Origin of the sequence: Aeromonas dhakensis (assembly GCF_000820305.1) — a bacterium.
Classification (GTDB): Bacteria; Pseudomonadota; Gammaproteobacteria; order Enterobacterales; family Aeromonadaceae; genus Aeromonas; species Aeromonas dhakensis.
Map to the genome: position 1 here is coordinate 1 of NZ_CDBH01000029.1, position 57,671 is coordinate 57,671.

Consider the following 57,671-nt stretch of genomic DNA (forward strand, 5'->3'; position numbering starts at 1 on the left):
ATTAAACGGTGATGTGAAAGCACATGACCGGCTGCGAGGATGACACCTCATAAAGAAGCGGCAAAAGATTTAGCGAAAGCTAACCGAATGCGGAGCGGTAGTTCAGTCGGTTAGAATACCGGCCTGTCACGCCGGGGGTCGCGGGTTCGAGTCCCGTCCGCTCCGCCACTACTTAAGAAGCCCAGTCGAAAGACTGGGCTTTTTTTCGTCTCTACGATCTCTCTATCTCATCTCGGTTAGCCCGATTTCTTTGCTCCATCCCGTTTCATGTTTATCTGAAATTCGCCGCCGCCCATGGTTGTCGCTATAATGGCCGCCCTCAAGTAAGGTGGTGGTATGAAAGCAGAGTATCTACAGCGATTCGGGGGCATAGCCCGTCTTTATGGTCAGGGTGCACTTGGTTCCTTCAGCCAGGCGAGAGTCTGCGTGGTCGGGATCGGCGGCGTCGGCTCCTGGGCGGCTGAGGCGCTGGCCCGTGCCGGCATCAACCAGATCACCCTGATCGACATGGACGACATCTGCATCACCAACACCAACCGCCAGATCCACGCCATGCAGGGCACAGTTGGTCGCCTCAAGACGGAGGTGATGGCCGAGCGCATTCGTGCCATCAACCCGGATTGCGAGGTGATCGAGGTGGATGACTTCGTTACCGCCGACAACCTGGCCGAGCATATCAAGCGGGAGTTTGACTATGTGGTGGATGCCATCGACTCGGTCAAGGCCAAGGTGGCGCTGATTGCCTTCTGCAAGCGCAACAAGATCCCGGTGATTGTGGCGGGCGGCGCCGGTGGGCAGATGGACCCGACGCAGATCACCGTGGCCGATCTGGCCAAGACCATTCAGGATCCGCTGGCCGCCAAGGTGCGCTCTGACCTGCGCCGGCTACACAGTTTCAGCAAGAATCCGGCGCGCAAGTTCGGGGTGGAGTGTGTCTTCTCAACCGAGCAGTTGAGCTACCCGGATGGTAATGGCGGCACCTGTCAGGCCAAGGCGGCCAGCGATGGCAATATGAAGATGGATTGCGCCTCTGGCTTTGGCGCCGTGACGCCGGTGACGGCCACCTTTGGCTTGGTCGCCGCCTCCCGGGTATTGAGGAAGATTGCCGAACGAGGAGCCCGTGCCGAGAAAGAGGCCGGGAATGAAGAAACAGGGTCGATTGGCGAAGCCTGATCGACCACTGAACAAGGCGGGTTAGACTGCCTGTTGCCGGATAGCCAATACTATGGCCCTGAGCCCGTTGCCCCGCGACGGGCTCAGGTGTTTCTCGAGCCCCAATTCACTGAAATAGGCATCCATATCAAAAGCCTGGATAGCGTTGGCACTCTGATGATTGAGCGCCGCCAGCACGATGACGATGAGGCCACGCACGATGCGGGCATCGGAGTCGCAGGCAAAGTGCCAGTTGCCATCCTCACTCTTTTCACCCTTCAGCCAGGCCTGGCTCTCGCACCCTTTCAAGCGGTTCTCTTCCTGCTGCCACTCTGCGGGCAAGGTGGGTAGCAGCTTGCCGAGCTGTATGATAAGGCGGTACTGGTTCTCCCAGCCGTTCGCCGCCGCAAACTGCTGGCGGATGGTATCGGCATCGGGCTCAAGGCCGATCCGGGTATAGGTTGCGAGGCTGTTCATCGGGTTGTCTGCCTTAGAAGAAGTCACTGAGTTTGTGCAGGGCGGCCAGCAGGGCGCCCACATCGTCACGGTTGTTGTAACAGGCCAGCGAGGCTCGCATTGTGCCGCCTATGCCAAGGCTCTCCATCAACGGCATGGCGCAGTGGTGGCCGACCCGCAGGGCGATCCCCTGCATGTCGAGCAGGGTAGCCGCATCCTGCGGGTGGATATCCGCTAGCAGGAAGGAGACCGCGCCGGCGCGTTGGCGAGGTTCGCCGACAAGATGCAGCCCCGGCACCTGCCGCAGGCCGGCGACCAGATAGTCGGTCAGCACCGCTTCATGGCTGGCCAGCAACCCCCGGTCTTGCTCCATCACAAAGTCGATGGCGGCAGCCAGGCCGATGGCGCCGGCGATATGGGGAGTGCCCGCCTCGAACTTGAAGGGCAGGCTATTGAAGGTAGTACCGCTGAAGCTGACCCTGTCGATCATCTCGCCGCCGGCCTGCCAGGGCGGCATCCGCTCAAGCAGAGCGGTGCGCCCCCACAGCACGCCGATGCCGGTCGGGCCGTAGAGCTTGTGGCCGGAGAAGGCGTAGAAGTCGCAGCCGATGGTCTGTACATCTACCTCGAGATGGGCCACTGCCTGTGCACCGTCGATCAGGGTCAGGGCGCCGACCGCCTTGGCCGCCGCCACTATCTGCTCGACAGGGTTGACGGTGCCGAGGGCATTGGAGACATGGGCCACGCTCACCAGCCGGGTACGTGGCCCCAGCAGCGCCTGATAGGCGGCCAGATCGAGATCGCCCCGCTCATCGAGAGGAATGACCCGAATCACGGCGCCGGTGTGCTGGGCGACCAGCTGCCAGGGGACGATGTTGGCGTGGTGCTCCAGGGTGCTGAGCAGGATCTCGTCCCCCGTCTTGAGCTCGGTCATCCCCCAGCTCTGGGCCACCAGGTTGATCGCCTCCGTGGTGCCACGGGTCCAGATCACCTCGTGGCTGCGAGGGGCATTGATAAAGCGGGCCACCGTCTCGCGAGCGCCCTCGAAGGCGCGGGTGGCCCGGCCGCTCAGGGCATGGGCGGCACGATGGACGTTGGCGTTGTCGGCTCGATAGTAGTGATTGATCGCATCCAGCACCGCCTGCGGTTTCTGGGTGGTGGCGGCGTTGTCCAGATAGATCAGAGAGTGGCCGTTGACCTCCTGTGCCAAGGCCGGAAACTGGCCGCGCAGCAGGGCGTGCTGTTGCTGATTCATGCTCCCCTCATCTCGTCTGGAAAGTCGGTCATGATCCGGAAAATGGCGGGCAAACACAAGACTAAGTGGCGGGTTCCCGTGTCCGGTTTCGGCTGCCCGCGGGATCTCTGCTACAATGCCGCCCCTCATCATAAGCCAAGAGATCCGGCCCATGAAGCTCAACCCCAATCAGAACGAAGCGGTCAAGTATGTCTCCGGCCCTTGCCTGGTGCTGGCGGGTGCCGGATCGGGCAAGACCCGCGTCATCACCAACAAGATTGCCTATCTGGTGCAGCAGTGCGGCTACAACGCGCGCAACATAGCGGCGGTCACCTTTACCAACAAGGCGGCGCGGGAGATGAAGGAGCGGGTCGGCCAGACCCTGGGTCGCAAGGAGGCGCGGGGGCTGATGGTCTCCACCTTCCATACCCTGGGGCTGGAGATCATTCGCCGCGAGCACAAGAGCCTGAACCTCAAGGCGAACTTCTCCCTGTTCGACGACACCGATCAGCTGGCGCTGCTCAAGGAGCTGACCGAGGAGGAGCTCGACAACGACAAGGACAAGCTCTCGGCCCTTATCAGCCAGATCTCCAACTGGAAGAACGACCTCATCCTGCCGGCTCGAGCCATGCGCATCGCCCGCGGGCCTGAAGAGGTGCTGATGGCCCAGCTCTACGAGCGCTACCACCGCCAGATGGTGGCCTATAACGCGCTGGATTTCGACGACCTCATAGTGATGCCGACCCTGCTGCTCAAGAGCAACCAGGAGGTGCGCGAGCGCTGGCAGAACAAGATCCGCTATCTGCTGGTCGATGAATACCAGGACACCAACACCAGCCAGTACGAGCTGGTGAAGCAGATCGTCGGCGAGCGGGCCCGCTTCACCGTGGTGGGAGACGACGACCAGTCCATCTACTCCTGGCGCGGGGCCAAGCCGCAGAACCTGGTGCTGCTGAACGAGGACTTCCCCAATCTGCGGCTCATCAAGCTGGAGCAGAACTACCGCTCCAAGCGGCGCATTCTCAAGTGCGCCAACATCCTGATCGCCAATAACCCCCACGTCTACGACAAGGCGCTCTTCTCCGAGCTGGACGAGGGGGTGAAGCTCAAGGTGCTGTTTGCCAAGAACGAGGAGCACGAGGCGGAGCGCATCGCCGCCGAGCTGATGGGCCACAAGTTCATGAATCGCACCCGCTTCAAGGACTACGCCATCCTCTACCGGGGCAACCATCAGTCGCGCATCTTCGAGAAGGCACTGATGACCAACCGCATTCCTTACCGCATCTCGGGCGGCACCTCGTTTTTCTCCCGCACCGAGATCAAGGACATCATGGCCTACCTCAAGTTGCTGGTGAATCCGGACGAGGACACCGCCTTCCTGCGGGTGGTGAACCTGCCGCGCCGGGAGATAGGCCCCACCACGCTCGAAAAACTGGGCCAGTATGCCAATCAGCGTGGCAAGAGCCTGTTTGCCGCGAGTTTCGAGCTGGGGCTGGAGCAGCACCTCTCCGGGCGCGGCCTCACCGCCCTGCAGGCTTTTACCAACTGGCTGGTACGGCTCGGTGATCAGGCGCTGCGCGGCAACCCGGTGGAGGCGGTGCGGGACATGATCAAGGAGATCCACTACGAGGAGTGGCTCTACGAGACCTCTCCCAGCCCCAAGGCGGCCGAGATGCGGATGCAGAACGTCTCCACCCTCTATCGCTGGATCAGCGAGATGCTGGAGGGGGACGAGCTGGAAGAGTCGATGACGCTCGCCCAGGTGGTAACCCGTCTCACCCTGCGAGACATGATGGAACGCAACGAAGGGGAGGACGAGGCGGATCAGGTGCAGCTGATGACCTTGCACGCCTCCAAGGGGCTGGAGTTTCCCTATGTCTACATGGTGGGCATGGAGGAAGGGCTGCTGCCCCACCAGACCAGCATCGACGAGGACAATGTGGAGGAGGAGCGACGCCTCGCCTACGTGGGGATCACCCGGGCCCAGGCCGAGCTGACCTTCACCCTCTGCAAGGAGCGACGCCAGTTTGGTGAGTCGGTGCGGCCGGAGCCGAGCCGCTTCCTGCTGGAACTGCCGCAGGATGATCTGGAGTGGGAAAACCAGAAGAAGGTGAGTGCGGAGGAGCGCCAGCAGAAGGGGCAGATGGCGGTGGCCAATCTGCGCGCCATGTTCAAGAAGGATTGAGTCGCTCCGCTTATTTGCTCTGGGTCAGCAGGGGCGTGATGTCGGCACCCGGCATGGGTGGTGAAATGTAGCGCCCCTGGCCCATCAGGCAGCCCAGGTCGATCAGCTTCTGCAGTTGCTGCTGGTTCTCTATCCCTTCCACCACCAGGGTGAAGTCCAGATCCTGGCAGATGTCGCGCATGGCGCGAATTAGCGCCAGATCCTTGGGAGATTGCAACATGCGATGGGTGAAGCTGTCATCCACCTTGATGTAGTCTACCGGGAAGTGGAACAGGGCATTGAGGGAAGAGAAGCCGGTACCGAAATCATCCAGGCTAATCTGGATGCCCTTGGCCCTCAGCTCGTGCAGTGAAGTGAGGGCATCGGAATCCTGCCGTGACAACTCGCGCTCGTTGAATTCGAAAATCAGATAGCCGGGGGAGATCCCTTCGGATTCAATGATCTCGACCAGTTGCATGATCTGTTCATGGCTGACCAGATGCTTGCCGGACAGGTTGATGGCCACCTTGAACTTGCTCTGGCCGGAGAGCGGCAGCCACTCCTTCAGCTGCTGGCAGGTGTGGCGCAGGATCTGGTAATCCAGCTCCTGAATGAGGCCACACTGCTCCGCCAGCGGGATGAAGTCGAATGCGTCCTTGAGCACCCCCTCTTCGGTGATCCAGCGTGCCATGACCTCCAGCCCGGTCAGGCGGCTGTCCTTGAGCCGGATCACCGGCTGGAAATAGGGCACGATGCGGCCTGCCCGCAGCGCTCTGGCCAGCATCTCCTCCGGTGAGGCCCAGGTCTGGGCCGAACACTCCTCCGAATAGCTGACGATGCGGCTGCGGCCGTTGCGCTTGGCCTGGTACATGGCCAGATCGGCCTGATGCAACAGCTGGCTGATGTCGGATGTCTGTTCCGATACGCTGGCGACCCCGAGACTCACCGTGATGCCGAGTTCGTTGCCCACCAACCGGAAGGGATAGGAGAGGCGGCTGATGATGCGGTTGAGCACCGGGCTGATATCCTCCTCGCTCTTGCTGCTGTCCAGATAGATGACGAACTCGTCCCCCCCCAGTCTGGCCACCATGTCGTTTTGTCGGATGCAGGTTTGCAGGCGTCGGCTCATCTCCTTGAGCAGCTGATCGCCGGCGCTGTGGCCGAGAGTGTCGTTGACCTGCTTGAAGTGGTCCACATCGATGAAGATCAGCGAAAACCCGGGCGACTTGTAGCGGTGAAAGTGGGTCATGGCGTGGTTGAGGTGGTTCATCAACAGTGCCCGGTTGGGTAGCTGGGTCAGCGGGTCGTGCAGGGCATCGAACTGCAGCCGACGCTCCAGCTCCTGGTGCTGCTTCAACTGCTTCTGCAACCTGAGGTTGGTCTGGCGCAACTGCTGCAGCCGCTGGTTGATGGAGTCTTCCGAGTTGATGTCGTGCAGCTGCTGGCGGATCCGTCTCAGCTCCAGTAGCAGAGTCAGCTGGCTGCGCAGAAAGTCGAGAAACAGCCGGTCGTCGGTTTCCAGCGGCTGTTGCAGGCTGATGAGGAAGTGGGCGAAGTACTGCTGCTGGAGACGCAGCGGCTGGCTGTACCAGTAAAGCTGCTCCTTGTGCTGCTCAATGTTGTTGGTGCTGTGGCAGAGCCCGGTGATGAATTCGTCGCTGTGGTGGGGCAGTTCCGGGTAGATCTTCTCGAGCCGGTGGCTGTCGATGCGTACCAGCAGCATGTCCTGAATGGCGAGCATCTGGCGCAACACAGCCTCGAGCTGGGAGAAGAGCGCCTGGCTGGGCAGGGTATTGGCCAGCCGAATGATGCGGTTGATGCTCTCGATCTTTCTCTGCCAGTCCGGATCCTTGCGAATGAGCGGCGAGGCCAGCTCTGACAGCTGGGAGCCAGCTTGGGTCTCGTTCAGCCGTTTGGCCAGGCACTCCAGCAACAGGCGCAGCGTCGGCAGCTCCTTGGGCTGGCAGCAGGCCAGCAACCACTGGATCTGACCGTGCTCGACCGGCAGGGTGCACCAACCCTCGGCTTCGTCCAACTGGGCCAGTTGATCCGTGATGCGTGACTCTTCCAGCCCCAGCTGCAGTTTGAAGCTGTCGGGCACCTGGTATTCACACACCCAGTGCAGTCCGGCTTCCGACAGGCCGAGCATGCCGAAATGTTGCAACGGGCAGAGCTGGTTCAGCTGCTGGATCAGGGTGTCGTAATCTTTGGCGGTGGCGACGGAGGGGGCGGGGAAATCCATAATAGCGGAAACCAACGCCAGCAAGGGAGTCGAGTAATGTGGTGCTGTGGGTTGCGCTGACATGAGTGACTCCCGATTTATCTACCCTTCAAAGAGTAGTCGGAAGTCATCAGATTGAAAGGGCCGCATATGCGGCCCTTTCAATCACTTAGAGCTTGTCGATCATGTAGTGAATGGCGTTTTCGATCTCTTCATCGCTACAGGTGGCGCAAGTCCCTCTGGGTGGCATGACGCCGGTCTTGCCTGCGAAGCCGGCAATGGCATGTTTCTTAAGTGTTTCAATGCCTTGCGCGATACGAGGTTCCCAGGCGGCCTTGTCGCCGCGCTTGGGCGCGCCGGCGATGCCGGCATCGTGACAGGCGAAGCAGGCGCCCTTGAACACGGCTTCACCGTCGCGCGGGCCGGATGACGCGGCCGCCGCAGGGGCTGCGCCTGCGGTCGCAATCCCTTCCAGATCCTTGGCGGTGTAGACCTGACCGACAGGCTTGATGCGCTCGGCAATGGCCTCCGGCGACATATCATCGGCTGCCAGCACGGCACCGGACAAACTGGCGGCCGTCATCCCGACCGCCAGCAAATAGCTCAGTTTTTTCAACACGCTCATGTACTCCCAGCAGGCTTTTATTATCCCTAGAAAACGACTGGATTATAACCGAATAGTTACAGCCATTTAAACGCTTGTGTGTGAAGTGTTAAGCACTCTGCGTGCAAAGTTTCTTCGTCGGATCACAAACTGGCGAGGCCGGCCTGCAAAAAAGAAACCCGGTTTTCACCGGGTTTCATCTCGTTGATGTGCTGAAAGGCTTATTTGTCCCAGCTGAGGATCACCTTGCCGGACTGGCCGGAGCGCATGGCATCGAAGCCCTGCTGGAAGTCGTCGATGTGGAAGCGGTGGGTGATGATGGGGGAGAGATCGAGCCCGGATTGGATCAGGCTCGCCATCTTGTACCAGGTTTCGAACATCTCGCGGCCGTAAATCCCCTTGATGAACAGTCCCTTGAAGATCACCTTGCCCCAGTCGATGGCCATGGTGGCGGGGGGAATGCCGAGCATGGCGATCTTGCCGCCGTGGTTCATCTTGTCGATCATGTCCTGGAAGGCGGAGGGGACGCCGGACATCTCCAGCCCCACGTCGAACCCCTCGGTCATGCCAAGCTCGCTCATCACGTCGGAGAGCTGCTCCTTGGCCACGTTGACGGCGCGGGTGGCGCCCATCTTGCGGGCCAGCTCGAGCCGGTACTCGTTGACGTCGGTAATCACCACGTGACGGGCACCCACATGGCGGCAGACGGCGGCTGCCATGATGCCGATGGGGCCGGCGCCGGTGATCAGCACGTCTTCACCCACCAGGTCGAAGGAGAGGGCGGTGTGCACCGCGTTGCCGAACGGATCGAAGATGGCGGCCAGCTCATCCGGGATGTTGTCCGGCAGCTTGAAGGCGTTGAAGGCCGGGATCACCAGGTACTCGGCAAAAGCGCCGGGGCGGTTGACGCCGACACCTATGGTGTTGCGGCACAGGTGGGTGCGGCCGGCACGGCAGTTGCGGCAGTGGCCACAGGTGATGTGGCCTTCGCCGGAGACCCGGTCACCGACCGCGAAGCCGCGCACTTCCTGGCCCACGGCAACGACTTCACCGACGTATTCGTGGCCGACCACCATGGGGACCGGGATGGTCTTCTGTGACCATTCGTCCCAGTTGTAGATGTGGATATCGGTGCCACAGATGGCAGTCTTGCGGATCTTGATGAGCAGGTCGTTGTGGCCGAGTTCGGGGGCCGGTACGTCCGTCATCCAGATGCCGACTTCTTTGTGCAGTTTGGAGAGTGCTTTCATGGTTGTTCCTTCACGATGAACGCAGAAAAAAGGGGCGCCGGGCCCCTTGATTCAAATCAGATGATGCCGAGCTCGCGGCCGATGCGAATGAAGGCATCGATGGCCTGGTCCAGCTGTTCGCGGGTATGGGCGGCGGACATCTGGGTGCGGATGCGGGCCTGGCCCTTGGGCACGACCGGGAAGGAGAAGCCCACCACATAGATGCCGGCGGCCAGCATGCGGCTCGCCATCTCGGCTGCCAGCTTGGCGTCTCCGAGCATCACCGGGATGATGGCGTGATCGGCGCCGGCCAGGGTAAAACCGGCGGCGCTCATCCGCTCGCGGAAGTACTGGCTGTTCTCCTTCAGGCGGGCACGCAGATCGTGGCCGTCGGCCAGCATGTCGATCACCTTGATGGTGGCCGCGACGATGGAGGGGGCCAGCGAGTTGGAGAAGAGGTAGGGGCGGGAGCGCTGACGCAACCAGTCGATCACCTCTTTCTTGCCGGAGGTGTAACCGCCGGAGGCGCCGCCGAGCGCCTTGCCCAGGGTGCCGGTGATGATGTCGACCCGCTCCATCACGCCACAGTATTCGTGGGTGCCGCGGCCGTTCTCACCGATGAAGCCGACGGCATGGGAGTCATCCACCATCACCAGCGCATCGTACTTGTCAGCCAGATCGCAGATGGATTTGAGGTCGGCGATGACGCCATCCATGGAGAAGACGCCGTCGGTGGCGATCAGCTTGAAGCGGGCACCATCGGCATCGGCCTGCTTGAGCTGGGCTTCCAGTTCGGCCATGTCATTGTTGGCGTAGCGATAGCGCTTGGCCTTGCACAACCGGACCCCATCGATGATGGAGGCGTGGTTGAGGGCATCGGAGATGATGGCGTCTTCGGCGCCGAACAGCGTCTCGAACAGACCGCCGTTGGCATCGAAGCAGGAAGAGTAGAGGATGGTGTCTTCGGTGCCGAGGAAGGCTGACAGCTTCTGCTCCAGCGCCTTGTGCTGATCCTGGGTGCCGCAGATGAAGCGGACCGAGGCCATGCCGAAGCCGTGGCTGTCCAGCCCTTGGTGGGCCGCCTCGATCAGATCGGGGTGGTTGGCCAGCCCCAGATAGTTGTTGGCACAGAAGTTCAGCACCTGCTCGCCGCCCACCGCAATCCGGGCCTGCTGGGCCGAGGTGATGACGCGTTCCTGCTTGTACAATCCTTCAGCCTGGACCTGCTCAAGCTGCTCGGTCAGGTGACGATAGAATCCGTTAGACATCCTCGATCCTCATTGGCTATTTCAGCTGCGTATCAACAGAGGACGACATTTTACTGCAATCTGTTGCGGCGAATTCAAATTATTGTGCTGATGTTCAACAAATGTGAAACAGATCTCACCCAGCTGGTTGGGCCAGTTGACGGTAATGCTGCTCCAGCTGGCGGATCTGTTCGGCCACCTGCGGCTGCACATAGGGGCGCAGCAGAAACAGCACCCGCAAGACGCCCTGATAGAGCAGCGGCTTGGTGATGCGGGTGCTGGGAGCCTGGGCGATCTGGAACGGGATCCAGCAGGTCACCACCATCTTGATGGTCTGGCCCAGATCCGGCAGATCCTCGTCGCTGACATTTATGATGCCGCCCTCGCGCAGGCTTCTGAGCAGGGCCACCACGGCGGCGCGTAGCTGCTCCTGGGCCTTGAGGTACTTCTGCTGCAGCGGCTCGTCGCGACTGAGAATGTCCGGCAGGTTGGCGTAGAAAAAGCGGAACTGCCACATCAGATAGAAGATGGCATCCAGATAGCCCATCAGGTTTTCCAGCTTGATCTCGTCGCTGCGGGCCGGCGTGAAACTCTCGCTCAGGTGACGGGCGTACTGGTCGAAGATGGAGTGGATGATGTCTTCTTTATTGCGGAAGTGGTAATAGAGGTTGCCCGGACTGATGCCGAGGTGGGCGGCAATGTGGTTGGTGGTGATGTTGCGCTCACCCTGGTCGTTGAACAGCTCGGTGGCGCTGTGAATGATCCTGTCTCTGGTTTTCATCGCTGCTCCCTCTGCCGGGTCCCGGGGGCGATCTCGTCAAGGTCGAATCCCCCTGCGGCCCGTGATAAACTTTTCGGCAATTTTAAATTGGCTCACTATACACAGCTTTAACAGGCAGTCACATGTGACCATCAACGTACGCGAGGCAAACTCCATGATCGTAGTAACTGGCGGTGCTGGCTTTATCGGCAGCAATCTGGTCAAGCAGCTGAACGCTCAAGGACGGACCGACATCGTGGTCATCGATGATCTGACCGACGGCACCAAGTTCGTCAATCTGGTCGATCTGACCATTGCCGATTACATGGATAAGGATGAGTTCCAGGCGCGGATCGTCTCCGGTGACGAGTTTGAAGAGTGGGACGGCATCGAGGTGATCTTCCACGAAGGTGCCTGCTCCGCCACCACCGAGTGGAACGGCAAGTTCATCATGGAGGTCAACTACGAGTACTCCAAGGATCTGTTCCACTACTGCATCGAGCGGGAAATTCCGTTCATCTATGCCTCTTCCGCCGCGACCTACGGCGGGCGCAACGACAACTTCATCGAAGATCCCAAGTTCGAGCAGCCGCTCAACGTCTACGGCTACTCCAAGCAGCTGTTCGACCAGTATGTGCGCCGCTGGATGCCGGAGATCAACTCTCAGGTAGTCGGCCTCAAGTACTTCAACGTCTATGGCCCGCGCGAGCAGCACAAGGGCTCCATGGCCTCGGTTGCCTTCCACCTCAACACCCAGGTGAAGAAGGGCGAAAATCCCAAGCTGTTCGAAGGCTGCGACGGTTTCCCCAACGGCGGTCAGATGCGCGACTTCATCTATGTGGATGACGTCTGCAAGGTGAACCTCTGGTTCTGGCAGAATCCGCAGCACTCCGGCATCTTCAACTGCGGCACCGGTCGTGCCGAGCCGTTCCAGAACGTGGCCGAGGCGGTGATCAAGCATCACCAGAAGGGCGCCGTCGAGTACATTCCCTTCCCGGATCACCTCAAGGGTCGCTATCAGAGCTTCACCCAGGCGGACATGACCAAGCTACGCGGTGTCGGCTATGACGCCGAGTTCAAGACTGTGGCCGAAGGCGTGGCCGACTACATGGCCTGGTTGAACCGGGCTTGATCCCCCTCTGACGGGTGGCTGCTGGTCACCCGTCGTTCGGATACCCTCCCATGAATATATTGATGGCACTCTCCCAGCTCGAAGTGACGGGAGCTGAGGTCTATGCCACCACGGTCGGTAACGAATTGACCCGGCGTGGCCACCAGGTTTTCTACGTATCGGACACTCTGACCAAGCCCACGCTGGGCCAGGTATTCAAGCTGCGATTCAACAAGCGCAGCATACTGCGCCGCTTCTGGCACGTGTTTTACCTCGTCTACCTGATCAAGAAGCATCATATCCAGTTGGTGCATGCCCACTCCCGCGCCTCCGGCTGGAGCAGCTATGTGGCCTGCAAGCTGACCGGCACTCCCATGATCACCACGGTACACGGGCGCCAGCCGGTGCATGCCTCCCGCAAGGCTTTTCATGCCCTCGGTTTTCGGGCGGTGGCGGTGTGCGAAGATATCGCCAGCCAGATCATCGACAATCTGGGGGTGGATCCGGCCATCGTACAGGTGCTGCGCAACGGCATCGAGACCGACAAGTTCCAGCCCGTGCCGGCTCCGGACAACGCCAAGCCGGTGATCGCCATCATAGGTCGGCTCAGCGGCCCCAAGGGGGAGCTCTGCTACCGGTTGCTGGATGAAGTGCTGGATCTGGATGCCTGCCAGGTGAAGGTGGTGAGTGGCAGCCAGCTGCCCGAGCGCTTCGTGCGTTTTCGTGACCGGGTCGATTTCGTCGGTTACGTGGAGGATGTCCCTGCCCTGATGGCGCAATGCGATCTGGTGATCGGTGCCGGTCGGGTAGCGATGGAGGCCCTGCTGTGCGGTCGCCCGGCGTTTGCCATCGGCGAGGCCAAGGCCATCGGCCTGGTGACCGGGCAGAATCTGGATGAGGCGCTGGCCAGCAACTTCGGTGACATAGGCCCTAGGGATCTGGCGATCGATTTTGCCGCGCTGAAGACGCAGATTGCCCCGGCCCTGGCCAGCGGCAGCGTCTCCGACGTTATCCGTCAGCGCATTCAGGCCGAATATGGCTTGGCGGGGGTAGTATCCAGTCTCGAAGCCATCTATCAGGATGCGGTGGTCGAGACTCTGCGCCGCGAGATGCCGGTCATCATGTACCACCGCTTCATCGAGCACGAGAGCGAGAAGGGGGTGCACGGTACCTGGATGCCGATCGCCATGTTCGAAAAGCACCTGCGCCTGATGAAGTGGCTGGGTTATGAGACCCTGACCTTTCGCGACCTGGCGGACAAGGGCTTCATCCATCGTCTGCAATACGGCAAGAGATACCTGATGATCACGGCTGACGACGGCTATCAGGACAACCTGACCCGCATGCTGCCGCTGCTGGAAAAATATGGTTACAAAGCCGTGGTATACGTGGTCACGGGGGAAGGGTATAACCGCTGGGACGTGGAGCAGGCGAGCAACCCGGACACCCGGGTGGACCTGATGAATGGCGAGCAGGTCAAGGCGCTGGTGGCCTCCGGCCATGTGGAGATCGGCGGCCATACCCTGACCCACCCCAGGTTGAGCAAGCTTGCACCCGAGCAGCAAGCCCATGAAATACAAGAGAACAAGCGGCAACTCGAGACTCTGCTTGGCCACCCTTTGCTGTCGTTCGCCTACCCTTATGGGGATATGAATGAGAGCGCCAAGGTGCAGGCGATGGCGGCGGGCTACCGTTTTGCCGTGGCCACCAACAGCGGGCCAAGAGCCATGCACCAGGACCCCTTCCGGATCCGCCGCATCGCCATCTTCCCGCGTACCGATGTGTTTGGCCTGTGGCGCAAGATCCGGGGTAACTATGTCTTCAGGAAGTCGTGATTGATGCTCAGTAGAAGCCTTGTTTTGCTCGATAAAGTAACCACAGCCCTGTTCGGACTGACCATCATCTTTGTCTTTTGCGGCCTGTTCCTGGTACCCGCCGGCCAGAGCATGCAGTCCAACCTGCTGGCGGTGACCGGGATCTTCGGTCTGTTGAACTACTTTGTCGGCAGGCAGCGAAATGTTGGGCTCAGGGATCGACGGATTCTCTGGGGCCTGCTGGTGTACGCCGTCATGATCTTCGTGAACCGGTTGATCCATGGCGATCAGTACGGGGTGATGCGAGGGCTGTTTTATGTCGCGGTCTTCGCGCTGATGATGCCGCGCAAACCCGTGCTGCTGATGCTGGGGTACCTGGCCATCGTGCTGGGTGGGATGGGATTGGGCATCCTCAGCATCTGGCAGTACCAGCACGGCATTGTCAGGGTGGAAGGGTTTACCAATGCGATCCTCTTCTCGCAGGCAGCGTTGACGCTGGCCATCCTCAACTGGTTTGTCTGCCAGCAAAGACAATTGCCTGGATGGTTGAGAGGGGGGAGCCTGGTTGGCTTGATGGCAGCCCTGTTTGCGCTGTATCTCTCCCAGAGCCGGGGGGTTTGGCTCGCCTTCGGGGTCATTCTTGCCTACGTCATCTGTTACAAGGCCTATTTCAAACCCTGGAAATATATTGCTGTCGCCGTGCTTTGCATGGCCACGACGGGCGCCATCTATCAGACTAACCAGCTGGTTCAGGTTCGGGTCGCAGAGGCGGTCTCGGATCTCAACTCGGCAGAAAAAGGATCGTACGACTCATCATGGGGCTTGCGCGTCATTGCCTGGCAGAGTGCCTGGCTGGGATTTTTAGATTCACCTGTGGCAGGGGTGGGCACGGATGGCTTCAATGCATTGAAACAGACTCAAATCGATAATCATCAGATATCTCCCCTGATATTTCATCCTGCGCTGGTCCATTCACATAATCAATATATGCAGAACCTGGTTGTTCGCGGCAGCATAGGATTTATTGCACTGGTGATCTTTCTGGGCCTGCCGCTCTATCTTGCCGCGAACAATCTAAACAGGATTTCTGCGGGTGTGTTGGTTCCCCTCGCATTTGCAATTAATTCGCTAAGTGATGTGCCGTTTGAGCATCAAGGTGTGCTCTATCTGTACACGCTCAGCCTGGTTTTCATCTGGTTTGCCCATGAGTTGAAAAAGGATATCCGTACGTCATGATTCCAGTTTTTGTCATCAGTTTGGCTCGCAGCGTTGAGCGACGGGCGATGGTTGTCCAGCAGATGGCGCATTTGGGCATAGATTTCGAGTTTGTAGACGCAACCGACGGGAAGGCGTTGAGCAGCGCCGAACTGGCCAAGGTGGATTTTGAACTGGCCAAGGAGGTGTGCGGCCATGCGCTGAGCTTTGGCGAGATAGGTTGTGCCATGAGCCATATCCGGCTTTATGAACGCATCGTCGCCGAGGGCATTGAGCGCTGCGTGGTGCTGGAGGATGACATCTACCTGCACATGCACAGCAAGGCCATCATCGAGGCCATAGTGCACTCCTGCAAATCGGAAATCGTCTTCCTGCACCATGGTAAAGCCAAACGCTGGCCGTTCCTGTCATCCCTGCCGGGTGGTTATCGACTCGCCAGATACCTGACCCCCAGCCGCACCTCCAAACGAGGTGTGCTCTCTACCGCAGGGTATGTGCTGAGCCTGACCGGGGCCAAGAAGCTGTTGCAGTGCGCCTATCCGCTGCGGATGCCTTCCGACTATCTGACCGGCCGGTTGCAGCTCAACGGCCTGACCGCATCCGGGGTGGAACCCAGCTGTCTGGATGTGGATCTGTTCACCACCACCATAGATGACAGGGCCTACGGCCACTATCTGAAATAGGGCGGAGTGTGCCGACGGCGGGTCGGCACCCTGCGGGCCTTGCCAAAGCAGCGGCCACACATGCTGGATGACCCATGAACCTCAAAAAGTTGCTTACCCATTCCATTGCCGGATGGCTGATCGGCAGAGAGCCTGACGCCGCCCCATGCCCTGCCGGAGCGCAGGTGGAGAGAGTGCTGGTGGTCGGTTATGACGCCATCGGCGACTTCATTCTTACCCTGCCCGCCATCGCTCGGCTCAGGGAGATGTACCCCGCCGCGCGCCTCGAGCTGGTGTGCAGCCGGCGCAACCAGCTGCTGGCGGCATCGGTCGCCGGGATCGACGAATGTCACGTGATCACCCTCAACGACACCCTGTTGCCGGTGAGCATGTGGTGCAAGCTGCGTGAACTCAGGCAGCGGCGATATGACCTGGTGATCAATCTGTTTGACGAGCCTGATGATATCGCCATGGCCAAGTTGCTGTTGCTGGCCAACGGGCGCTTGCAGTCGTTGCCCCTGCGCTTCAAGAGCGAAGGGCAGCAGAAGTTGCTGCCGCTGTTCAACAAGAAGGCCACCATAGTGTCGTCACGTCCCAGCCGGGATCACTTCGTCTATCGCATGCTCAGCGTGACCGGCGAGCAGACCGGGGTGCCAGTCTGCATACCGTCGCCCTGCAATGAGCAGCTGGATACCCGTGCGTATGGCCGTTATCTGCTGGTCAACCTGACGGGCAGCCAGGTCGGCAACTCGATGACGGAGGCGCAGATTGGCGGCATCCTGGCGCAGTTGCCTGCCTATGAGGGGATCTCCTACCTGGTCTTCTCCAGGCAGCCAGTGGTTTGTTCGCGGCAAGACATGAGAGCGCTGTTTCCCGACACCATTCTCGATGCCGCCAAGATCATCAAGGATGCGCGAGGGGTCATCTCGACCGATACCTCCATCATCCATATCTCCTCTTCCTTCGGGGTGCCCACCCTGGTGTTGATGAACAACGAGCGCTGGCGCGATGCCTTCATCCCGCTGGCGGGCCGCAACATAGTGCTGAGGTCGACCACGGATCAGCTGGCGGCCCTGTCGCCGGCCGAGATCAGTCGTCAGGTCGATGCCCTGATGGCGCTCTAGCCGCGTCAGGCTGGTATCATCGTTATCCCAATTCAACGGCCCTTCTGGTGGATTCATGTCATTAATCAACGATCTGCAACTCCAGCGTGACATTCTTCGCCGCAAGCTGGGGCAGCTGCTGTTCGATCGCAAGCGGCCGGCTCCGCTGCACGAGCGCAAGGGGAAGATAGTGTTGCTACGCTGGGATGCCAAACTGGGCGATGCCATCGTCTCGTCCTGGGTGGCCCGCGAGCTCAAGCGCGCCAGCCCGGAGCGGGAGGTGTGGATCGTCACGACTGCGGCCATGGCGCCCCTGTTTCGCGATCATTTCGGCATGGACAAGGTGATAGAGGTGCCCAAGCGGCCGGGCTATGGCCAGCTCAAACGGCTGGCCCATTCGCTGGGGGAGGTGGAGTGCCTGGTGCATTTTGGCAAGATGCTGAAAATGAAGGACATCTTCTTCATCAGTCAGGTCAGGGCGGATTGGGTCGCCGGCATGGACGATGCCCTGCAGGCGGTCAACCTCAAGCTGGGCAAGGCCTCCAGCGGCATGCACTTCTCCGACAAGTTTGCCCTGCTGTTGCAGCGGCTCGACGTGAACAATCCGGATCAGCAATACATAGTCCCGACCATGAGCCCACCCGATGCGCTGGCCAGCTGGTGGCCGGCCGCGCCGGTCCTCTGTTTCAACCCGTACGGCAGTGGTAGTTCCCGCCGTCTGCGGCCCGAGCTTATCAGCCAGATGATTGAGCAGATGCTGGCGGCCGGCTCTTGCGCCATCTGCCTGCTCTATCCGCCGGGCATGGAAGAGGAGGTGGCCGGGATCCGGGCCGACCTGAGCCGGCCGGATCGCCTGCTGCTGTCACCGGATGCACCCTCGCTGGCCGGGCTGTTTGCCCAGCTGCGCCAGTGTCAGGGGCTGATCTCGGTGGACACGGCGACGGTGCACATCGCCGCCGGGCTGCACAAGCCCATTCTTGGCCTCTACAACCCGGACATAGGGGGCGGCAACGAGAACTTCCTCGAGTGGCACCCCAACTCCCCGTCAGCCACAGTGCTGTTCTCGACCAATACCCGGGAGCAGGATATCAACTCCCTCGATCTGGCCGAATTCGAGCGTACTTTCAGGGCGTGGCTGCTTGCCAATCAGGCAGCGTTGTCAGCCGTGCAATCACCAGCTCGGGCGTGATGGCGCGCAGCAGGGCTTCGTCGATGAAGTCCTTCCCCGCGTTCTGCGGCAGCTGGAAGCCGGGCCCCTTGGCATCGAACACATCGATGGCCTGATAACGGGGGTGGTTGACCGGGTTGGCGATGATCTTGTCGCCGCCCGGGGCCACTATGGTCAGCAGGGGCAGGTCGATGGCCTGCGCCATGTGGCGGGGGCCGGTGTCATTGCCGACAAACAGCCGGCAGTGAGCAAACAGCCCCACCAGCTCCCGTACCGAGCGGGTCTTGATGTGGTCGAAGACGCTGGCTTGCAGGGCGGCGGGCAGCAGTGGTTTCAGGCCGCGGTTGTACTCCTCTTCTCCCGGCCCGCAGTAGATCAGGATCTGGGCATGGTGCTGCTCGATCAGCCACTGGGCGACCTTGGCGAAGCAGTCGATAGGCCAGCGCTTGTAGTGTCCTAGCGAGTTGACGCCCATGGCGATCAGCGGGCGGTTCAGGTCGACGCCGGCGGCCAGCAGGGCATCCCTTCCTTGTTGTTTCTCTTCTTCACTCAGCCAGAGGTAGTAGTTGCGATCCTCGCGGGCCAGCTTGAGCGGCTTGAGCAGCGAGAAGCGGTCGTCGACCAGGGTGCTGTTGCCCTGAAACTCGGTGTCCTTGCGAAAACGGACGATGCGGTTGTGGCCGAGCCGCCAGGGGAAGGAGTCAAAGCCGATGCGCAGGCGGGCACCGGAGAAGAGGCAGCTGAGCAGACCGATCATCTGGCCCTGGCTGTTGACCACCACATCGTAGCGTTCGCGGCGAATGGCCAGCAGCAGATCCTTCATGTAGCGCCACTCGTTGCGCCTGGCCTTCTCGATGATGATGAGCCGATCGATATTGGGATTGCCCTGCGCCATACCCGCGCAATAATCCATGACCAGATAGTGAACCTCGCCGCTTGGGTCATTCTGCTTGAGGTTGTTGCACAGCGCGGTGGAGATCAGTACATCCCCTATCTGTTTGGTTTGAACTACTAGGTATTTCATAAGGCAGGCCTCAACAGAGGTCATGGTTGATCGTGAGCGTGACAGCATACCGCACAAGTGAGTCAGATGCTGTCGGTGCGGCGTGAAAATCCGATCTGGCGCAAGCCGGCCGGGCCGGCATCCGAGGCACATAAAAGAAAAGCCATTTTGACAATGGCTTTTCTGCTGCTTAGAAGGTGAGCGAGGTGGAGAGCTGGAAGGTGCGTGGCGCCCCCAGGCCGCCGGAGAGGCCGCTGCCGTCGCCGCCGGACCAGGAGCCGATCCAGTAGTCGCGGCCGGTGAGGTTCTGCACCGCGGCCCGCACGGTCAGCGCGTGATCGGCGATCCGCATGGTGTAGCGGGCCCCCAGGTCGAAGGTGGTGTAGGAGGGCAGCGAGAGGCGGTTGTCATCGGTGACGAAGCGCTCGCCGATGAACTGGGTGTTGCCGGTCAGGGTCAGCCCCGGCACGGCGGCCAGATCGTACTCGGCGCCGAGCTTGGCCATCCACTTGGGCACCCCGGTGGCCTGGTGGCCGACGTTGCTCTCGTTGAGCGCCTTGGTCAGCTCAGCCTGGGTGTAGGAGGCCCCGCCCAGCAGGCGCAACTCGGGGGTGAGCTCACCGAACAGATCCCACTCGATGCCGCGGTTGCGCTGTTCCCCGTAGACCCCGTAGACGTTGGAGTTGGGGTCTGTGTAGGCGCTCGGCTTGGCGATCTGGAACAGGCTCAGGGTATGGGCGAAGTGGCCCAGATCCAGCTTGGCACCGACCTCATACTGCTTGGTCTGATAGGGCTTCATGATCTCGCCGGCATTGCTGGCGGTGTTCGGTGCCGCCCCCCCCTGACTCAACCCCTCGATGTAGTTGGTGTAGACGGCGAAATCGTCGCGCAGCTTGACCAGCAGAGTGGTGGCGGGCGAGACCCGGCTCTCCTCGTAGCGGGCGGTCTGGTCGCCGCTGCCGTTGAAGTTGCTGCTCTCGACTGTCTGGCGGCGGGCCCCCAGGGTCCACTGCAGGTCGCCATCGAGGAAGGAGAGGGTATCGACCAGCGCCACGCTCGCCAGGGTCGCCTCGCTGCGCGAGGTGACGGCACCGTACCCGGCGAGATCCGGCGCGGGCCCGAAGTCCAGCCGGTCGTAGTTGGTCATGGCGTGGTTGAAGAACATCTTGTCCCGGAAGGTCTGCTCCGAGGTGTAGCGGGTGGCGGCCAGCGACCAGGCGTGATCGACCGGACCGGTGCCGAAGGTGCCGCGCAGGCCCGCCTCGCCGGAGCGCTGGGTGCCGTCCCGCTCGGAGCGGGCCGCCATGGCATTGATGTCGCCGGCGTCGTTGAGCAGAGTGTTGCGGGTGATGAGGGCGCTGTAGCCGCCGTCACGCTGGCCCCAGGCGATGAAGGCGGTGAGGTTGTCGGTCAGATCATACTCGGCACGCAGCACGGCAGCCTTGGTGTCGTTGATGGTGTAGGCCCAGGCCGGCGCCAGGGAGTAGTCACCACGCTTGGGCTCGGGCAGCTGGGTCACCTGGCTGGCGACCGAGAAGATGCCGAAGTAGTTCACCCCGTCCACCCGCTCGTGCTGCCGGTAGAGATCGGCCGAGGCGCGGGCCCGTTCGCCACGCCAGTCCAGCCCGACCGAGGTGAGCTCCATCTTGTGCTGCTGGTCGTTGACCGCGGTGTCCCCGTCCCGATAGACACCGTTGAAGCGTACCCCCCACTGCTGCTCGTCGCCGAAACGGCGACCCAGGTCCAGGTGCACGCCGCCGAGGCCGTCCGATTCATAGCTGGCGGTGACCTTGGCCAGGGGGGTCTTGCCGGCGCGCTTGGGCACTATGTTGATGTTGCCGCCCACGCTGCCATCCGGCGGCATGCCGTTGAGCAGTACCGAAGGCCCCTTGAGCACGTCGACCCGCGCGGCCATCTCGGTGGAGCTGCGCATGTTCGGTGCCATGCCGATGAGGCCGTTGAAGGTGATGTCGTTGGCGTTGGTGTTGAAGCCGCGGATGTAGAAGGTCTCGAACAGGCTGCGCTTGCTCGGCACATAGACCGAGGGGTTGGTGGCACCGGCCACGGCGCCTATGTCCTGGGCCTGGCGATCCTCGATGTACTCCTCGGTGTAGCTCACCGTGTTGAACGGCGTCTCCAGGAAGGGTTTGTTGCCGAGCAGGCCGACCCGGTTGTCGGCGGCGACCTGGCCGCCGGCGTAGGCCTTGCGACCCTCCACCACCACGACCTCGTCGGGACGGGGGGCGGCTTCTTCATGGGGAGCCGGGGCGGCCCAGGCACTGCCCAGTTGCAGGCCGGCCAGGATGGCCAGCGTCAGGCGGGAGAGTCCGTGGCGCGGCACGGCAAGGGAGGGGGAGTGCAATGTCTGCATGCAGGATTCCTTTCAGGGTGAGGAGTGCGTTTTTGTCTCCTTATGCTTTCCGGATGACACTCTAAAATCCTCAAATAAAAATAACTCTCATTTGCGTGTTGATGCCCGGCGCTGGCCGGGCATGGGGGATCAGCTGCGATAGGCGGCCATCACCTCGTCGGCGATGCGGTTCAGGCAGGTGAAGCTGGCGGTGCAGAGGTACCAGGTTTCGGGGTCGACGAAGCGCACCTTGCCGTTGCGCCACGCCTTGGTCTGGCGCAGCAGCGGGTTGTCCAGGGTGCTGGCGTCGATGGCCGTGCGTCGCTCCATCACGGCGGTGCGGTCGATGACGAACAGGATGTCCGGGGCGGCCTGCTGGATGAACTCGTTGGAGATGGGTTGGCCGTGCATGCCGGTGTCCCGCTCCAATCCGGCCGGCTTGACCCCCAGGGTGTCGAACAGGAAGCCGTAGCGGGATTGGGTGCCAAAGGCGGTGAAGGCGCCGTTGTTGTGCAGCACGATCAGCGCTCTTTCCGGACGATCCTGCGTCAGCGCCTGCACCTCGGCGATCTTGGCGTCCATCTGCTGCACCTTCTCTTTGGCCAGCGCCTCCTGGCCGAGCAGGGTGCCGAGGGTGAGCAGGTGGGCCTTGGCGGCCTCCAGGATGTGGCCGTCGCGGTTGGTCATGTCGATGTCGTAGTGCAGGGTCGGGGCTATCTGGCTCAGCGCCTCGTAGCTTTGGGCCTGCAGGGGGGAGATGAGGATGAGATCCGGCTTGAGCTTGTGCAGCCGCTCCAGGTTGGGCTGGATGGTGGTGCCCACGTCCATCACGGCCGGGTCGTCCCGATAACGCTGCAGGAAGTGCGCCACGTAATCCTTGGCGATGCCGGCCACCGGGGCCTGCAGCTGATCCAGGGTATCGAGTTCGCTCATGTCGAAGGCCACCACCCGCTTGGGCGGGGTGACGACCCGGGTGGTGCCGAGCTGGTGGGTCACGGTGACCACGGTGCCGTCGGCCCCGGTGGCGGCCTGCTCTCTGGGAGCGTCGCAGCCGGTGAGCCCTGCGATGGCGGCCAGCAGCACGGCGGTGAGCGTATTGATCCTCATAACAATTCTCCAGACGGGGTTGGGTTGAAGTAGTTGCACAGCAGGCCGCGCTGGCTCGGCAGTATGTCGAAACGCAGGTCGTAGAGCGCCTCCAGGTTGGCCGGGGTGACCATCTCGGCGACCGGGCCGCTGCCCGCAAGCACGCCCCCCTTCATGGCGACGATGTGGTCGGAATAGTTGGCGGCGAAGTTGATGTCGTGCACCACCAGGATCAGAGTGCGCCCCTGCTCGTCGCTGAGGCGGCGGATCGCCTGCATCAGCTGCACCGCATGCTTCATGTCGAGGTTGTTGAGGGGCTCGTCGAGCAGCAGGCAGTCGGTCTGCTGGGCGACGGTCATGGCGAGGTAGGCCAGCTGTCGCTGCCCGCCGCTCAGCTCGTCGAGGTAGGCCCGGCGCAAGGGGGCGAGGGAGAGAAAGTCGATGGCCTCGTCGACCGCGATGCGGTCTTCCCGGGTCAGGTTGCCCTGGCTGTAGGGGAAGCGGCCGAAGGCGACCAGCTCGTCGACCGTCAGTCGCAGCCCCACGTCCGGCGACTGGCGCAGGGTGGCGACCCGCTTGGCGTAGTCACGGGCGGTGAAGCGGTGCAGGTCGGTGCCTCCCAGGCGTATCCGCCCCTGGCTGATGGGCAGCAGGCGGGCCATGGCCATCAGCAGGGTGCTCTTGCCGGCGCCGTTGGGGCCGATCAGCGAGGTGACCCGACCGGCCGGGAAGTCGACTGTGATGTCGCGCAGGACGGCGCGATCGCCGTAGCGCTGGTGAACCTGTTCGAGGGAGATCATGGCGATCCTCTGGTTTTGACCATCAGGGCGAGGAAGTAGGTGCCGCACACCAGGTTGATGAGGATGCTGACCGTGGTGCGGTAGTTGAAGATCTGCTCCACCAGGAACTGGGCCAGGATGAAGAGCGCGATGGCGATGGCGCAGCCGAGCGGCAGGGTGACCCGGTGACGGAAGGTGCGCGCCAGGGCATAGCTGATGTTGGCCACGAACACCCCCATGAAGGCGGTGGGGCCGACCAGGCTGGTGGAGACGGCCACCAGCACGGCGATGAGTGCCAGGTGCAGGCGTACCGCCCGCCGGTAATCCACCCCGAGCGAGCTGGCCTGCTCGCGCCCGAGCGCCAGCACGTCGAGCTCGGCCTGGCGGCGGGCGATGACGAGACAGACCAGGGCGACCAGACCGCCCCCCATCAGCAGCTCCGGCGGCTGGGCCCGGTTGAACGAGGCATAGCCGAACCCCTGCAGGATGGCGAACTCCCCGGGGCTGGTCTTGAGCTGGACAAACTGGGTCAGGGTGCCAAACACCATGGTCAGCACCAGCCCCGTCAGCAGCAGCTGGAACAGGTCGCTCTGCCCGGGCCGGAACAGCCAGCGGTGGATGATGGCCGAGTATCCCAGCATCAGCAGCAGCGACAGCACGCCGTTCTCCTCGCGCCCGAGCAGCAGCAGGCTCTGGCTGCCGAGCAGTAGCACCAGCAGGGCTTGCAGCAACAGATAGACCGCCTCGTACCCCATGATGGCGGGGGTCAGGATGCGGTTGCCCGCCAGGGTCTGGAAGCTGATGGCCGAGACCGCGATGCAGACGCCGGCGACTGTGATGGCGGCCAGGCGCAGCAGCCGCTGGGGGATGATGTAGCCGGTGTCGAGATCCGATCCGAACAGCACAAAGGTCGCGGCGAGCAGGGCCAGCAGCCCCCAGATCCCGTAACGCATAAGAGTCTCTCTCATCGGCGCTGCCAGAGGATCAGCAGCAGGAACAGCACGCCGCCGAGGCTGCCGGCGGTGAGCCCGATGGGCACCTCGAAGGGGTGGATCAGCAGCCGGCTCAGCAGGTCGCATGCCAGCAGCAGCAGGGCACCATAGAGAGCCACCAGCGGCAGGGTCTTTCTCAGGTGCTGGCCGTGGCGCAGCACCACCAGATTGGGGATCACCAACCCGACGAAGGGGATGGCGCCGACCGTGATGACGGTGGCGGCCACGGTGACCGCCACCAACAGCAGGCCGAGGGTGGCGGTGGCCGAGTACCCGAGCCCCAGGCTGGCGGCGGCCTCCTCCCCCATGCCGAGCACGGTGAAGCGGTGGGCGTAGAGATAGGTCAGCAGGGTGATGGGCAGGATGAGGTAGATGATCTCGTAGTTGCCCTCGACCACCTTGGAGAAATCCCCCAGCATCCAGCCCTGGATGCTCTGCAGTATGTTGTGCTGGTAGGCGTAGAACTCGGCGAGGGCGCTCAGCACGCTGCCATACATGAGGCCGATCACCGGGATCAGCACGGTATTCTTGAAGCGGATGCGGCGCACGATGACGATGAACAGCAGGCTGGCGGCAAAGCAGAAGGCGAGCGCCAGCAGCATGCGGCCGGTGGTGCCGGCGGCGGGCAGCTGGGTCAGGGCGATCAGGATGCCGAGCTTGGCGGCGTCAAGCCCGCCGGAGGTGGCGGGCTCGACAAAGCGGTTCTGCACTATCTGCTGCAGGATGACGCCGGCCACCGCCAGCCCGGCGCCGGTCAACAGCACCGCCGCCAGCCGCGGCAGGCGACTGGCGGTGAGGGTGAGCAGGCCATCCCCGGCGAAGAGCTCCGCCAGCGGGAGGGGGCGCGCCCCGATCAGCAGGGAGCACGTGGCCAGCACCAGCAGGGTCGCCGGCAGCAGGAGCGCCCTCACGCGTCCTCTCCGGTCAGGCGCCACCCCTTGGCGCTGGCGCGCTGCGCCAGGAAGTGGGCATAGCGCCCCGGCTGGCGGCTGAGGACGGCGTGGGGGCCCTGCTCGCACACCATGCCATCGTCGAGCACCACTATCTGATCGGCCATAGCCACGGTCGAGAGCTGGTGGGCGATGACGATCAGGGTGCGTTTGCCCCGCAGCCGGGCCAGCGTCTCTGTGATGGCGGCCTGGTTCTCCGCATCCAGCGCGGCGGTGGCCTCGTCCACCAGCAGGATGGGGGCGTCCTTGAGCAGGGCACGGGCGATGGCGATCCGCTGGCGCTCGCCCCCCGAGAGGCGCGCGCCACCCTCGCCAACCTGGGTGTCGAGCCCGAGCGGCAGGCGCTCGACTATCTCGCTCACCCCGGCCTGATGGGCGGCGTGCAGCAGCTCGGCATCGCTGGCCTCGGGCTTGCCGATGCGGATGTTGTCGGCAATGGTGCCCTGGAACAGATAGGCATCCTGGAAGATCTGGCTGATGTGACTGGCTAGGGTCTCACCGCTCATGGCGCGCACGTCCACCCCTCCCACCAGCACGGCCCCTTCGCCGACGTCGAAGAAGCGGGCGATGAGCCGCAGTACTGTGCTCTTGCCCGAGCCCGAGGCACCGACCAGCGCCATCATGCTGCCGGGCGCCACCGCCAGATCCACCCCCTTGAGCACCTGCGGGTGGGCCGGGTCATAGCCAAAATGCACCCCGCGCAGCTCCACTGAGCCATCCAGCGGGGTGGCAGGAGTGGCCGGCTGCGGCTGGGCCGGGTAGTCGAACATGGTTTGCAGGGCCGCCAGCTGGGCACGGGCGCCGCGCAGCACGTCGCTGTAGCCGGCCACGTCGAGCAGAGGATCGATGAAGCGGTTGATGAGCACCAGGGTCACCAGGGCGGCGATCAGGCTCTCCCTGTCGGCACCGCCCAGGTGCTGGGCGGCCACCAGCAACAGGGTGGCAAAGCAGGCCTGCACTGCCCAGACGTTGAGCCCCGAGGCCAGGGCAGTGAGCCGGATCAGCTGCCTGCCGGAGGCTTGCTGCTGGGCGATGGCCTGCTCGAGGAAACGGGTTCCCCCCTGCTCGCCGTTGAAGGCGCGCAGCACCGACTGGGCCTGGGCAAACTCCACCATGCGCTGGCTGGTATCGGCGGCATGCTGGTGGAAGGTCTGGTCGGCGTGCTGGTTGAGGCGGGTGGTGAGCAGGAAGACCGCCACCAGCAGCGGCAGGGCGATCAGGGCGATGAGGCCGAGCTGCACATCGAGGGCAAACAGGGCCACCAGCACCACCAGCGGGGTGATCACCCCGCCAAACAGGGGGGTGAAGACGTGGGCCGGCAGCTGGGCCAGCTCCATCATGCCTTGCGAGGCCAGGTGGTTGAGGCGGGCGGTGTTGGCCGGGGTGAACCAGCCGATGGGCAGGCTGCCCACGTGCTCGCCCAGGGCGTGGCGGCCGGTGCTCAGCACCGCTATCCCCACGGCGATGCCAGCCTTTTCCACCCGGCGGCGCAGGTTCCAGCAGAGCAGCACGCCGATCAGCTGCACCAGCAGCCAGCCGGTGGCGGCGTCGGTCTCGGCGCGCAGCAGGTGTGTGAGCACCGGGATGAGGCAGACCAGGGTCAGACCGCAGAGCAGGCCGTAGAGCAGGGCCAGCAGGCCGTAGCGGCGCAGCAGGACGGCGTCGTCGCCGAGCAGGCGCAGGAAGGTGTTCAGCATGTGGGGACGGCCTCCTGATGAGGGATATGGGTCTGGGTGGGAGTGTCGTATCCCCCCTGTTCCCACAGACGGGCATAGCGGCCGCGGCGGGCCAGCAGTTCGTGGTGGCGCCCCTGTTCGCACAGGATGCCGTTGTCGAGCACCAGGATCCGGTCGGCGTGCATCACGGTGTCGAGCCGATGTGCGATGACGACCAGGGTGCGGCCGCGGGCGAAGGTGGAGAGCGCCTGTTGCAGCTTCACCTCGTTGTCGGCGTCGGCGGCGGCGGTGGCCTCGTCGAGCACCAGCACCGGCGGGTCGAGCAGCAGGGCGCGGGCGATGCTGACCCGTTGCAGCTCGCCGCCGGAGAGGTTGGCGTCCTCACCGACCACGGCGTCGTAGCCCCGCGGCAGGGCCTGAATGCGGTCGTGGATGTTGGCGCGGCGCGCGGCGGCCTCGACCTCCTGGCGGCTGGCGCCGGGGCGGCCGAGGGCGATGTTGTCGTGCAGGCTGGCGTGCACCAGGCGCACCTCTTGCAGCACGAAGCCGATGTGGCGATAGAGCTCGCGGCTCTCGAGATCGCGCAGGTCCACCCCGCCCAGGGTGATGCGCCCCTCGCTCGGGTCGAAGAAGCGCAGCAGCAGCCTGGCCAGAGTCGATTTGCCGGCCCCGGAGGCGCCGACGATGGCGGTGACCGTGCCCGGGGTCAGGGTGACGGTCAGCTCGCTGAGCACCGGGGTCTGGTCGTCGTAGCGGTAGCTCACCTGCTCGAGGTGCAGGGTGTTGTCGGCCGGCTGCAAACCGGTGCCGGCGGCGGGCTCCGTCAATACCGGGGTGGCGAGCAGGGCGTGGAGCCGTTCGGCGGCCGCGGTGGCGCTGCCGAGATCGTGCTTGAGGTAGCTCAGCAGCATCAGGGGGGCGCACAGCCCCGGCGCTACCAGCACAAAGGGCAGCACCTCGGCAGGTGTCATGGCGCCCGCTCGTACCATCACCACGGCGCCGGCCAGCACCACCCCCAAGACCGAGGCGGGGGCCATGATGGCGTTGGCGTTGGCCATGGCCGCGACCAGCGGACGGGTGAAATCGGTGAAGGCGCGGGCAAAGTCATCGATGGCGTTGCGGTAGCTGGTGTGCAGCCGGCCCTGCACGCCGAAGGCCTTGACCACGGGGATGCCGCTCACGAACTCCACCACGGCGTTGTTGATGCGGGCCATGCCGGCGCCGAACTGCTGCATGTTGGCGGCGCTGGCGCGATGGGCGCGGGCGGAAAACAGGAAGAAGAGCGGGAAGGGGGAGAGGGCGATGAGGGCCATCCGCCAGTCCATGGCGAAGAGGTAGATCAGGGAGATGAATACAGCACCGCTGCAGCGGCCCAGGGTGGTGTAGAAGTGGGCCGTCAGGCTGTGCAGGGTGCCGATGTCGTCCTGCATCGCCTGTTTAACCTCCCCCGAGGCGCGGGCGGTGAACCAGCCGAGGGGCACCCGGGCCAGCCGCCGGGTCAGGGCCAGGCGCAGCTGGCCGGTGATGCGGTTGTCGGCCAGGTGGGCCACCAGATCGCCGGCGCTGAGCAGGATCATGCCGCCAAACAGGCAGGCCAGGCTGATCCCGAGCACTGCGGTGATCGCGTCGCCTGGCACGGCGGCCTCGGCCAGCATCAGGCCCGCCAGGTGGGCGATCCCGGCCAGCGGGACCAGGGTCAGCATGGCGCCGATGGCCGCCAGCAGGGCGGCGGCGATCAGGTGGCCGCGAATGGGGGCCAGCACGCGGCTGATGGGCCCGCCAGCATTGGCCTCGGGGCACTGCACATCGTCTGCCTTCATGGCTATTTCTCCACGGTGAAGTGATGGTGGCCGCAACGAGCGACCGGATCTCTGTGGTTTTCCGTACGGGGGACAAAAAACCTCAAATGAATCTTTTTATTTCCCCCATCCGGGTCAGATGCCGCCGCCGGGCCGGCTGCGATGGCAGCTTTGCACGCCCTGGGCGATATACTTCTCGACCGATGAAACAGACACCTGCAGCTGGCTGGCGATGTCCTGATAACCGAGGCCGCCGAGGCGGGAGAGCAGCAGGGCCTGGCGGATCTTGGGGGACTGGCGTTGCAGGGCTGATGCGACGGCTCCCAGCGCCTCGCGCTGCATGGCGCGCAGCTCTTCCGAGGGGGCCTGAGCGTCGGGCTGGTAGCTTTGCTGCTCGAGGTAGCGGGCCTCCAGCGCACGCCGGCGGTAGAGATCGATCACCTTGCCCTTGGCGATCTGCATCAGATGGCGACGGCACTCGGCCGCCGTGGGGATATGTCCCTTGCGCAGCAGCTGAAGGTAGATGTCGTGCGCCAGATCCGCGGCGTCGCAGCTATTGCCCAACCTGCGTCTTAGCAGCGAGCAGAGCCATCCGTGATGTTCCTGATACAGACGATGCAACTGCGCCTGGAAGGAGCCTGTGCCCATTTCCACGATTTCTCTCCTGAACCTCGTGTTATTTTTATTTGAGAATGAAAATCATTATGGTAATCATTTGCACGGTATCGTGTTCATCGATATATCGCAATGCCTTTCCCGCCAATTAGGGGGGAGGGGCATGCGTCCGTGGTTATTTCAAATAAAACAGACGTAATTCACAGGGTTATATTTCCACAGAGAAGGAGATGGCTTTTGCTGCAATTCCATAATGAGGGGCTGCTTGAGCTGCCTGTCAGTGCCCATGAAGAGAGCTGCTGGTTGTTACAACAACAGCAGCCCGAGCAGATAATTAAACAGGTGATGTGTTGGCCGCTCCCTGACGATATTGATATTTCGCTGTTGATATTGAGTGTTGAGTTATTAATAAAGGAGCAGCCGGAACTCAATGCCCGTTATTTTTTCAGTGCCGATGGCGATCTATTTAAATATCAGATAAATGGCTGGTATCCCTGTCTGGAATTTCATCGTCTGGCGGCTGAGGAGGTGGATGAGCTGGTACGGCGAGTGCAGCAGGCCCCCTGGGACAGCGCCCGCCAGCCGCCTTTCAAGGCATTGATTATCAACGCAGAAAGTAGTGTGACACTGGCGCTGGTGCTGCATCCTGTGCTTGCGGAACAGGGTTCGCCACAGACCCTGATGGCGGCGCTGAAGCAGCACTACGATCGGTTGGCTACCGGCCAGGCCGGGCAATCGCCGCTGCTGCTATCATCCCCGGCATGCATTGCCACACCAGCCTCTTGTGCCCCTGCTCATGATGTCGGCAAGAATATTTCACGGATTATTCTTGAGGAGTTTCGCCGTGCCTTGTCATCGCCCGATATGGGACCGGATGATGACTTTTTTGATAATGGTGGTCACTCCCTGCTGGCGACCAGAATTATTGGGAAATTACTGAGCGAGCACGGTATCGAGTGCCGCTTCAACGACTTTTTCGAATCGCCGACGGCGGCTGCCCTGGCACGCAAGGCCGTGATATCAGAGCAGGCTTCACTACCGGAAGCCGTCTCGGAAAATAACAGGGCACCGGCTCCGCTCGCCCTGGCGCAGGCCTCTCTGTGGCGGGCTTATGAAGCCCACGACTTTGGCACCATTTTTAATCTTCCCTTTGCCCTCGATTTTATTGACGAGGTGGACGAGTCCCTGTTTGCTCGCGCCTTTGCCGATATTATCGAGCGCCACGCCAGTTTGCGGACCCTGTTCATGACGCAGGATGGCGAAGTGCGGCAACGCATTCTCCCGGTCGATCAGCTGGCCGGCTATCGCTGGTTCTGGGGCAGTGCCGAGTCGCAGGGGATGACCCTGGCCGACGCAGCGGCCCATCGCTTCGACCTGACCCGGGAACTGCCGCTGCGGATCCGTTTCCTGCGCGATCCGGCCACGGGGCGCCAGCAGCTCTCCTTGCTGGTACACCACATGGTGGTGGACGAGTGGTCCATCAACCTGATGATGGGGGAGCTGGCCCAGGCTTACCTGGCTCGCGCCGCCGGAATTGCCCCCCGCTGGGATGCACCGGCGCCGGCGTTTCACGATTTTGCCCGCCGGCAGGCGGCGGATGGGATCAACGAGACGCACCTGTCCTACTGGACCCGTCTGCTGCACGGCGCCGTGCCGGCTTCCCGCCGTCCTCCCTTGCCGGTGATGCCCCTGCAGGGGGAAACCTGGGCCGCCCGCTGGCACGAGTGGCAGCCGGCCGAGGGCACGCTGGCCCGGCTCTATGAGCTGGCCCGCGCCCACGATGCCTCCCTCTTTACCCTGATGTACACGGCCATCGCCCTCTCCTTGCACCAGCTGGGTCAGGCTGAGGAGATCCTGATCGGTACCTCGACCTCGGGGCGCACCGATCCCGCCTTCTTCGACTCGGTGGGCTATTTCACTACCATGGTGGCGCATCGGGTGTCGTTTGCCGCGACCACCCGGTTTGGCGATCTGTTGCGCCAGGTGACCCGCACCATCAACGACTCACTCTGCTATGCGGATGTGCCGCTCGAACAGATCCAGCAGGGATTGGGCATGACGCCTGCCGACGGCTTGCTGTTCGACGTCTACATCCAGATCCACGCCAGCAACGCCCTCAACGGCCGTCTGCCGACCCCGGCGGGCGAGGGGCTGCGCTACCGCCAGATCGATGCGGACAAGACCGAAACCATGTTCGGCCTGCAGTTCGAGATCATGGAGGATGTGCTGGACGATGAGCGGCGGCTGCGGCTGGTCATTACTTACCGGGACGGACGCTACAGCCCGGCCCAGATACAGACTCTCTGTGCCCTGCTTGACCGGTTGCTCGAACAGCTGGTGCGGGAGGGTACCGCCAGCCCGCTCGCAGCCCTGGCCCCACAGGTGTGATGGCGTGAGCCCCCGCAAGGGGGCTCACTGTTTGGCTCAGTCGGTCGGCAGACCGTAGTGCTGGAAGGTGGTGCGGGTGGGCAGGTGGTAATGGGCGCGGCCCAGCAGCTGGTTGAGGATGCGGGCATTGCGGTTGGGCCCGAGCCCCAGATCCGGCGAGCCTACCCCCTGCTGGAAGATGTCGGCGTTGTGGATGAAGACCCGGCCAGTGCCCCGATCGGCGCGGCGGGCGGTGAAGTCCTCCTGCACTATGCAGTCCCCCTGTTCGTCCACGGCCAGCACCTCACTCTTCAATTGTTCGAACCAGGCGGGCCAGGCATGGGCATAGCCGGTGGCGGCCACCACGGCATCGGCCTCGAGGGTACAACGCTGATCGAGCTGGGTGTGGTGGCAGGTCAGACGCAGGGCGCCGTCGCTCAGGACTTCGGCCGCCTCCAGATTGCAGCTGGAGAAGAGGGTCAGCCCGGGTGTCTGGCCGCCGATGGATCGCTCGTAGAGCAGGTCGAACAGGGCGCCTATGGTCGCGAAGCTGATCCCCTTGTAGAGCATCCCCTGCCCGGCCACGATGGCGCGCCGTTTCTCCCGCGGGATGCGCTGGAAATAGTCCATGTAGCCGGGGGTGAAGCACTCCTGCCCCAGCTTGGAGTACTCCATGGGGTGGAAGCCGGGGGCCCGGGTGATCCACTGGATGGCCGCCCCGGCGGCCACCCGCTCCGGCGTGAGCGTCTGGAACAGGGCCAGCACGCACTCGGCCGCACTCTGCCCCGAGCCGACCACGGTCACCCGGCGGCAGGCGGCCAGGCGCTCCCTGGCGTGCAGGAAGTCGGCGGAGTGCAGCAGATTCTGATGATCGATCCCCTGCGCCCAGGCTGGCAGGGCCGGACGGGTGCCGATGCCGATGGCTAGATCACGGCTCTGGTAGTGGTGGGGCTGGCCGTCGGCGTCGCGGCTCTCGAGGCAGAAACGCTCCTTGCCCGCATCGTAATGCACCGCCACCACCTCTTCGCCAAAGCGGCAGCCGGGGAGCTGCTCGGCGGCCCAGCGGCAGTAGTGGTCATACTCGCGGCGCGGGATCTGGAAGTGGTCGTAGTAGTAGAAGGGGTAGAGCCGGTCGTGCCGGTGCAGATAGTTGAGGTAGCTCAGCGGATGGGTCGGGTCGGCCAGGGTGACCAGGTCGGCCAGGAAGGGCACCTGCAGCGTGGTGCCCGGCAGCAGGAGCCCCTGGTGCCAGCTGAAGGCCGGTTTGCGGTCCAGAAACACCCCGCTCAGCTCGGGATGCCGGTCCAGCAGGGCCGCCAGCCCCAGGTTGAAGGGGCCGATGCCGACCCCGGCGATATCCACGTGTGTGGTCTCCATAAACACTCCCAAAGGAAAGGTGATGCGCCCCGGCCATGCCGGGGCGCAGGGTCAGGTGTGCACGCTGGCCAGCAGCCCCTCGACGTCGGCTGCCGTGCGGCAGGCCAGCAGCTGGCCCGGTGACAGCTCCACGGCGAAGCGTTCGCGCAGCCGGGCAGAAATGGTCTTCAGGTGCTGGGGCCGCAACCCCAGCGCGGTAAAGGGTTGCCGGCTGTCGGCACTGCCCGGTGCCGCGCCCAGCACCTCCAGATAGATGTCGAGTACCCCGTGACGGGGGGCGGGTTGCGCCAGCAGGTGGCGTGCGGCGGGCTTGTCCGGCTTGCCGTTGGCGGTGAGGGGCAGCTGCGCGACGGCCAGGGCGCGGGTCGGCACATGGGAGGCCGGCAACTGCGCCCGGGCAAACTCGCGCAGGGCGGCCGGGTCCAGCCGGTGGCCGGTGGCGCAGACGTAGAGCAGCCCGATCCCCAGCTCTCCTTGTTGCTCGTCGCCGTACTCCACCACCAGCACCTGGGCGAGGGCCGGATGGGTGATGAGGGCACTCTCGACGTCGGGCAGCGAGACACGCACCCCGCGCACCTTGATGTAACCGTTGACCCGGCTGTCGAACAGCAGGGTGCCGTCGCGGCGGTAGCGGCCCCGGTCGCCGGTGCGAAACGCACGCACCGGCTGGCCCCTGTCATCGGTGAGGGTGACGAAGTCGGTCTGGACGAGCTGCCCCTGTTCTAGGTAGCCGAGGGCCAGGTTGACGCCGCTGGTATGGATGCGGCCCGCCACCCCGAGCGGGCAGTGTTCACCGCGCTCGTCCAGCAGCCAGTAGGCATTGCCCGGCAGTGGTGTGCCATAGGGGATTCGCTGCCTATCGTCGGCGCTTATCTCGTGCCAGATGCTCCAGATGGTGGTTTCAGTCGGCCCGCCGAGGGAGAAGAGACGGGCGGCGGGCAGGCCGCTGCGCAGGCGCTCTATGATGCCCGGCTTGATGTAATCCCCCCCCAGGGCGACGAGCCGCAGACTCTGCAGCGTGTCGACCGGGTGGCAGGCGAGCAGCATCTCCAGCATGGCCGGCACCGAACACCAGAGGGTGATGCCGTGGCGCGCGATGAGCCGGCCCCAGTGCACCGCGTCCTTGTCGGCGCCGGGCTCCGGCAGCACCAGGGTGGCGCCGGCGGTCAGGCAGCCAAACACGTCGAAGACCGACATGTCGTGGTGCAGCGGGGTGACGGAGAGAAACCTGTCCTGCTCTGTGATGTTCCAGCGCTGCAGGGTGCTGCCGATCACGTTGGCGGTGGCCTGGTTGCTCAGCACCACGCACTTGGGGCGCCCCGTGGTGCCTGAGGTGTAGAGGTAGTAGGCCGGCGTGGTGTGGGCACTGCGCCCCGCCCAGGGCGTGCCGAGGGGGGCGTCGGAGCCGGCCAGCAGGGTGGCCGGGGTCAGCGTGGGGTGGCCCGTCTCTGCGCCTGGCTCTGCCACCACCAGGTCGGGGCAGCAGTTGTCCAGCAGATAGCGGCGGCGTTCAGCTGGCGAGGCAGCATCGACGGGCACCCAGATGATGCCGCTGAGGGCGCAGGCCAGGGTCACCATGGTGTGCTCGGGACTGCGCGGCAGGCAGATGGCGACGACCTGCCCGGCCTCGATGCCGGCCTCGCTCAGGGCATGCATCACGCGCCCCACGCCGTGACCAAGCTCCCGGTAGCTGAACCGTCGTTCCCCCTGGCTCAGGGCCACAGCCTCGTGCTGCGGATGGAACAGGCGATCGGCGATGCGCTGCAGGAAGTCGGTGTGGCAGGCGGCGTCCGGCAGGCTGTTGTGACGGGCATGGGTGGGGGTGACCAGATCCGGGAGGTGAAATGCCTTTCCCTCCGCCAGCCGGGCCACGGCACGCGCCATGGCCGCGAGCAGATCGCTTACCAGCGCGGCCTCCAGAGCCTCGCTGGCGTAGTCGATGTCGAGCACCAGGGTACCGTCGGCCTGCTGGCTGATGCGGATGTCCATGGCGACCTGGGGTGTCTGGGTCAGCCCCCCTTGCCACTGCATGGGGCTCTCTGGCGCGGCCACCGGCCAGGCCAGTCCGTTGGTGATGACCACGGGCAGGGCGGGCCCGCCGCCATGGGTCTCCACCAGCTGGCGGGCGATATCGACCCCGGAGAAGGCGAGCCGATCCAGCCCCTCCATGACGTCCTGCTGCAGGATGTGGGCCCGCTCCAGCAGGGTGCCCTCCGCGGGCTGCCAGGTGAGAGCGATAAAGCTGGATCGGTTGGTCAGCGGCCCGCCGGGTGGCGGGGCCACCGGCACGGCCACGCAGAGATCCCCCTCGTCGCGCCAGCGGGAGAGCACCTCCAGGATGACGGCCATCAGGGTGGTGTTCTTGAACAGGTGCTGGCGGGCACCCAGCTTGTAGAGCGCGGCCGCCTGCCCGGCAGGTATGTGTTGCCGCTGGCGTGCGTAGCGGGCACTGCGCAGACCTTCGAGCGGCTGGGTCCATGGCAGGCGCGGTGGCCCCTCCAGTCTGGCCAGCTTGCGCCGCCAGTAGTCCCCGGCTTGCTCCCGCTGCGCCGCCGTGGGCTCGTGAGCGGGCGGAGAGGGCAGCGCGGGGGCCACTATTCCTTCGAACAGTTCGCGCATCAGGGTGGCGATGGCGTGTCCATCCAGGATTAGGGCATCGATGCGCACGAAGGCGACCAGCTCGTCTCCCGGCAGGTGCAGCAGGGTCAGCTCCCAGGGGGACTGCGTCAGGTCGAACAGGGCATGGCTGTATGCCTCCCGGTGGCGAGCGAGCCTGGGAGCCACCTCCTCTTCGGTCAGCTGACGCAGGTCCTGTTCGTGCAGATTGAGGCGCGCCTCGTCATCGACGATCTGTACCAGGCGGTCGGCATCGATGCGGGTACGCAGCGCATCGTGGCGCTGCACCATCTCCCGCAGGCGGGCGCGCAGCAGCGCCGGCTCCATCTTGCCGCGGTACTCCCGGTACTCCTGCATGGCGACCCCTCCGAGCGGAAACTGGGTTGTGCGCCCGAGCAGGTAGGCCTGCTGCAGCGACGTCAGGGGGGCCTCTCGGCGGCGGCGCAACTGGGCGTCGAGCAGGGCGGGATCCCGCGCCAGCTGGCGCAGATGTGCCACCAGATCGTCGAAGAGGGCGGTGATCCAGGGGCGCGGCAGGGCATCGAGGCGGACGTCCCAGTTGATGAGCAGTTCGCCGCGCAGGCGCACCAGCTGGGCATCCAGCGCCACCTGGGGGCCCTGGGAGATGACCCAGTTCATGGCGCCGAAGACCCTGTGCACCCGTTCGTCAAACAGCGAGCCCCCTTCCAGATCCAGGGCGGCGGTGAAGACGATGGGGGCCAGCTGGGCCGAGCCGTGGTGGCGGGAGAGGTCGCGCATCACCGCCACGCCGGAATAGGCGCCGTGGCCGAGGCGCTGGTGCCATTGGGCCGCCAGTTGCCGGCACAGCGCATCCAGCGTGCCGGCCTGGTCAAGGTCCACGTCCACCAGGGTGAGGTTGGCGAACTCGCCGGCGATCCGCTGCTCGTTGCCAAGCACGGGCTCGCGCCAGAAGAAGGGGACATTGAGGCGAAAATGTCTGTCGCCGGTGGCCTTGCCCAGGGCGTGGGCGAAGAGGCCCAGCATCAGGCTGGAGAGGGTCAGGCGCCGCTGCCGTGCCAGGGTGGTGAGGGCCTGGCAGGTGGCGGCATCCAGGGTGGCGCTGAGGCGCTCGCTGGTGGGGGGAGTCTGCTGCGGAACGGTCGGCAGGGTGGGCGCCGGCGCCAACGTTGGCAGCTGTTGTCGCCACCACTGCCGATCCTGTTCCCGACGCTCACGCAGGCGCGTCTGCACCGCCTCGTGCCAGGCAAAAAACGAGGGGGCCGGCGGCGGCGTCCACGCCGGCTCTTCGTACCACCGGGCCAGATCGGCGAGCAGGATCCGCACGCTGGAGGGATCGACGGCCATCATGTCGGTGTCGATGTGCAGCCGCTGGCGCTGGTTTGCCAGCCGGGTGACGGAGAAGCGGGCCGCCTGACCCCGGCTCAGATCGAGTTGCTGATGGGTCCACTCCTGCCGCTTGCGGGCCAGGGCATCGGCCAGTGGCTGGCCGCTCAGGGAGCGGAAATCATCTATCTCCAGCACGGCCGGGGCAGGATCCCCCAGCGTTTGAGCGCCGTCCCGGGTGACGGTCAGGCGCAGCATGGGGTGCGCCTGATAGAGACGCTCCAGCGCACCGTGCAGGCGCGCCAGATCGAGGGCCGGGCCGTCAAACTCGGCGTAGAGGTGGGCACTGACGCCCCCCAGATGGGCATGCGCGCTGCGTCCCATCCAGCAAGCCGCCTGCATCGCGGTCAGTTCTTTCATCTCATTCATGGCGTTGACAACTTGTCGTGTTTCGTTGTTTATATATTTAAAGGTGAGAATGATTTTCATTTCAAGGTTAATTTATTCCGTCAACCCATATGGTTATATCGATAAGTCGCTTAATTAAATTGGCATCAGTCGTGGCCAGAGATGACTCTGGACGGTATTTCAGACCGGTATGGCGAAACCTATTTTTTGGCAGCCGTCGATCCAGTTTTCAGCAATTGGGTGGGAGCGGTGATTAAACAATCACGACTAGAAATAACCATGACAGACAGTGAGGAAATAACATGAGCAGGCCTACATTCATGACCCGTGAGTGGTTGAATGAACGAGTACAGAGCTTGGTGGAGGAGGGGGAGCTGGATCCGGAGGAGAGTCTGGTGCTGTATGGGCTGGACTCCCTCAGCATCATGCGCTTTACCGCAGAGCTGAAGGCACAGGGGGTCGATGTCGGCTTTGACGAGCTGGCGCGCAGGCCCACCCTGTCAGCCTGGTGGGAGCTCCTGAGCGGCTCCCAGGCGGCCTGACTGGCTGTATATATTCAATCAATTTCACGCATTGCTCTTATCATTCAGCAAGGGCGGCGCCAGGTCATGGCGCTCGCCACGGACACCATCATGACGCTGTCAGCAGAAGATCAGCACAGGCTCGAGCAGTTTTGGCAGTTCTGCCTTACCCATCAATATTTCAATGTCGGTTATCCGGAGGCTGCCGACTTTGATTATTCCCAGCTGCACAAGTTTTTACAGTTTTCTATCAATAACTGTGGCGACTGGGGTGCGCCTGGAAATTATTTGCTCAATACCTTCGAATTTGAGCGAGAGGTCATGCACTATTTCTCATCGCTATTTTCAATCCCGCCAGAGCAGAGCTGGGGTTATGTGACCAATGGCGGCACCGAAGGCAATATGTTTGGCTGTTATCTTGCCAGAGAGTTGTTTCCTGAAGGCACCCTCTATTATTCACAAGAGACACACTATTCGGTTGCCAAAATAATCAGGTTGCTGCGGATCAAGGCCAAGGAAATTCCCACACTGCCCAGCGGGGAAATAGACTGCGATAAATTGGCAGAGCAGATAGTGGATGATGGCGAGCGTCATCCCATCATATTTGCCAATATCGGTACCACCATGAAGGGGGCGGTCGACGACATCGGCGCCATTCAACGGCGGCTGTCGGCCATCGGCATCCCGCGTCAGGACTACTACCTGCACGCGGATGCGGCCCTGAGCGGCATGATACTGCCGTTTGTGGACGATGCGCCGGCCTTTTCATTTGCCGACGGCATCGATTCCATCAGTGTCTCGGGCCACAAGATGATGGGGTCGCCGATCCCGTGCGGCATCGTGCTGGCCAGGCGGCGTTTTGTGGATCGCATCGCCGTGGAGGTGGACTACATCTCGGCCAGCGATCAGACCATCAGCGGATCGCGCAACGGCTTCACGCCCCTGTTGATGTGGGCCGCCATCAAGGGGCGGACGCTGGCCCAGTGGCGTGAGCGGACCGGGCGCTGCCTGGCCATGGCCCAGCAGCTGGTGGAGCGGTTGAATCAGCAGGGGGTGCCCGCCTGGCGGCATCTGCACTCCATTACCGTGGTCTTCCCGCGCCCCTCGGAGCGCACCTGGAAGCGCCATTGCCTGGCGACCTCGGGCGAGCACTCCCACCTCATCACCCTGCCTCATCATCACAGCCTTCATCAGCTGGATGCGGTGATCCGCGACATAGTGCGGGATCTCGGCCCGGCGGCCGAGCCCACCGCCTGTACGCTCCCTGTGCTCGCCTGCTCCGCATAAAAAGAAAAAGCCATTGTCTCCAATGGCTTTTTCACGCAATCGAACCAGTATTATTCGATGTTCTGGATCTGCTCGCGCATCTGCTCGATGAGCACCTTCAGCTCGACGGCTGACTGGGTCACCTCGGCGTTGATGGACTTGGAGCCGAGGGTGTTCGACTCGCGGTTGAACTCCTGCATCATGAAGTCGAGGCGGCGGCCACAGGCGCCACCCTTCTTCATGATTTTGTTGGTCTCGCTGATGTGCATTTCCAGCCGATCCAGCTCTTCGGCCACGTCGATCTTCTGGGCCAGCAGCACGATCTCCTGCTCGATGCGAGCCGGATCCAGCTCAACCTTGGCTTCGGCCAGCCGGTCGGTGAGCTTCTGGCGCTGCCACTCGATGATCTGCGGCAGGTGCACGCGCACCTTCTTCACTTCTACCTGAATACCGGCCAGGCGCTGTTCGATCAGCGACTTGAGGTTGGCCCCTTCGCTGGCGCGGGAGGCGAGGAAATCTTCCATGGTCTGGTCAAACCCGCCGAGCAGCTCGGTGGCGACCGCATCCATGTCCTGCTCGGCGGCAGCCATCACGCCCGGCCAGCGCAGCACGTCGACCGGATTGAGCTGGCCCTGGCCCGCCTCTTTCATCACCCAGTTGGCGCTGTCGATGATGAGTTTGGCCAGCTCTTCATTGATGTGCAGCTGGCTGGCGGCGGCCTGGGCGGCCTCGAAGCGCAGGTTGCACTCCACCTTGCCGCGCTGCAGCTTGGCGCGGAAGCGCTCACGCAGAACCGGCTCCAGGCTGCGCAGTTGTTCCGGCAGGCGAATGTAGGTCTCCAGATAGCGCTGGTTGACCGAACGAATTTCCCAAACGGCTGTGCCCCAGTCGCCCTTGAGTTCCTTGCGGGCGTAGGCGGTCATGCTGTGAATCATTGATTGTTCCGGGCTTGATGAAGTGTGGGGCCAGTATACTCAGCCAGGCCTGCTCCGTCAGCCGACAGCGTGGTTTTAGCGGCTGATATTTGGGGCGGGATCACTTATAATCGCCCGCCAATTTGAGCCAGCCCAGAGGTCCGTCCCATGTCACGTCCCAGCGATCGCACTGCCGCGCAGCTTCGTCCGGTCACCATTACCCGCCACTTCACCAAGCATGCTGAAGGGTCCGTGCTGGTGGAATTCGGCAACACCCGCGTGCTTTGCACCGCCAGCGTCGACACCAGCGTGCCGCGCTTCCTGAAAGGGAAGAATCAGGGCTGGGTGACCGCCGAGTACGGCATGCTGCCGCGCTCCACCCACTCCCGGATGAACCGCGAAGCGGCCTCCGGCAAGCAGAGCGGCCGCACCCTGGAGATCTCTCGCCTGATCGCCCGCTCCCTGCGCGCCGCGGTAGACCTGACCGCCCTGGGCGAGCACTCCATCACAGTTGACTGCGACGTGCTGCAGGCCGACGGTGGCACCCGTACCGCCGCCATCACTGGTGCCTGTGTGGCGCTGGTGGACGCGCTGAACTGGATGGTGGAGAAGGGCATGATCAAGCAGAGCCCGCTCAAGCAGATGATCGCCGCCGTCTCCGTCGGCATGTTCGAAGGGGAAGCCATCTGCGATCTGGAGTACATCGAAGACTCCGCCGCCGAGACCGACATGAACGTGGTGATGACCGAGGATGGTCGCATCATCGAGGTGCAGGGCACCGCGGAGGCCGAGCCCTTCACCCACGAAGAGCTGCTGGCCATGCTGGCGCTCGCCAAGGGCGGCATCGCCGACATCATTGCGCTGCAGAAGCAGTCGCTCTCCTGATTTTAAAAACGCGGCATTGACCGCGTTTTTTTATACCCCACGAAAGTAAACGACAAGCCAAGCAAGGAGCCAGAATGAAAGCCTACCAGCGTCAATTTATCGAGTTCGCCCTGGAGAAGCAGGTCCTCAAATTCGGTGAATTTACCCTGAAATCCGGTCGTAAAAGCCCCTACTTCTTCAACGCCGGTCTGTTCAACAGCGGCCGCGATCTGGCCCGTCTCGGGCGTTTCTATGCCGCCGCCCTGATGGATGCCGGCATCGCGTTCGATGTGTTGTTTGGCCCGGCCTACAAGGGGATCCCCATCGCTTCCGCCACTGCGGTACAGCTGGTTGAGCAGCACGACGTGGACGTGCCCTGGTGCTTTAACCGTAAGGAAGCCAAGGATCACGGCGAGGGCGGCAATCTGGTGGGCAGCCCGCTCAAGGGGCGCATCATGCTGGTGGATGACGTCATCACCGCCGGCACCGCCATCCGCGAGTCCATGGATCTGATCCAGGCCAACGGTGCCTCCCTGGCCGGTGTGCTGATCGCGCTGGACCGTCAGGAGAAGGGCAAGGGCGAGCTCTCCGCTATTCAGGAGGTGGAGCGTGACTACGGCGCCCACATCATCGCCATCATCCAGATGAGCGACCTGATCGCTTATCTGGAAGAGAAGCAGGCCGAGCAGCCGGAGCTGGCTACGCAACTGGCTGCCATGAAGGCGTACCGCGCCCAGTACGGCATCTGAGCCGGTCACACCGCGTAATAGTTGAATGCGGCGCCCGTTTGCTCTCTGGCAGCAAACGGGCGCCGTTTTTTCATCTGCAAAAAGTGAGTCAGATGGCTTGAGCTTACCCTTACAGTAAAGGTTAGGGTTTGCTGGTCGGCGCTCGTTCTGGCCGATGGGTTCCGGGGAGGAACAAGATGACCACTCATATTCAATTACCCATCCATCTGCAGCTGCCGCTCACAGGCATGAGCTGTGCCAATTGCGCCAGCCGCATCACGACCGCCCTCAACAAGCTGGAGGGGGTCGAGGCGACCGTCAACTTCGCGCTGGAGCAGGCCGCCATCGACCTGGCCAGCCCCGACCGTTTGCCGGCTGTGCTGGAGAGCATCCAGGCACAGGGCTATGACTATGGCCACGAGACGCTCTCCTTCCAGATCAGCGGCATGACCTGTGCCGGTTGTTCGGCCCGTCTGAACAAGATGCTGGCCGCGCTGCCGGGCGTCATCTCCGCCGACGTCAACTTTTCGATCGAACAGGCCCGTATCGTGCTGGTGCCCGGGATGCAGACCCCTGCCGCATTGCGCGAGCAGATCGAAGCCCTCGGCTTTGGTGCCCAGCTGGCGCAGGGCTCGGCCAGTGGCCGCCGTCAGCAGTTGCTGGAGCGGGAAGCGCAGGAGGCCGCCAGTGCCCGTCAGGCGCAGACCCGGGTCATCGTCTCGGCGCTGCTGACCCTGCCGCTGCTGGCGGGCATGCTGGCCATGGCCGGTCTGCTGCCCTGGCATCTGCCCGCCTGGCTCGAACTGGTGCTCGCCACCCCGGTGCAGTTCTGGATCGGGGCCCGCTTCTATCGCGGTGCCTGGCTCGCCATCAAGAACCGCTCCGCCAATATGGACGTGCTGGTGGCGACCGGCACCAGCGCGGCCTACTTCTACAGCCTCTATCTGCTGCTGACCCTGGGGATGGCCGCCAGCGGCCAGCTCTATTTCGAGGCGAGCGCCATCATCATCACCCTGATCTCCCTCGGCAAGTTGCTGGAAGCCAGGGCCCGACGCAGCACCCAGTCCGCCATTCGCGAACTGATGGCGCTGCGGCCGGAAACCGCCACCGTCTGGCGCGGTGAGAGCTGGCAGAGCGTCGCCATCGACGAGGTGCTGCGCGGCGATCGGCTGCGGGTGCTGGTGGGTGAGCGGGTGCCGGTGGATGGCAAGATCCTGAGCGGCGAGAGCGAGCTGGACGAGTCGATCCTCACCGGCGAGAGCCTGCCGGTGCCCCGCGGCGAGGGCGACAAGGTGCTGGGCGGCGCCATCAACCGCTCCGGCGTGCTGGAGATCGAGGCCACGACTGTGGGGGAGGACTCCAGCCTCAGCAAGATCATCGCCCTGGTGGAGAGCGCCCAGATGGGCAAGGCCCCGCTGCAGCAGCTGGTGGACAAGGTCTCCGCCGTGTTCGTGCCGGTGGTGATGGCCATCGCCCTCTTTACCCTGCTGGTGTGGTACGCCATCGGCAACGACTTCGGTCAGGCGCTGCTGGCGGCGGTGGCGGTGCTGGTGATCGCCTGCCCCTGCGCGCTGGGACTGGCCACGCCGGCCGCCATCGTCACCGGCACCGGGGTGGCGGCGCGCCACGGCATTCTGATCAAGGATGTGGATACCCTGCAGAAGGCCCACGCCATCAAGGCGCTGATCTTCGACAAGACAGGTACGCTCACTCAGGGCCGGCCGGTGCTGGCGAGCTGGAGCGGCAACGACGAGCAGCTGCGCCTCGCCGCTGCCCTGCAGCAGGCGAGCGAGCACCCGCTGGCGCTGGCCATGCGCGAGGCAGCCGGCAAAGATGCCGTGCTGCCCCAGCCGGAGGCGGTGGAGGTGCGGGTCGGGGCTGGTATCCTCGGCCAGGTGGTGGATCATTCGGTCGCCATCGGCAATGCCAGTCTGCTGGCCCAGCTCGGCATTGACGTACCACAACAGGATGAACAAGCCGCCGACGGCGCGACCCGGGTCTGGGTGGCCATCGACGGCGTGGTGGCCGGCATAGCGGCCCTGGCCGATACCCTGAGACCGGAGAGCCCCGAGGCCATCGCTACCCTGCGCCAGCGCGGCATCGCCAGCTGGCTGGTGAGCGGTGACGCACCGGCACCGGTGGCCCATATCGCCGCCAAGCTGGGGCTGGATGGGGCGTTTGACTCAGTGCTGCCGGCTGGCAAGGTGGAAAAAGTCGAGGCGTTACGGGCGCAAACCCGCGGGCTGGTCGCCATGGTGGGGGACGGGGTGAACGATGCCCCGGCGCTGGCGGCGGCGGATGTGGGCATCGCCATGGGCTCCGGCTCGGACGTGGCGATGGAGACCGCCGCTATCACCCTCATGCGCTCTGATCCGCGGCTGGTGGCCGATGCCATCGACATCTCGGCGGCCACCTGGCGCACCATCCAGCAGAACCTGTTCTGGGCCTTCGTGTTCAACATCATCGGCATTCCGCTGGCGGCGCTGGGTTACCTCAGCCCCGAGCTGGCGGGGGCGGCCATGGCCCTGAGCAGCATCACAGTCTTGAGCAATTCCCTGTTACTGAAACGCTGGCAACCGCGGGCGCTCGCCCAGGTCAGCCACCATGTCAGCACTGAATCGAACCGTTAAGGAGTCATCCATGAACATCAGCAAGGTAGCCAAGGCGACGGGACTGACCGCCAAGACCATCCGCTACTACGAGAGCATCGGCCTCATCTCGGCGCCGGTGCGCAGTGACAATGGCTATCGCAGTTACACTGAGGGGGCGCTGCGCGAGCTGCGCTTCGTCAAGCGGGCGCGGGAGACCGGCTTCAATCTGGAGGAGTGCCAGGAGCTGCTGGCGCTCTATCGGGACGAGCACAGAACCAGCGCCCAGGTGAAGAAGCTGGCGCAGGAGAAGATCGTCGATCTGCGCGCCCGCATCGCCGGCTTGCAGGCCATGCTCAGCTCCCTCGAGGGGCTGGTCGGTTGCTGTCACGGGGACGAGAATCCCGAGTGCCCGATCCTCGACGAGCTGGAGCGCGGCTGAGCCGCCCCTGCCGGCAGGCTGGGGTCTGGCATCATCGACTGACTAACCGCTTAATAACGGACGTTTTATTGTTGGCTCCGAAGGGGTAGTGGTAGACTGTGCGGCTCTTGTACAGGGAGTACGCAGTTGACCCAGAGTGTGACACGTCAGGTGAAGCAGGCCATCATGGCCCAGCTCTATACCCACGCCTCATTCAGCCTGCCTTGCCTGGGTCTGCTGGCACTTGGCTGGAGCCTGCTGTTCCACGACTACCTGCCCGCCAGCGAGGCGCTCGGCTGGCTGGCGAGCGTGATGCTGCTGCTGCTCTGCCGGGGCTGGCACCTGCGCTGGCGCCAGCCCAGGCTGGCACAGATCCCGCTGCCGGTGCTGGAGCGCGAACTCTTCATCGGGGTGACCATCACCTCCATCATCTGGGCGCTGGGCGTGCTGCTCTACATGGACAAGCTGCCCGATACCTACCGCGCCGCCATGATGATGCTCGCCAGCCTGATCCTCACCGGCAGTGCCATCATGCTGTTTGGCAGTCGCCGCTCCCTCTATGGCGCCGTGCTGCCGCTCGGGCTCGCCATGGTGTTCGAACTGGGGGCGGGCAACGAGCAGGAGCGGATCGTCTCCAGCATGCTGGCCGGCTACCTGTTTGTCTTCCTGCCGACCCTGCTGCGTCGCCTGCGGCGGGATCAGGTGGCCTCCCTCTATCACCGTTTCTCCAACGCCGACCTGGTGGCCGAGCTCAAGGCGGTCTCCGAGCACCTCAAGCTCACCTCCCGGCTGGACGGGCTGACCGGCATCGCCAACCGGGCCCACCTCGACTACTGCCTCGAGCGCGCTTGGCGTCGCTGCCACCGTGCCCGGGCTCCCCTGTCACTGGTGCTGGTGGATGTGGACTACTTCAAGCAGTTCAACGATCTCTACGGCCATCAGCTGGGGGATGAGTGTCTGCAGCAGGTGGCGGGTCTGCTGGCCGAGGTGCAGCGGCGGGAGGATGACCTCGCCGCCCGTTACGGCGGTGAAGAGTTTGCGCTGCTGCTGCCCTGCACCAGCATGCAGGGGGCCATGCAGATCGCCGAAAACGTGCGGGTGGCCCTCAAGGAGTTGAGCATTCCCCATCAGAAGTCCCTGGTTTCCGGTCGGGTCAGCTGCAGTTTCGGGGTGGCGACCCTGGTACCGGATCAGACCCTCTCCATCAGCGAGCTGATACAAAAAGCGGATGCGGCCCTCTATCAGGCCAAGCATAATGGGCGGGATCGTATCGAAGTAGCCTTGATGGGTAAGGTTGCCTGAGTTTCACAAGACAGATTAAAGAGGTCGTCTATGCAATGTCATCGTATCGAAGAGCTGCTGGAGTTGTTGCAGCCTGCCTGGATCAAGGAACAGGATCTCAGCCTGGTACAGTTTGTTGCCAAACTGGCCGAAGAAGCGGGATTTGAAGGGCCTCTGTCCGAGCTGACCGACGACATGCTGATCTACCACCTCAAGATGCGTGAGTCCGACAAGCAGGCGATGATCCCCGGTCTGGCCAAGGACCACGTGCCCGACTTCAAGGAAGCCCTGCTCAAGGCCCGCGGCATCAAGTAAAGAGTGCGCTTGCTGGAAGCTTGATGGTTTTCAAAGGAATCTCTTAAAAAGGCGTTTCGTCAACTGGCGATACGTCTTTTTTGTTGCTTGAAATTGCGACACCACTCGAACATTAGATACATTTTACCCACACAATTAGCAGGCTGTTTAAGATATAATCCGCTCCATAACAATTAATTAATGGAGCGAAGTGTTGCAATGGCCGACCAGGACAAGATCGATATCAAGGATGTCACCGGCGATGTAACGGGGACGTTCAACCCCAATACCTTCAAAGCCAGCGACGACAGGTTCAACCCCGGCAACCGCATCTATGTCCGGGCCCAGACCGGCTACTGGCAGCGGATGCGCAAGGCCATGGGCTGGTTCTTCGTGGTGCTCTTCGTCGCCATTCCCTGGTTGCGCTATGACGGTCGACAGGCCGTGTTGTTCGATATCGGCCATCAGCAGTTCCACATCTTCGGTGCCACCATCTGGCCGCAGGATCTCACCCTGCTGGCCTGGGTCTTCATGATCGCCGCCTTTGCCCTCTTCTTCGTGACCACCTTCCTGGGTCGGGTCTGGTGCGGCTACCTCTGTCCGCAGACGGTGTGGACCTTCATGTTCATCTGGTTTGAAGAGAAGCTGGAAGGCTCCGCCAACAAGCGCCGCAAGCTGGACGCCTCGCCCTGGAGCGGCGAGAAGCTGGCCCGCAAGGGGGCCAAGCACCTGGCCTGGCTCCTGCTGTCGCTGGGCACCGGCCTCACCTTCGTCGCCTACTTCCAGGATGTGTTCCAGCTGGTGCCTGACTTCTTCACCCTGCAGGCCAGCGGCTGGGTCATCTTCTGGGTGGTGCTCTTCGCCGCCTGCACCTACGGCAACGCCGGCTGGATGCGCGCCATCATGTGCATTCACATGTGCCCCTATGCCCGCTTCCAGTCCGCCATGTTCGACAAGGACACCTTCATCGTCGGCTATGACACCAAGCGCGGTGAGACCCGGGGTGCCCGTTCCCGCAAGGCCGATCCCAAGGCGCTGGGACTGGGGGACTGCATCGACTGCGACCTCTGCGTGCAGGTCTGCCCGACCGGCATCGACATCCGCGACGGCCTGCAGTACGAGTGCATCAACTGTGGCGCCTGCGTCGACGCCTGCGATCAGACCATGGAGCGGATGGGCTATCCGAAAGGGCTCATCAGCTATACCACAGAGCACAAGCTGGCCAATGACTCCACCCATGTGGCGCGGCCCAAGCTGATCGGTTACGGCCTGGTGATGGCCATCATGCTGGGGGTGTTCGTCTACAACGCCATGTCCATCATGCCGATGGGGCTCGACATCCTGCGGGATCGCAACCAGCTGTTCCGCGAGAACAGCGAGGGGCTCATCGAGAACACTTATACCCTCAAGATCCTCAACAAGACCCTGCATCCCCAGACCTATCAGCTGGATGTGGAGGGGTTGCCGGAGCACGAGTGGTTTGGTCCGCGCGAGGTGACCCTGAAGGCCGGCGAGATCTATACCCTGCCGGTGAGCGTGGCCGTCGACCCCTTCAACCTGAAGAAGCCGACTCTGGACATCCGCTTCGTGCTCAAACGCGAAGGGGCGGCGCCGGACGACAGCAAGGGGACCCTGCGCCAGCCCAGCAAGTTCATCAGCCGGTTGTGACGGCAAGGCACACCGCCATGCACGGCAACGGCGGACAGTAGTGATAGAATGGGGCGCAACGGCGCCCCTTTCTCATGGTGGATGACATGCGTTTCAACTATTCCGATCTCACTCCCGACCTCATCATGGATGCGCTGGACCTCAGCGGTCTGCGGCTCGACTCGGGCCTCATCGAACTCAACAGCTACGAGAACCGGGTCTATCAGTTTCAGGACGAGGATCGTCGTCGCTATGTGGTGAAGTTCTACCGCCCCGGCCGCTGGAGCCGGGCCCAGATCCTGGAGGAGCACGAGTTTGCCGCCCGTCTGGCCGAGGCGGAGATCCCGGTCGCCTCGCCTCTCTCCTTCGCGGGGGAGACCCTGCTGGAGCATCAGGGCTACCCCTTCGCCATCTGGCAGAGCGTGGGGGGGCGCCAGTTCGAGGTAGACAACCTCGACCAGCTGGAGTGGGTGGGGCGCTACCTCGGCCGCATCCATCAGCTCGGTGCCAGCAAGCCGTTTCACCATCGCGTCCGGCTCGACGTGGAGACCATGCTGCATGAGCCGCGTCAGCTGCTGGCGTCCGGCGAGTGGCTGCCGAGCGGGCTGGCCAGGCAATTCTTCGGGGTGCTCGACGAGCTGATCAAGCATGTCGGCGACGCCATGACCCTGGATGTGGCGCAGATCTCCCTGCATGGCGACTGCCATCCGGGCAACATCCTGTGGCGCGACGGACCCATGTTTGTCGATCTCGACGACTGCCGCACCGGTCCGGCCATCCAGGATCTCTGGATGATGCTGAACGGCGAGCGCAGCGAGCAGCAGATCCAGCTCGATACCCTGCTGGCGGGCTACGAGGAGTTCATGGAGTTCGACCCGCGCGAGCTGTCGCTCATCGAGCCGCTGCGGGCCATGCGCATCGTTCACTACATGGCCTGGCTGGCGCGGCGCTGGGAGGATCCCGCCTTCCCCCGTCACTTCCCCTGGTTCAACACCGAGCACTACTGGCGCCAGCAGATCGCCACCCTGCACGATCAGCTGGAGGCGCTCAAGGCGCCGCCCCTGACCCTGATGCCGGGCTGGTGATGTGGCGGGTTGCCGGCCGTTCGCCATGCCTGCCGCAGACCCGCGGCAGCCTATCAAGGCGTTCGCGCTGACACGGGCGCCGGGGAGAGAGCTTGACGACCTGGTGCGCGAGGGATGGGACTCGCCCCTGCTTGATCATTGACTGTGCAGTGGTGACGCAATAGGCTTGGCACTGCTTCGGTTCGCCGGGCGTGCCTCACAGTGATCCCTTAACAGGAAACGTCATGAAAAAAATTCTGTTTTTCCTTGCTGCCATGCTGATGATGCCCATGGTTCACGCCGCCCCCGAATTCAAGGAAGGCGTCAACTATGATGTGGTCAAGCAGACCGGTAGCGCCCAGCCGGAAGTACTGGAGTTCTTCTCCTACTACTGCCCCCACTGCGCCAAGTTCGAGCCGATTGCCGAGGATCTGAAGAAGAACCTGCCGGAAGGCGTGCCGATGAAGAAGAACCCGGTGGCCTTCCTGGGCCGCGAAATGGGTCCGGAGATGCAGCGTGCCTACGCCGTTGCCAGCCTGCTGAACGTTGAAGGCAAGCTGACCCCGGCCATCTTCGACAAGATCCACACCCAGCGTCAGATCCCGCAGAGCCGCGCCGACGTGAAGCAGATCTTCGTGGACAACGGCGTACCGGCCGAAGAGTTCGACGGTGCCGTCGACAGCTTCGCCGTCTCCGGCATGGTCTCTCAGTTTGACCGCAACACCGAGAGCTACAACATCCGCGGTGTGCCGGCCTTCCTGGTCAACGGCAAGTACATGGTGAAAATCGAATCCATTACTTCCCAGGAGCAGTTCAACCAGCTGGTGAAATTCCTGCTGGCCAAGAAAGACTGACCTCGTCTGATCCCATGAAAAAAGCCCGCCGGTGCAAACCGGCGGGCTTTTTGTTTATCAGGAGCCTGCGTCAGATCTGGCAATCCCGCTGAGTGGGGGCCGGGCGCGGCAAGCGGGTGCGGCGGCTGATGGCCTCCGCCAGCCAGACCAGCAGCAGGATGGCCAGCAGCAGGGTGGCCGTCTGATCGTAACGGAACAGGCTCAGGGAGACATAGAGCTGCTGCCCCAGCCCGCCGGCGCCGACCACACCGAGTATGGTGGCGGCCCTCAGGTTCATCTCGCCGCGATAGAGGCTGTAGGCCAGCCACTGGCGCGTGACCAGGGGAAACAGCCCGTACCAGAAGCTGGCAATGGGCCCGGCCCCGCTCAGCTGCAGGGCGAGGCGGGGGGCGGGATCGGCGTTCTCCAGGGTCTCCACGAAGAGGCGCGCCAGCACCCCGGTGGTGTGCAGGGTCAGCGCCAGTATGCCAGCCACCGGCCCCAGCCCGACCGCGATCACCAGCAGGCTGGCGAAGATGAGCTCGGGTACCGAGCGCAGCAGGTTGAACAACAGCCGCAGCGGCCAGCAGTGGCGAGCGAGGCAGGCCAGCGGCAGGGCCAGCAGGGCGCTGAAGAGGGTACTCAGCAGCGCCATCTGCACCGTATCGAGCAGGCCGCTGGCCACCGTCTTGAGGAAGGGCCATGACCAGTCCGGTTGCAAGAACTCCCCCAGAAAGGTGCCCAGCCCCCCGAAGGAGAAGCTCAGCATGCGCCAGTCGAGTTGATAAAGAGCGAGAGTTGCGGCCAGCCCCAGGCAGATCAGCAACAGCAGGCCGGGGGAGCGGCTGTGGCGCAACCAGGCGCTGAGGCCATCCGCCAGGGTTACCAGCAGGATAAAGGCCAGCAGCAAGGTCACCACCTCGCCACCGGCAAACATGCGCAGGGAGAGCTCGAGCTGCTGGCCGAGCCCGCCGGCACCGACGAAGCCCATGATGACGGAGGCGCGCAGGGCGCACTCCCAGCGGTAGACGGTGTAGGAGAGCAGCTCCTGGCGCACTGCGGGCAGCACGCCGTACCAGAGTGCCTGCAGCCGGCCACTACCACCCAGCAGCAGGGCGCGGGCTGGTTGCAGGGCGCCGCTCTCCATGATCTCGTTGTAAACCTTGGCCAGCATGCCGCCGTAACTGACCGCGATGGCCAGGATGGCGGCCAGCGGCCCGAGCCCGGACAGGCGCACGAACAGCAGTGCCCAGATGAGCTCGGGCAGGCTGCGCAGCACGATGGCGACGAGGCGCGAGAGGGCCCGCAAGGCGCTGCGCAGCGGGCTGGGAATCGGGCCCAGTTCGGCCAGCGACAGGGCGCGTGAGCCGAGCAGGGCAAACGGCACGCCGAGCAGCAGGGCGCCCGCCAGCCCCAGGGTGGCGACGGCCAGGCTCTCCAGGGTCGCGGTCAGGGTCAGGGCGAGAAAGTCCCGATCAAAACGGGGTGGCCAGCTGGTGGCGAGGAAGTTACCCATCTGCCGCCAGCTCTGGCCGTCGAACAGGCCGAGCCAGCCGTCGGCCTGCTGCCACAGGCTGTAGCCGACCAGCAGCAACAGCCAGGGCAGGGGATGGCGCCAGCGGTGGGTCAGTTCAAACACGCAGCCGCCTCGTCATCACCGGCATAGAGCTCGGCCAGCATGGCCGGCGTGACGGCCGTCGCCGGGCAGTCGAACTGCACCCGCCCCTCGCGCAGACCGATGATGCGAGGGAAACGGCCGAGCGCCAGCTCGACCGCATGCAGGTTGGCGATGAGTGTGCTGCCCCGGGCTCTAGCCTGGGCCAGCAGGGCATCCAGGCTGCTCTGGGCGAGCACGGGGTCGAGGGCGGAGACGGGCTCGTCGGCCAGGATCAGATCAGGCTGCTGATAGAGCACCCGGGCGATGCCGACCCGCTGCAACTGGCCACCGGAGAGCTCGCCGCAGCGCTGTTGCCACTTGTCGGCAAGGCCGAGGCGGGCCAGTTCGGCCCGCGCCCCTGCGGGGTCGCAGGGGCGCAGCAGGGAGAGCAAGGAGCGGCCGAGGGACCACTGGCCGAGCCGACCGGCCAGCACGGCGGTCACCACCGGCTGGGAGGCGGGCAGCGGTGGTTGCTGCCAGACCATGCCGATCCGGCTGCGCAGCCGCTGGCGGTCCCGGGTGGAGAGGCTCCAGGGATCCTGCTCCCAGAGGGCGAGCCTGCCCTCGCCATGCAGCTCGGTGCCGATCAGCCGCAGCAGACTGGTCTTGCCCGCGCCGCTCGGCCCTATGATAGCCACGCACTCGCCCGCGGCTATCTGCAGGTTGAACGGCTGCAGGATGCGACTCTGGCCGAGCCGCAATCCTTCCCCGTCCAGCGCGACGGCGATCACTTCAGCAGGCCGGCCTGGGTGGCGGCGGCTTCGATGCCCAGGTAGTTCTCGGGCTTGGTCTCGATGAAGCGGCTGGCGCGTTGCAGCTTGAGGATCTCGGCCTGGGCGGGCACCGCCGGATCCAGGCTGAGGAAGGCTTGCTTGATCTTCTCTTGCAGGGCCGGGTCCAGGCCGCCGCGCACGGTCCAGTTGTAGTCAAAGTAGGTCGGGGTGGTCCAGATCACCTTGACCTTGGCGGTGTCGACCTTGCCCTCTTCCACCAGTTTTTCCCACACGGAGGCGTTGAGCGCACCGGCCGGCACCTTGCCGGAGGCGACCCAGGCGACGGTGGCGTCGTGGGCGCCGGAGAAGGCGACGTGGGCGAAGTCACGCTCCGGGTTGATGCCCTGCTCGGCCAGGAAGTGGCGTGGCATCAGGTGACCGGAGGTGGAGGAGGGGGAGCCGAACGCAAAGTCCTTGCCCTTGGTGTCGGCCAGGGTCTTGATGCCGCTGTCGGCATTGGCGATGAACTTGGAGGTGAACTGGGCATCCTCCTGGCGTTGTACCAGGGGCACCACCTTGTTGGCGCGGCGATGGGCCTGCACATAGGTGAAGCCACCGAGCCAGGCCATGTCCAGCTTGCCGGCGGCCAGTGCCTCGACCACGGCGGCGTAGTCGTTGACCGGTACGAACACCACCTCGCGGCCGGTCTTCTCGGCCAGGTAGTCACCCAGCGGGGCAAACTTGCGTTGCAGCTCGGTGGGGGCCTCGTCCGGGATGGCGGAGACCCGCAGCGGTTCGGCGGCGATGGCGCCCAGGCTGGTGAACAGGGTGGTGAGGGCGAATATCCATTTGCGGGTCATGGTGCATTCCTTGGTGGGCTGTCGTTCGGGCAATAGAAAGGCCCGACACCAGTCGGACCTGACGAGGAGAGAATGGTAGGGGGCCACTGGCCACTGGCGCAAGATACGTCCCCAAAAATAGGCGTTAGACCCCGACGTGGAAGGCCTGCTTGAGGTTGCGGATGAAGTCCGCGTCCCGGCACAGGGTCTTGCCCGGGCTGTCGGAGATCTTGGCGACCGGGCCGCCGTTGCACTCGATCAGCTTGAAGACGATGTTCATCGGGCTGACGCCGGGCAGATCGCAGGTGAGCTTGGTGCCGATACCGAAGCTGGTGTTGATGCGGCCGCGGAAGTGGCGCAGCAGCTCAACGGCCTTGTCGAGATTGAGGCCATCGGAGAAGACCAGCGTCTTCTCGGTGGGGTCGATGCCGAGCCGCTGATAGTGGCTGATGGCCTTCTCGCCCCACACCACGGGATCGCCGGAGTCGTGACGCAGCCCCTGATAGCGGCTCGCCAGCTCGAAGTCGAAGTCGCGCAGGAAGGCATCCATGGTGATGCAGTCGGTGAGCGCGATGCCGAGGTGGTTGGTGAACTCATCCAGCCAGCTGGTGAGGGCGGCACGCTGGCTGTGCTCGAGCGGGAAGCCGAGCTGCTGATGGGCCTGGAACCACTCGTGAGCCTGGGTGCCTACCGCCGGCAGGCCGTACTTCTGGGCCAGCAGGTAGTTGCTGGTGCCGCGAAACGCCGGCAGCCGCTCCTGGAGGCGACCCACCACCGCATCCTGTACCGCGAGGGAGAAGCGGCGACGGGTGCCAAAGTCGATGAGGTTGAACTCGCTCATCTCTTCCCGGCTCAGCTCCCGCTCCAGCTTGTCGAGCTTCTGATCGAGCCGCTCCAGCGCCTGAGTGACGCCAAACTGGGGGTAGCGGAAGCGGTTGCGCATCTCGCTGATGATGGCGAGCACCGGGATCTCCCACAGGATCACGTCCTGCCAGGGGCCCTCGACCCGCACGTTGATGCGACCATCCTGTTCGAACACCTTGAGCAGGGAGGCATCCAGCGGCTTGCGGCGCAGGTGGTCGAGGTAGTCAGGGGTAAAGAAGGGGCGCTCCGCCAGGAAGTTGAGCTCGGGCCGGGTCAGCCGCAGGGAGCCGGCGAGGCGCAGCTGCTCCTCGATCTGGCCCATCATGGGCAGCAGATCTTCCTCGTTACGGCTGTGGAACTCGGCCACCACCTCGGCATCCGGATAGCGATGGAACACCGCCTGCTGCATGTGCAGCTTGTAAGCATCTGTATCGAGCAGGCTGTTGAGAATAGGAGGCATATCAGGCGTCCAGCAGGCGTTGTACATCGGCAAGGGTCTGGGCCAGTTCGGCGCCAGCCTCGATCATCTGGGAGTGGGCCTGAGCGACCGTTTCGGGGGCGATGCCACGGCAGGCATCAAGGTGGACGATCACCCGGAAGCCGGCGCGGCGCAGCTGCAGCACGCTGGTCTTGACGCAGTAGTCGGTGGCGAGGCCGCCGGCCAGTACGGTCGTGACACCGCGGGACTGCAGGAACTCGATGAGCCCGGTGCTGCGGCGCTCGGCCAGATCGTGGAAGCAGGTGCCGTAGGGGTGCAGATCCGGCTCGACCCCCTTCCAGACGAAGAAGTCGTAATCGACCGGGGCCGGCAGGCCGTCGAGCAGTTCGAAGCCGCGAGTGCCCGGCACGCAGTGCACCGGCCAGGTGAGGTCGGCGTTGGGCAGATCCAGCGGCAGCAGCATGCCGGCAGGGTCGCTGACGGCCCAGGCGGCGTTGGCCGGGTGTGAATCCTTGCTGCCGACCCGCAGGCTGGCGAGGGTGGCCTGAGCGTTGAGCGCAGCCACAATATCATCCCCGCCCGCGACGGGCAGTTCGTTCGGGCAGAGGGGGGTAAACCCCTTCTGCGCATCAATATCCAGGCTGGCGACGGTTCCCATTGAGTGGCTCCTGCACATACTATTCGTGTGATATTATCTACCAAACATTAATCGAAGGCGAGCAGGGCGATCGGCATGTTGAGAATGAGTCTGGATATGGTGGTGCTGCGGTTGAACGAGGAGCGGCTCGAGCTGCTGCTGGAGACCCGCGATCGCCCGCCCTTTGCCCACTGCTGGCAACTGCCGGCCCTGCGCATCGACGAGACCCGGGATCGGGATCTGGACGCGGCTCGCCATCGCCTGTTGACCGAATGGGGGCTGGGCCACTGCTACAGCGAGCAGGTCTGCACCCTGGGCAACCTGGAGCGGGATCCCCGTGGCTGGTCCACCACCCTGGTCTACCTCTGTCTGGTGGATCCCGAGGTGGAGGTTCTCCACGGCTGCTGGCACCCGCTCTCTGCCCTGCCGGGGCTCAGCCTCGCCTTCGACCACACCCAGCTGATCGCCAGAGGGCTGGAGCGACTGCGCATCAAGAGCCGTTACAGCACCCTGCCGCTGCAACTGCTGGGGGCCGAGTTCACCCTCTCCGAGGTGCAGCGGGCCTTCGAAATCATCCTGCAGACCCCGATGAACACGGCCGCCTTTCGCAAGCGCATCCATCGCGCCGATATTCTGGTGGACACCGGCCGCAAGCGCACCGGCAAGCAGCGTCCCGCCATCCTCTACCGGCTGGAGAGCCCCTGCTGCGTGATGTTCGATCAGGTGATGCACGGAGCGGAAGCATGAGTGGTGCGGGTGTGCACAAGGTATTGGTAAGCGCCTGCCTGCTGGGTCCATGTTCGTTGCGCTACGAGGGCCCAGGTTTTAGCCTGCGGGGGAGCAAAGCATGAGTGAGACCAGCGTGCACAAGGTATTGGTGAGTGCCTGCTTGCTGGGTCAGCCGGTTCGTTACGACGGCCAGAGCAAGGGCATCGTCAGCGACTGGCTGCAGACGCTGGGGGCCGAAGGGCGGGCATTGGCCTTCTGTCCCGAGGTGGCGGGCGGCCTGCCGACGCCGCGCCCCCCTGCCGAACGGCAGGGCGAGCGGGTGGTGACCGAGGGTGGACTGGATGTGACGGCTGAGTTTGCCCGTGGCGCCGCGCTGGCGCTGGCGACTTGTCAGCAGCAGGGCATTCGCTTCGCCCTGCTCAAGGAGGGGAGCCCCTCCTGCGGCAGCGGCCGCATCTACAACGGGCGCTTCGAGGGGCAGTCCGTGGCGGGCGAGGGCATGACCACTGCCCTGCTGCGCCGCCACGGCATCGCCGTGTTCAGCGAGGATCAGTTGCCCGAGCTGGCCTCGGCGCTCGCCTCGGCGGCCTGCGGATCGGTCTGAGCCACCGTGTCGGCCGCCTGCCACTGCGCCAGCACGGCGTCTTTCTCCTGCCAGCGCTGGTTCAGCCACTCCTGGAAGCCGCGCTTGAACTGCTTGTCATTGAAGTAATCCCCCACCAGCTGCTCGTCCACCGGCAGCTCCTCGATCCGCACCCGGATGCGCTTCATCCGCCCCATCAGGAAGTCCTTGAAGGGGGTCTCGACGTTGTCCGGATAGCTGATGGTGACGTTGATCAGGCTGTCGAACTGATCCCCCATGGCCGCCAGGGTGAAGGCCAGCCCTGCCGCCTTGGGCGGCATCAGATGCTGGTATCGGGAGCGGGAGGCATCGCGCTTCGCCTCGGTGAAGCGGGTCCCCTCCACGAAGTTGATGACGGTGGTGGGGATGTGGCGAAACTGCTCGCAAGCGTTGCGGGTGGTCTCGATATCCTTGCCCCGCAGATGCGGGTTGCGCAGCAAGAACTCCCGTGAGTAGCGACGCATAAAGGGCATGTCCAGCCCCCAGCAGGCCAGCCCCAGCAGTGGTATGTAGATGAGCTCGTGCTTCATGAAGAACTTGGGGACCGGCAGCCGGTCGCGAAACAGGTGGCCCAGCACGACGATGTCGGTCCAGCTCATGTGGTTGCTGATGATGAGATACCAGCCATCCTTGCGCAGCCGGGTGTCGTCCTCCACCTGCCAGTCGATGCGGGTGGTGAGGCGGATCACCAGGGCGTTGCAGGCCAGCCACAGCCGCATGAAGCGGTTGTTGAGCCGGCTGCAGGCACGGGCCAGGGGCGGAACGGGCAGCAGTTTGACCAGCGACACCAGCAGGATCAGGCTGGCGCACAGGGTGGTAAACAGTATGGTCAGGCTGGCACTGATGAGCAGCACCAGCGGACCCGGGAGCAGGCTTAGCATGGCGTAGTTTGGGGCGTCTTGTCTGCCAGCAGCTGGTTCAGGGTCTGGTCCTTCTCGTGCCAGATCCCGTTCAACCACTGCTGAAACTCTTGTTGGAACTCGGGGTCATTGAAGTAATCCCCCACCAGATTGCGTTCGATCGGCAGAAAGCGGACCCGAACCTTGATCTCCTTGACCCGACCGCACATGAAGTCCCAGTAGCTGGGGATGCCGCCCGGATAGGCGATGGTCACATCCACCAGCTTGTGCAGCTGATCGCCCATGGCTGCCAGGGTGAAGGCAATGCCGCCAGCCCTCGGATGCAGCAGGTGGCGATAGGGCGCTGCCTGTTTGTTATGCTTGCGGGCGGTGAAGCGAGTGCCCTCCACGAAGTTCATCACGCTCACCGGCATGTGGCGGTACTTGG

The 57,671-nt window shown here is 63.6% G+C and carries 48 protein-coding genes and 1 tRNA gene (1 of these 49 running past the window's edge); 23 read left to right on the forward strand and 26 right to left on the reverse strand.

Annotated elements, in window-relative coordinates; all coding sequences use genetic code 11:
• Positions 1-91 precede the first annotated feature (91 nt).
• A tRNA-Asp gene (locus BN1143_RS06130) sits at positions 92-168 on the forward strand.
• Positions 169-336: 168 nt separating this feature from the next.
• Positions 337-1,173 carry a tRNA cyclic N6-threonylcarbamoyladenosine(37) synthase TcdA gene (gene tcdA, locus BN1143_RS06135; RefSeq protein WP_042049992.1) on the forward strand — a complete coding sequence of 279 codons (837 nt, stop codon included), beginning with the start codon at positions 337-339 and terminating at the stop codon, positions 1,171-1,173.
• Between the two features lie 21 nt (positions 1,174-1,194).
• On the opposite strand, the gene BN1143_RS06140 is transcribed toward tcdA, so the two are convergent.
• Both BN1143_RS06140 and BN1143_RS06145 read right to left on the reverse strand, forming a co-directional pair.
• Positions 1,195-1,629 carry a SufE family protein gene (locus tag BN1143_RS06140; protein ID WP_042049994.1) on the reverse strand — a complete coding sequence of 145 codons (435 nt, stop codon included), beginning with the start codon at positions 1,627-1,629 and terminating at the stop codon, positions 1,195-1,197.
• Positions 1,630-1,642: 13 nt separating this feature from the next.
• On the reverse strand, positions 1,643-2,863 hold the full coding sequence (locus BN1143_RS06145; protein ID WP_042049995.1) for an aminotransferase class V-fold PLP-dependent enzyme: 1,221 nt from the start codon (positions 2,861-2,863) through the stop codon (positions 1,643-1,645).
• Between the two features lie 151 nt (positions 2,864-3,014).
• Between BN1143_RS06145 and rep the strand changes: the two genes are divergently transcribed.
• A complete protein-coding gene (rep, locus tag BN1143_RS06150; RefSeq protein WP_042049997.1) occupies positions 3,015-5,027 on the forward strand; it encodes a DNA helicase Rep in 2,013 nt (670 codons plus the stop codon).
• Between the two features lie 10 nt (positions 5,028-5,037).
• On the opposite strand, the gene BN1143_RS06155 is transcribed toward rep, so the two are convergent.
• The 5 genes from BN1143_RS06155 to BN1143_RS06175 all read right to left on the reverse strand — a co-directional run bounded on the left by BN1143_RS06155 (position 5,038) and on the right by BN1143_RS06175 (position 11,088).
• Positions 5,038-7,311, reverse strand: a complete 2,274-nt coding sequence (locus BN1143_RS06155; protein WP_042049998.1) for a putative bifunctional diguanylate cyclase/phosphodiesterase — start codon at positions 7,309-7,311, stop codon at positions 5,038-5,040.
• Positions 7,312-7,396: 85 nt separating this feature from the next.
• Entirely contained in the window at positions 7,397-7,852 is a 456-nt protein-coding gene (locus BN1143_RS06160; RefSeq protein ID WP_017786998.1) for a c-type cytochrome, read from the reverse strand.
• A 200-nt stretch (positions 7,853-8,052) separates the two neighbouring features.
• Positions 8,053-9,081 carry an L-threonine 3-dehydrogenase gene (gene tdh, locus BN1143_RS06165; protein ID WP_005306946.1) on the reverse strand — a complete coding sequence of 343 codons (1,029 nt, stop codon included), beginning with the start codon at positions 9,079-9,081 and terminating at the stop codon, positions 8,053-8,055.
• A gap of 56 nt (positions 9,082-9,137) precedes the next feature.
• On the reverse strand, positions 9,138-10,328 hold the full coding sequence (locus tag BN1143_RS06170) for a glycine C-acetyltransferase (RefSeq protein WP_010635674.1): 1,191 nt from the start codon (positions 10,326-10,328) through the stop codon (positions 9,138-9,140).
• A 115-nt stretch (positions 10,329-10,443) separates the two neighbouring features.
• Entirely contained in the window at positions 10,444-11,088 is a 645-nt protein-coding gene (locus BN1143_RS06175) for a TetR/AcrR family transcriptional regulator (RefSeq protein ID WP_042050002.1), read from the reverse strand.
• 154 nt (positions 11,089-11,242) lie between these two features.
• On the opposite strand from BN1143_RS06175, the gene rfaD reads away from it, so the two are divergent.
• From rfaD to BN1143_RS06205, 6 genes are all read left to right on the forward strand, one after another.
• Entirely contained in the window at positions 11,243-12,199 is a 957-nt protein-coding gene (gene rfaD / locus BN1143_RS06180) for an ADP-glyceromanno-heptose 6-epimerase (RefSeq protein ID WP_005306938.1), read from the forward strand.
• 50 nt (positions 12,200-12,249) lie between these two features.
• Positions 12,250-14,013 carry a bifunctional glycosyltransferase family 4 protein/polysaccharide deacetylase gene (locus BN1143_RS06185; RefSeq protein WP_042050004.1) on the forward strand — a complete coding sequence of 588 codons (1,764 nt, stop codon included), beginning with the start codon at positions 12,250-12,252 and terminating at the stop codon, positions 14,011-14,013.
• On the forward strand, positions 14,014-15,228 hold the full coding sequence (locus BN1143_RS06190; RefSeq protein ID WP_156141284.1) for an O-antigen ligase family protein: 1,215 nt from the start codon (positions 14,014-14,016) through the stop codon (positions 15,226-15,228).
• Positions 15,225-15,890, forward strand: a complete 666-nt coding sequence (locus BN1143_RS06195) for a glycosyltransferase family 25 protein (protein ID WP_005306929.1) — start codon at positions 15,225-15,227, stop codon at positions 15,888-15,890. Before BN1143_RS06190 ends, BN1143_RS06195 begins: the two co-directional genes overlap by 4 nt.
• 74 nt (positions 15,891-15,964) lie before the next feature.
• Positions 15,965-16,993 (forward strand): glycosyltransferase family 9 protein, encoded by a 1,029-nt coding sequence (locus BN1143_RS06200; RefSeq protein ID WP_042050005.1) that lies wholly within the window; start codon positions 15,965-15,967, stop codon positions 16,991-16,993.
• Positions 16,994-17,048: 55 nt separating this feature from the next.
• Positions 17,049-18,161: a glycosyltransferase family 9 protein gene (locus BN1143_RS06205; protein WP_042050007.1), complete on the forward strand. Its 1,113-nt coding sequence runs from the start codon at positions 17,049-17,051 to the stop codon at positions 18,159-18,161.
• On the opposite strand, the gene BN1143_RS06210 is transcribed toward BN1143_RS06205, so the two are convergent.
• The 9 genes from BN1143_RS06210 to BN1143_RS06250 all read right to left on the reverse strand — a co-directional run bounded on the left by BN1143_RS06210 (position 18,097) and on the right by BN1143_RS06250 (position 29,423).
• Positions 18,097-19,164, reverse strand: coding sequence for a glycosyltransferase family 9 protein (locus BN1143_RS06210; RefSeq protein WP_042050008.1), 1,068 nt, complete (start codon positions 19,162-19,164; stop codon positions 18,097-18,099). The two genes, BN1143_RS06205 and BN1143_RS06210, sit on opposite strands and share 65 nt — an antisense overlap.
• Positions 19,165-19,333: 169 nt before the next feature.
• A complete protein-coding gene (locus tag BN1143_RS06215) occupies positions 19,334-21,514 on the reverse strand; it encodes a TonB-dependent receptor (protein ID WP_042050009.1) in 2,181 nt (726 codons plus the stop codon).
• Positions 21,515-21,643: 129 nt separating this feature from the next.
• A complete protein-coding gene (locus BN1143_RS06220) occupies positions 21,644-22,600 on the reverse strand; it encodes a siderophore ABC transporter substrate-binding protein (RefSeq protein ID WP_042050010.1) in 957 nt (318 codons plus the stop codon).
• Positions 22,597-23,379, reverse strand: coding sequence for an iron ABC transporter ATP-binding protein (locus tag BN1143_RS06225; RefSeq protein WP_042050011.1), 783 nt, complete (start codon positions 23,377-23,379; stop codon positions 22,597-22,599). Before BN1143_RS06225 ends, BN1143_RS06220 begins: the two co-directional genes overlap by 4 nt.
• The gene (locus BN1143_RS06230; protein WP_082038456.1) at positions 23,376-24,311 is read right to left on the reverse strand and encodes an iron chelate uptake ABC transporter family permease subunit; all 936 of its coding nucleotides are present in this window, start codon (positions 24,309-24,311) and stop codon (positions 23,376-23,378) included. The genes BN1143_RS06225 and BN1143_RS06230 overlap by 4 nt, the downstream gene beginning before the upstream one ends.
• Before the next feature lie 11 nt (positions 24,312-24,322).
• Entirely contained in the window at positions 24,323-25,261 is a 939-nt protein-coding gene (locus BN1143_RS06235; RefSeq protein ID WP_042050013.1) for an ABC transporter permease, read from the reverse strand.
• The gene (locus BN1143_RS06240; RefSeq protein ID WP_042050014.1) at positions 25,258-26,997 is read right to left on the reverse strand and encodes an ABC transporter ATP-binding protein; all 1,740 of its coding nucleotides are present in this window, start codon (positions 26,995-26,997) and stop codon (positions 25,258-25,260) included. Before BN1143_RS06240 ends, BN1143_RS06235 begins: the two co-directional genes overlap by 4 nt.
• On the reverse strand, positions 26,991-28,796 hold the full coding sequence (locus BN1143_RS06245; protein WP_042050015.1) for an ABC transporter ATP-binding protein: 1,806 nt from the start codon (positions 28,794-28,796) through the stop codon (positions 26,991-26,993). Before BN1143_RS06245 ends, BN1143_RS06240 begins: the two co-directional genes overlap by 7 nt.
• Before the next feature lie 114 nt (positions 28,797-28,910).
• Positions 28,911-29,423, reverse strand: coding sequence for a sigma-70 family RNA polymerase sigma factor (locus BN1143_RS06250; RefSeq protein WP_019840901.1), 513 nt, complete (start codon positions 29,421-29,423; stop codon positions 28,911-28,913).
• A gap of 204 nt (positions 29,424-29,627) precedes the next feature.
• Here BN1143_RS06250 and BN1143_RS06260 point away from each other — a divergent pair, with 204 nt between their 5' ends.
• Positions 29,628-31,778, forward strand: coding sequence for a condensation domain-containing protein (locus BN1143_RS06260; protein WP_082038457.1), 2,151 nt, complete (start codon positions 29,628-29,630; stop codon positions 31,776-31,778).
• A 36-nt stretch (positions 31,779-31,814) separates the two neighbouring features.
• On the opposite strand, the gene basC is transcribed toward BN1143_RS06260, so the two are convergent.
• A complete protein-coding gene (basC, locus tag BN1143_RS06265; protein ID WP_156141288.1) occupies positions 31,815-33,119 on the reverse strand; it encodes a putative histamine N-monooxygenase in 1,305 nt (434 codons plus the stop codon).
• Between the two features lie 66 nt (positions 33,120-33,185).
• Positions 33,186-37,475 carry an amino acid adenylation domain-containing protein gene (locus BN1143_RS06270; RefSeq protein WP_042050019.1) on the reverse strand — a complete coding sequence of 1,430 codons (4,290 nt, stop codon included), beginning with the start codon at positions 37,473-37,475 and terminating at the stop codon, positions 33,186-33,188.
• A gap of 290 nt (positions 37,476-37,765) precedes the next feature.
• Between BN1143_RS06270 and BN1143_RS06275 the strand changes: the two genes are divergently transcribed.
• Entirely contained in the window at positions 37,766-38,005 is a 240-nt protein-coding gene (locus tag BN1143_RS06275) for a phosphopantetheine-binding protein (protein WP_231570561.1), read from the forward strand.
• A 66-nt stretch (positions 38,006-38,071) separates the two neighbouring features.
• Positions 38,072-39,271 (forward strand): histidine decarboxylase, encoded by a 1,200-nt coding sequence (locus tag BN1143_RS06280; RefSeq protein ID WP_082038458.1) that lies wholly within the window; start codon positions 38,072-38,074, stop codon positions 39,269-39,271.
• Between the two features lie 50 nt (positions 39,272-39,321).
• Here BN1143_RS06280 and BN1143_RS06285 read toward each other — a convergent pair whose 3' ends face one another.
• Positions 39,322-40,185 (reverse strand): YicC/YloC family endoribonuclease, encoded by an 864-nt coding sequence (locus BN1143_RS06285; protein WP_017784252.1) that lies wholly within the window; start codon positions 40,183-40,185, stop codon positions 39,322-39,324.
• A 147-nt stretch (positions 40,186-40,332) separates the two neighbouring features.
• Here BN1143_RS06285 and rph point away from each other — a divergent pair, with 147 nt between their 5' ends.
• The 9 genes from rph (at position 40,333) to BN1143_RS06330 (ending at position 49,905) form a co-directional block, all read left to right on the forward strand.
• Entirely contained in the window at positions 40,333-41,049 is a 717-nt protein-coding gene (rph, locus tag BN1143_RS06290) for a ribonuclease PH (protein WP_042050020.1), read from the forward strand.
• 74 nt (positions 41,050-41,123) lie between these two features.
• Entirely contained in the window at positions 41,124-41,777 is a 654-nt protein-coding gene (gene pyrE / locus BN1143_RS06295) for an orotate phosphoribosyltransferase (RefSeq protein WP_042050022.1), read from the forward strand.
• Positions 41,778-41,953: 176 nt separating this feature from the next.
• The gene (locus BN1143_RS06300; RefSeq protein WP_042050023.1) at positions 41,954-44,386 is read left to right on the forward strand and encodes a heavy metal translocating P-type ATPase; all 2,433 of its coding nucleotides are present in this window, start codon (positions 41,954-41,956) and stop codon (positions 44,384-44,386) included.
• Positions 44,387-44,396: 10 nt separating this feature from the next.
• Complete coding sequence (gene cueR, locus BN1143_RS06305; RefSeq protein WP_010635698.1) at positions 44,397-44,786, forward strand: Cu(I)-responsive transcriptional regulator; 390 nt, start codon at positions 44,397-44,399, stop codon at positions 44,784-44,786.
• A 126-nt stretch (positions 44,787-44,912) separates the two neighbouring features.
• Entirely contained in the window at positions 44,913-46,067 is a 1,155-nt protein-coding gene (locus BN1143_RS06310; protein WP_005306862.1) for a GGDEF domain-containing protein, read from the forward strand.
• A gap of 30 nt (positions 46,068-46,097) precedes the next feature.
• Positions 46,098-46,361, forward strand: coding sequence for a YihD family protein (locus tag BN1143_RS06315; RefSeq protein ID WP_005306857.1), 264 nt, complete (start codon positions 46,098-46,100; stop codon positions 46,359-46,361).
• Between the two features lie 198 nt (positions 46,362-46,559).
• Complete coding sequence (gene ccoG, locus BN1143_RS06320; protein ID WP_042050024.1) at positions 46,560-48,008, forward strand: cytochrome c oxidase accessory protein CcoG; 1,449 nt, start codon at positions 46,560-46,562, stop codon at positions 48,006-48,008.
• 74 nt (positions 48,009-48,082) lie between these two features.
• Entirely contained in the window at positions 48,083-49,072 is a 990-nt protein-coding gene (locus BN1143_RS06325) for a serine/threonine protein kinase (RefSeq protein ID WP_042050026.1), read from the forward strand.
• Between the two features lie 224 nt (positions 49,073-49,296).
• Positions 49,297-49,905 carry a thiol:disulfide interchange protein DsbA/DsbL gene (locus BN1143_RS06330; protein WP_005306845.1) on the forward strand — a complete coding sequence of 203 codons (609 nt, stop codon included), beginning with the start codon at positions 49,297-49,299 and terminating at the stop codon, positions 49,903-49,905.
• Between the two features lie 70 nt (positions 49,906-49,975).
• On the opposite strand, the gene phnE is transcribed toward BN1143_RS06330, so the two are convergent.
• The 5 genes from phnE to BN1143_RS06355 all read right to left on the reverse strand — a co-directional run bounded on the left by phnE (position 49,976) and on the right by BN1143_RS06355 (position 55,054).
• Positions 49,976-51,523 carry a phosphonate ABC transporter, permease protein PhnE gene (gene phnE / locus BN1143_RS06335; protein ID WP_052444025.1) on the reverse strand — a complete coding sequence of 516 codons (1,548 nt, stop codon included), beginning with the start codon at positions 51,521-51,523 and terminating at the stop codon, positions 49,976-49,978.
• Entirely contained in the window at positions 51,511-52,272 is a 762-nt protein-coding gene (locus BN1143_RS06340) for a phosphonate ABC transporter ATP-binding protein (RefSeq protein WP_052444026.1), read from the reverse strand. Before BN1143_RS06340 ends, phnE begins: the two co-directional genes overlap by 13 nt.
• Complete coding sequence (locus tag BN1143_RS06345; RefSeq protein WP_042050029.1) at positions 52,269-53,114, reverse strand: putative selenate ABC transporter substrate-binding protein; 846 nt, start codon at positions 53,112-53,114, stop codon at positions 52,269-52,271. The genes BN1143_RS06340 and BN1143_RS06345 overlap by 4 nt, the downstream gene beginning before the upstream one ends.
• Before the next feature lie 124 nt (positions 53,115-53,238).
• The gene (gene pncB / locus BN1143_RS06350; RefSeq protein ID WP_005306834.1) at positions 53,239-54,417 is read right to left on the reverse strand and encodes a nicotinate phosphoribosyltransferase; all 1,179 of its coding nucleotides are present in this window, start codon (positions 54,415-54,417) and stop codon (positions 53,239-53,241) included.
• A gap of 1 nt (position 54,418) precedes the next feature.
• On the reverse strand, positions 54,419-55,054 hold the full coding sequence (locus BN1143_RS06355; RefSeq protein WP_042050031.1) for a nicotinamidase: 636 nt from the start codon (positions 55,052-55,054) through the stop codon (positions 54,419-54,421).
• 75 nt (positions 55,055-55,129) lie between these two features.
• Here BN1143_RS06355 and BN1143_RS06360 point away from each other — a divergent pair, with 75 nt between their 5' ends.
• The gene (locus BN1143_RS06360) at positions 55,130-55,780 is read left to right on the forward strand and encodes an NUDIX hydrolase (protein ID WP_017764913.1); all 651 of its coding nucleotides are present in this window, start codon (positions 55,130-55,132) and stop codon (positions 55,778-55,780) included.
• 100 nt (positions 55,781-55,880) lie between these two features.
• Positions 55,881-56,366: a 2-thiouracil desulfurase family protein gene (locus BN1143_RS06365; RefSeq protein ID WP_042050032.1), complete on the forward strand. Its 486-nt coding sequence runs from the start codon at positions 55,881-55,883 to the stop codon at positions 56,364-56,366.
• On the opposite strand, the gene BN1143_RS06370 is transcribed toward BN1143_RS06365, so the two are convergent.
• The gene (locus BN1143_RS06370; RefSeq protein WP_042050034.1) at positions 56,312-57,265 is read right to left on the reverse strand and encodes an acyltransferase; all 954 of its coding nucleotides are present in this window, start codon (positions 57,263-57,265) and stop codon (positions 56,312-56,314) included. The two genes, BN1143_RS06365 and BN1143_RS06370, sit on opposite strands and share 55 nt — an antisense overlap.
• Positions 57,259-57,671 carry the 3' portion of an acyltransferase gene (locus tag BN1143_RS06375; RefSeq protein WP_042005579.1) on the reverse strand. The gene runs 502 nt beyond the window's last position, so only the last 413 of its 915 coding nucleotides appear in the window; the start codon falls outside the window, past its right edge; its stop codon occupies positions 57,259-57,261. Before BN1143_RS06375 ends, BN1143_RS06370 begins: the two co-directional genes overlap by 7 nt.

Coding starts and splice junctions, on each gene's coding strand:
- tcdA (WP_042049992.1), top strand. CDS start 337: ATGAAAGCAGAGTATCTACAGCGATTCGGGGGCATAGCCCGTCTTTAT.
- BN1143_RS06140 (WP_042049994.1), bottom strand. CDS start 1,629: ATGAACAGCCTCGCAACCTATACCCGGATCGGCCTTGAGCCCGATGCC.
- BN1143_RS06145 (WP_042049995.1), bottom strand. CDS start 2,863: ATGAATCAGCAACAGCACGCCCTGCTGCGCGGCCAGTTTCCGGCCTTG.
- rep (WP_042049997.1), top strand. CDS start 3,015: ATGAAGCTCAACCCCAATCAGAACGAAGCGGTCAAGTATGTCTCCGGC.
- BN1143_RS06155 (WP_042049998.1), bottom strand. CDS start 7,311: ATGTCAGCGCAACCCACAGCACCACATTACTCGACTCCCTTGCTGGCG.
- BN1143_RS06160 (WP_017786998.1), bottom strand. CDS start 7,852: ATGAGCGTGTTGAAAAAACTGAGCTATTTGCTGGCGGTCGGGATGACG.
- tdh (WP_005306946.1), bottom strand. CDS start 9,081: ATGAAAGCACTCTCCAAACTGCACAAAGAAGTCGGCATCTGGATGACG.
- BN1143_RS06170 (WP_010635674.1), bottom strand. CDS start 10,328: ATGTCTAACGGATTCTATCGTCACCTGACCGAGCAGCTTGAGCAGGTC.
- BN1143_RS06175 (WP_042050002.1), bottom strand. CDS start 11,088: ATGAAAACCAGAGACAGGATCATTCACAGCGCCACCGAGCTGTTCAAC.
- rfaD (WP_005306938.1), top strand. CDS start 11,243: ATGATCGTAGTAACTGGCGGTGCTGGCTTTATCGGCAGCAATCTGGTC.
- BN1143_RS06185 (WP_042050004.1), top strand. CDS start 12,250: ATGAATATATTGATGGCACTCTCCCAGCTCGAAGTGACGGGAGCTGAG.
- BN1143_RS06195 (WP_005306929.1), top strand. CDS start 15,225: ATGATTCCAGTTTTTGTCATCAGTTTGGCTCGCAGCGTTGAGCGACGG.
- BN1143_RS06200 (WP_042050005.1), top strand. CDS start 15,965: ATGAACCTCAAAAAGTTGCTTACCCATTCCATTGCCGGATGGCTGATC.
- BN1143_RS06205 (WP_042050007.1), top strand. CDS start 17,049: ATGTCATTAATCAACGATCTGCAACTCCAGCGTGACATTCTTCGCCGC.
- BN1143_RS06210 (WP_042050008.1), bottom strand. CDS start 19,164: ATGAAATACCTAGTAGTTCAAACCAAACAGATAGGGGATGTACTGATC.
- BN1143_RS06215 (WP_042050009.1), bottom strand. CDS start 21,514: ATGCAGACATTGCACTCCCCCTCCCTTGCCGTGCCGCGCCACGGACTC.
- BN1143_RS06220 (WP_042050010.1), bottom strand. CDS start 22,600: ATGAGGATCAATACGCTCACCGCCGTGCTGCTGGCCGCCATCGCAGGG.
- BN1143_RS06225 (WP_042050011.1), bottom strand. CDS start 23,379: ATGATCTCCCTCGAACAGGTTCACCAGCGCTACGGCGATCGCGCCGTC.
- BN1143_RS06230 (WP_082038456.1), bottom strand. CDS start 24,311: ATGCGTTACGGGATCTGGGGGCTGCTGGCCCTGCTCGCCGCGACCTTT.
- BN1143_RS06240 (WP_042050014.1), bottom strand. CDS start 26,997: ATGCTGAACACCTTCCTGCGCCTGCTCGGCGACGACGCCGTCCTGCTG.
- BN1143_RS06245 (WP_042050015.1), bottom strand. CDS start 28,796: ATGAAGGCAGACGATGTGCAGTGCCCCGAGGCCAATGCTGGCGGGCCC.
- BN1143_RS06250 (WP_019840901.1), bottom strand. CDS start 29,423: ATGGGCACAGGCTCCTTCCAGGCGCAGTTGCATCGTCTGTATCAGGAA.
- BN1143_RS06270 (WP_042050019.1), bottom strand. CDS start 37,475: ATGAAAGAACTGACCGCGATGCAGGCGGCTTGCTGGATGGGACGCAGC.
- BN1143_RS06275 (WP_231570561.1), top strand. CDS start 37,766: ATGAGCAGGCCTACATTCATGACCCGTGAGTGGTTGAATGAACGAGTA.
- BN1143_RS06280 (WP_082038458.1), top strand. CDS start 38,072: ATGGCGCTCGCCACGGACACCATCATGACGCTGTCAGCAGAAGATCAG.
- BN1143_RS06285 (WP_017784252.1), bottom strand. CDS start 40,185: ATGATTCACAGCATGACCGCCTACGCCCGCAAGGAACTCAAGGGCGAC.
- rph (WP_042050020.1), top strand. CDS start 40,333: ATGTCACGTCCCAGCGATCGCACTGCCGCGCAGCTTCGTCCGGTCACC.
- pyrE (WP_042050022.1), top strand. CDS start 41,124: ATGAAAGCCTACCAGCGTCAATTTATCGAGTTCGCCCTGGAGAAGCAG.
- BN1143_RS06300 (WP_042050023.1), top strand. CDS start 41,954: ATGACCACTCATATTCAATTACCCATCCATCTGCAGCTGCCGCTCACA.
- cueR (WP_010635698.1), top strand. CDS start 44,397: ATGAACATCAGCAAGGTAGCCAAGGCGACGGGACTGACCGCCAAGACC.
- BN1143_RS06315 (WP_005306857.1), top strand. CDS start 46,098: ATGCAATGTCATCGTATCGAAGAGCTGCTGGAGTTGTTGCAGCCTGCC.
- ccoG (WP_042050024.1), top strand. CDS start 46,560: ATGGCCGACCAGGACAAGATCGATATCAAGGATGTCACCGGCGATGTA.
- BN1143_RS06325 (WP_042050026.1), top strand. CDS start 48,083: ATGGTGGATGACATGCGTTTCAACTATTCCGATCTCACTCCCGACCTC.
- BN1143_RS06330 (WP_005306845.1), top strand. CDS start 49,297: ATGAAAAAAATTCTGTTTTTCCTTGCTGCCATGCTGATGATGCCCATG.
- BN1143_RS06345 (WP_042050029.1), bottom strand. CDS start 53,114: ATGACCCGCAAATGGATATTCGCCCTCACCACCCTGTTCACCAGCCTG.
- pncB (WP_005306834.1), bottom strand. CDS start 54,417: ATGCCTCCTATTCTCAACAGCCTGCTCGATACAGATGCTTACAAGCTG.
- BN1143_RS06355 (WP_042050031.1), bottom strand. CDS start 55,054: ATGGGAACCGTCGCCAGCCTGGATATTGATGCGCAGAAGGGGTTTACC.
- BN1143_RS06360 (WP_017764913.1), top strand. CDS start 55,130: ATGTTGAGAATGAGTCTGGATATGGTGGTGCTGCGGTTGAACGAGGAG.
- BN1143_RS06365 (WP_042050032.1), top strand. CDS start 55,881: ATGAGTGAGACCAGCGTGCACAAGGTATTGGTGAGTGCCTGCTTGCTG.
- BN1143_RS06370 (WP_042050034.1), bottom strand. CDS start 57,265: ATGCTAAGCCTGCTCCCGGGTCCGCTGGTGCTGCTCATCAGTGCCAGC.